We start from the raw sequence: 57671 nt of genomic DNA on the forward strand, positions 1-57671 counted from the left end.
TCCATAACCGCTGGAATCAATGACAAATTTTGCATGAATTTCTTTGGTTTCTCCATCTTTGTTTTTAACGGTTGTAATAGAATCTGTTCCGTTGAATTCAATGCCGATTACTTCCGTTTCAAATTCAAGGTCAATACCTTTATTAATGACTTCCTGAGCTAAAGTATTATCAAAATCAGCTCTAGGAACTTGCCAGGTCCAGTCCCATCCTTCTCCGAATTTGTTGCTGAAATCAAAAATGCAGACCTCATTTCCTCGCATAAAACGTGCTCCCAATTTCTTTTCAAAGCCCATTTTATCCAAAGCAGGAAACAGTCCGGCTTCATCAAAATGATCCATTACTCTCGGAATTAAGCTTTCACCAACCACAAGTCTTGGGAATTTTGTTTTTTCAACAACTTTCACGTTGATGTTGTTCTTCTTTAAGTATGAAGAAGATACGCATCCTGAAGGTCCGGCTCCGATTACGAGAACATCAACAAATTCTTTGCTCATCTTTGATTTTTTATTTTAATAATTACTTCTATCTTTGCCGCAAAATTAATGACAATTAATTATATCCTACAAAATTATATATTATTACTTTTAATTAATGAAAATAAATAACTTTTTAGAACTGAAAGATTTTCAGAGAATTATTATCGAAAACGAACGCATAGAATTAGATTCATCACTTCTCCAGAGAGTGAATGAGAGTTTTTCTTTTCTTAAAGAATTTTCAAAAAATAAAGTAATTTATGGAGTCAATACCGGTTTCGGACCGATGGCTCAATTTAAAATTTCTGATGAAGATACGCATCAGCTTCAATATAATCTGATCAGAAGTCACTCTTCAGGTATCGGAAATCCACTTCCTGCAGATGAAGTTAAAGCCTGTATGTTGGCAAGATTGAATACTTTATCATTGGGAAATTCGGGAGTTCATGAATCTGTCGTTGATTTACTTAAAGAATTAATTAACAGAGATATTACACCGTTGATTTTTGAACACGGTGGTGTTGGTGCAAGTGGCGATTTGGTTCAATTGGCCCATTTGGCGTTGGTATTAATCGGCGAAGGCGAAGTTTTTTATAAAGGCGAAAGAAAATCGACAAAAGAAGTTTTTGAAACGGAAGGATTAGAAACGATTCAGGTTGAGATTCGTGAAGGTTTAGCTTTAATGAACGGAACTTCGGTGATGTCTGGAATTGGGATTGTAAATGCATACAAAGCCAATCAGTTAACTGAAATATCCATTAAATTATCTTGTGCTATTAATGAAATCGTTCAGGCATATGACGACCATTTATCAAAAGCTTTAAACGGAACAAAACTTCACATGGGTCAGCAGAAAATTGCTGAAAAGATGAGAAATCATTTATCTGATAGTCAATTAATCAGAAAAAGAGCAGACCATTTATACACTCATTTTGAAGAGCAGGAAAAGGTTTTCAAAGAAAAAGTTCAGGAATACTATTCATTGAGATGTGTCCCTCAGATTTTGGGTCCGGTTTTAGATACTTTAGAATATACTGAAAAAGTGTTGGAGAACGAAATCAATTCAGCAAACGATAATCCTATTATCAATGTTGAAGATCAACACGTTTACCATGGAGGAAACTTCCATGGTGACTATATTTCTTTGGAAATGGATAAGCTGAAAATTGTTGTGACAAAGTTGACTATGCTAGCTGAAAGACAACTGAATTATCTTTTAAATTCAAAAATTAACGAAATTTTGCCTCCATTCGTAAATTTAGGTAAATTAGGGTTTAATTTCGGGATGCAGGGCGTTCAGTTCACGGCGACTTCTACAACGGCAGAAAGCCAAATGTTGTCAAATCCGATGTATGTGCACAGTATTCCTAATAATAATGACAATCAGGATATTGTAAGTATGGGGACGAATGCGGCAGTAATTTGCAGAAAAGTCATTGAAAATGCTTTTGAAGTTCTTTCTATTGAAGCGATTACGATTGTTCAGGCGATTGAATACCTTGGTTTTCAGGATAAAATTTCATCAAAAACAAAAGAGTTATATGATGAGATCAGAAGAATTATTCCTGCCTTTTCAAGTGATATGATAATGTATCCGTATTTGGAGGAAGTAAAAAAATATTTAAAGACAACGTAATTATTGGCTGCTTTAAGTTGTCAATAAAATATAAAACTAAGTACATATGAAATGTGCAATTATAACAGGTGGTTCACGAGGAATCGGAAGAGCAATCTGTATAAAACTGGCTGAAGAAAAAAATTATCATATTTTAATTAATTATACTTCAAACGAAGCTGCAGCAAAGGAAACTTTGGCTAAAGTTGAAGAGTTGGGCTCTACAGGAGAAATCCTCAAATTTGATGTAGGAAATGCAGAAGAAACCCAAAAGGTTTTAAATGAATGGCAGGAAAATAATCCAAAATCTGTTGTTGAGGTGATTGTAAACAATGCCGGGATCACAAGAGACGGTCTGTTTATGTGGATGCCGAGTGAAGACTGGAATTCTGTAATCAACACAAGTTTAAATGGTTTTTACAATGTTACAAACTTCTTCATCCAGAAGTTATTGAGAAATAAATACGGCAGAATTATCAATATGGTTTCTGTCTCAGGCGTTAAAGGAACGGCTGGGCAAACCAATTATTCTGCAGCGAAAGGTGCTTTGGTCGGAGTTACAAAAGCTTTGGCTCAGGAAGTTGCCAAAAGAAATATCACCGTGAATGCAGTGGCGCCGGGTTTTATCAAAACCGATATGACTCAGGAATTTAACGAAGATGAATTAAAAGCAATGATTCCTGCAAACCGGTTTGGTGAAGCGGAAGAAGTGGCAGATTTGGTCGTCTTTCTTGCATCAAAAAAATCATCTTACATTACAGGTGAAGTAATTAATATTAACGGAGGAATTTATTCTTAAAATTTAGAGTTATAGTTTTAAGCTTTGAATTTTAAATCTTGAATTTATAAAATGGAAAATAGGGTAGTCATTACCGGAATGGGAATTTATTCCTGCATCGGCACTTCTTTGGAAGAAGTGAAGGAATCCCTTTATCAAGGAAAATCAGGGATTGTTTTAGACGAAAACAGGAAAGAATTCGGTTTCAGATCCGGACTTACAGGCGTAGTTCCGAAACCCGATCTAAAAAATCTTCTCAGCAGAAGACAGCGTGTAAGCATGGGCGAAGAAAGCGAATATGCCTACATCGCAACACTTGATGCTTTAAGACAGGCAAATATCGACCAGGATTTTTTAGACCAAAATGAAGTCGGAATTTTATACGGAAATGACAGTGTTTCTCAGGCAGTTGTAGAATCTATCGACATTGCAAGAGAGAAAAAAGATACAACATTGATGGGTTCTGGTGCGATTTTCAAATCGATGAATTCTACGGTGACCATGAATCTTTCGACCATTTTTAAATTAAGAGGAATCAATTTAACCATCAGTGCAGCCTGTGCAAGCGGTTCGCATTCTTTGGGGCTGGCTTATATGATGATTAAAAACGGTTTTCAGGAGATGATTGTTTGTGGTGGAGCTCAGGAAACCAACAAATATTCAATGGCAAGTTTTGACGGATTGGGCGTTTTTTCGGTGAGAGAAAATGAGCCACAGAAAGCTTCTAGACCATTCGATTCTGAAAGAGACGGCTTAATTCCAAGTGGTGGAGCGGCTTCTTTGATTGTTGAAAGCTTAGAATCAGCCCAAAAAAGAGGTGCAAATATTATCGCAGAAATCGTTGGTTACGGATTTTCGTCAAACGGCGGGCATATTTCTACACCAAATGTTGACGGTCCGGCTTTGGCAATGAACAGAGCGCTGAAACAATCAGGTTTAAACGCGGCAGACATCGATTATATTAATGCTCACGCAACTTCTACACCGATTGGAGATGCCAATGAAGCGAGAGCTATTCATGAGATTTTTGGAAGTGATGTTCCTGTAAGTTCTACGAAATCGATGACCGGTCACGAATGCTGGATGGCGGGAGCAAGTGAAGTTATTTACTCGATTCTGATGATGCAGAATGATTTTGTCGCTCCTAATATCAATCTGGAAAGTCCTGATGATGAGGCTAAAAAGATAAATCTTATCGCAGAGACAAAAAATCAAAAAATTGACGTATTTTTGTCAAATTCTTTTGGATTTGGCGGTACCAATTCCGCACTAATAGTTAAAAAATTTGATTAAAAACATGGAAAGAGAGAAAATTATTACTATTGTTAATGATTTTTTGGTAAACGAATTTGAAGTTGATGGTGATGAAATCAGCAATGAAGCAAATTTTAAGACAACTCTTGGCTTAGACAGCTTAGATTATATTGATATGGTTGTAGTTATCGAATCAAATTTTGGTGTGAAATTAGGCGAAGCAGACTTCAAAAATATCATCACATTCGAAGATTTCTATTCAACAATCGAGAACAAAATCGCAGAAAAAAACGGTTAATTATTGATTTAAATTTATTTTCTATTTAAAATTGGATGTTTTTTCGCTGACTGAGTGAAATCAAAGATTCGAAGGAGTCAAACACCTTTGCAGTGAAAATATTTTCAATCATTTCAAAAAAATCTTTACGAACTTTGCATTAAAAATTAGTTTTTATGAACAAGTGGAAAGGTAAATCTAAAGGCTCCATTTTGGGCTATCAGATTTTCGTCTGGTGTATTAGAAATATCGGAATCCGAAGCTCATATTTCGTTCTGTATTTTGTTGCTTTTTACTACTTTTTATTCGAAAAAAAAAGCAATAAATACTACAGATATTACTTTCAGAAAAGACTCAATTACGGATTTTGGAAGACAAAAATTTCCCTGTTTAAAAGTTACTTCACTTTCGGAACAATTCTGATTGACAAAACTGCCATTTCTGCGGGTTTAAGAAATAAATACACCTACGAATTCGACGGAATAGAAAATTTAAGAAATCTTTTAGCCGAAAAAAAAGGCGGCGTTCTCATCAGTGCACATATCGGAAATTTCGAAATTGCCGAACATTTTTTTGCAGACATTGATTTCGATTGTCAGATCAATTTGGTTACAACCGATCAGGAAGTTACGGTTATTAAAGAATACCTGGAAAGTGTTTCGGTAAAAGCGACCAACATGAAATTCATTTATGTGAAAGAAGACATGTCGCATATTTTCGAGATTAATGAGGCTTTGTCGAAAAACGAACTCATTTGTTTTACAGGCGACCGTTATTTCGAAGGTTCGAAATTTCTTGAAGCAGATTTATTGGGCAAAAGCGCAAAATTTCCGGCCGGACCTTTCATGATTGCGTCAAGATTGGGCGTTCCGGTGGTTTATGTGTACGTGATGAAAGAAAAAAATCTTCATTATCATCTGTATGCAAGAGTTGCCCAAAACGTCAAAAAACGTGATTCACAAGGACTTTTAAACTCCTACACCCAGAATCTTGAATCAATGATTAAAAAATATCCGCTTCAGTGGTTCAATTATTTCGACTTTTGGGATGATGTAGATTGATTTTAAAGAGCCAAGTTAAAAGCAAAAAGAGCCAATAGAATTCATTGAGATACAGATGGAAATTTAAAATAGGTGCGCTTTTAAATCTGTGAAAATCTGTGGAATCTGTGGGAAATCTTTGACTTTTTGACGGACATAAACTTAACAGGCTTTTCCAGAAGCCACTTAGGTTTCCTTATAAGTAAGTAATTTTTCTTTTTGCTGAGTGAAACGCCTCTGAGAACGGAAAATATTTTCAATCATTTCAAAAAAACCTTTGCGAGCTTTGCGTTTTAAACAAGAATATTTATACTAAAAGTTTGATAAACTTTTGTACCTTTTGCCATTAAAACTATAATCAGAATTTGAAAAAAAACTACGACATATTGGTTATTGGAAGCGGATTGGGAGGTCTTGTTTCGGCACTTATTCTGGCGAAACAAGGCCTGAAAGTTTGTGTTTTAGAAAAAAACAATCAATATGGCGGAAATCTTCAGACATTTTCAAGAGATAAATTAATTTTTGATACCGGAGTCCATTACATTGGTGGACTTTCACAAGGACAAAACCTTTATCATTTTTTTTCTTACTTAGAAATTATGAATGACCTCGAACTTCAGAAAATGGATGTTGATGGTTATGATAAGATTACATTCGGGGATGATTCTACAGAATATCCTCATGCGCAAGGTTACACAAATTTTGTTGAACAACTAACACAATTTTTCCCTGATGAAAGACAGAATTTGGAAATCTATTGTCAGGAGATTCAGGAAATATGCAATTATTTTCCGAGATATAATGTTGTAGGCAAAGATAATTATAATGAAGAAATTCTGCATTTGAATACTAAACGTTTCATAGAATCGATTACTTCGAACGAAAAATTGCAGGCTGTTTTACTGGGCTCAAATTTTCTGTATGCAGGAGATTCTGAGAATACACCATTTTACGTTCATGCTTTGACGGTAAATTCTTATATTCAAAGTTCTTATAAATGCGTAAAGGGAGGAAGCCAGATTTCAAAATTACTGATTAGAAAACTGAGAGAATACGGAGCCGAGGTTTTTAAGCATTCTGAAGTTTCAGAAATGATTTTTGATGATAAAGATATTCTAAGGGGAGTAAAAACATCTTCCGGAAAAGAATTTCATGCAAATCTTTTCATTTCAAATATTGAAATTCGGTCAATGATCCAATTAATCGGAGAAAAAAGACTGAAGAAATCGTTCGTTAATAGGGTTTTAAGTTGGCAGCCGATTTCATCTTGTTTCAGTGTGTATTTGGTTTTAAAACCGAATGAGGTTCCGAATTTTAATTATAATATTTACCATTACTCTTCGGAAGATTTAGTCTGGAACGCTTTTAAATACAAAAAAGAAAACTGGCCTGAAACTTATATGCTTTCATCGACGCCTTCGAAAAAAAATGAAGAGTTTGCAGAAAGCTTAACGGCAATTTCCTATATGAGTTTTGAGGAAGTAAAAGAATGGGAAAATACATTCAATACGATCACAGATGAACATGAAAGAGGGCAATTATACGAAAAATTTAAGCTTAAAAAAGCAGAAAAAATGATTGATGCACTGGAAAAGAAATTTCCTGACCTTAGAGCTTCGATTAAAAATATTTATACATCTTCTCCACTTTCTTATCGCGACTATATCGGAAGTTTTGAAGGAAATATGTACGGATATTCCAAAACCTCCGAAAATCCTTTAAAAACAATGGTCTCGCCACGAACGAAGATTAATAATCTTTTTCTTACCGGTCAATCGGTCAATATGCATGGGATTCTGGGCTGTACCATTGGTGCTTTTAATACCTGCGCAGAAATTTTAGGAAAAGAATTGATGGATGAACGATTAAAACAAATGATTCATGAGAATAATGAATTCTAAAAATATTTTTATCATCCATAGCGAAGCGAAGCGCAATGAAGAATCTGACTTAAAAAAAATAGATTTCTCCTTTCGTCGAAAAGACAGAATGTTAATCTTTCTCAGTTTAAACCTTTGTCTCATCCTCACATCTTGTGGAATTCGAAAATCAATAGAACATCTTCCCGACGTACAAAAATATTCTTTAGAAATTCCGAAAGTTGAGAAGGTCAACGATTCTACATTTAGCTTTAACCAAAATTATTTAACGAAGAATAAACAACAGCTTTGGGAATTGTATATCAGAGGAAATCCTCTACAGTTAGGGTATAACAATGGTGCTTTGACGCAAAATTTAATGCAGAAACAGGAAGAAATTTTCTTTTCTAAGGTAGAAGGTTTTGTTCCTTCAAAATTCAAGCAAAACCTTTTGAGGGGATTTCTGAAATGGTACAACCGGAAAATGTATCTGAATGTAAGAAATGATTTTCAGGCTGAGTTGTATGGCTTATCTCATTATTCATCGGAAAAATATAATTTTATTGCTCCAAAATTTCAGAGGAGTATGTATTTGCATGGCGCTCATGATATTGGTCACGCCATGCAGGATCTGATGATGGTGGGTTGTACTTCTCTTGCTGTCTGGAATGAAAATACCGAAGATGGAGATCTATTGATTGGAAGAAATTTTGATTTTTATGTCGGTGATGATTTTGCTAAAAATAAATTGATAGAATTAGTTGAACCCGAAAATGGAATTCCTTATTTGTCGGTAAGCTGGCCCGGAATGGTTGGCGTAGTTTCTGGGATGAATAAAGAAGGAATTACGGTGACAATTAATGCTGGGAAATCGAAAATTCCCTTGACGGCGAAAACTCCGATTTCTTTGGTGACAAGAGAGATTTTACAATATGCAAAGAATATTGATGAAGCAATTGAGATCGCCAAAAAGCGAAAAGTTTTTGTTTCTGAATCGATTTTGGTAGGAAGTGCAAATGACAAAAAAGCGGTGATTATTGAAGTTTCGCCTAAGAATTTCGGTGTTTATGATGTTGCTAATTCGAGCAAGGTTTTTTGTACGAATCATTTTCAGTCGGATGCTTATAAAAATGATAAAAGAAATCAGAAGCATATTGTAGAAAGTCATTCTGAATACCGTTACGAAAAGCTTCAGGAGCTTTTACAGGAAGATAAAAAACTGAATCCTGAAAAAATGGCTGCGATTTTAAGAGATCAATCGGGTTTGAAAGGCGAAAAGATTGGTTACGGCAATGAAAAAGCAATTAATCAGCTTTTGGCACATCATGCAGTGATTTTTTCGCCTGAGAAGAAATTGGTATGGGTTTCGTCAAACCCATACCAATTGGGAGAATTTGTCTGTTATGATTTAAATGAAATTTTTTCAGATAAAAGATTAAAGAGTGGTGAATTCGCAAAATCAAATATGAATATTGCTAAAGATCCTTTTGTGGATTCCCAGGAGTTCGAAAATTATGAGATGTATAAATTAATGCAATCTGAAATAACAGATGCAATTGATAAAGATAATATTGTGTTGAGCGAAGATTTTACACTAGAATATCAATCTTTAAACCCAGATTATTGGTTGGGTTATTATTTAGCCGGAAAATATTATTACAAGCTTCATGATTATCAACGCGCTAAAACTGAATTTGAAAGAGCTTTGACTAAAGAAATTACAACTATTCCTGACAAAGAAAATGTTGGGAAGTATCTGAAAAAAACGTTGAAGAAGTTGAGATAATTTGTAATTATGAGAGAAGTTTAGCCCTGATTGAGCGGCCTGTTTGAGCTCTTTTCTGGTTTTAGTTGCGGCGGCGAAGCCGCCGCAACTAAAACCAGAAAAAGCGAGTAGCGAAAGCAGGAAAAAGCTTCAAATAAAAATTAAATATCAGCTTTTCGACGTAGTCAATAGGCTCCAAAAAAATTAATTATTCTCCGGATTCACTTTATTTAAAAACAAAAAAGTTACAATTCCCGTAATGACAGACATTGTACTTGCTAAAATCAAACTTCCGACAACGTATTGAAGAATGTTATTTTTTACGAGATCAAAATTCCATTCCTGATTGAGAAAATCACTGTTTCCAGATACAAAGGGCGAGCCGAGAAACAGAGAAGCCACGATAATAAAAGGAATGAATGGAGGCAGGCTCACATTGGAAGCGACAAAAGCAAGAACTTTATTTAGTTTGAATAAAACAGCCAGAGAAATCACCAAAAGGGTGTGGAATCCCCAAAAAGGAGAAAAACCAATAAACACACCGAGCGCAATTGAAAAAGCTTTGATGCGGTTTGTTCCTTCACTTTCTAAAACATCTTCTTTGATGAATCTTTTAAAGCTTTTTTTTTTGAAATTATTCACGAAGTTTCGCGGAATAATATAAAGCAAAGTAATGGTCACCAGAATCGTATTCAAAATGCTGATTCGAGTAAAATCTTTGAACGGTCTGAAGTGCGAAACCCTTTCTGCGGGGTCGTACAAGACTTTTATCGGAACATTTTTTACGGGAACGTGTCGCCAGGCTGTTCGTACAATAATTTCGATTTCAAACTCAAACTTTGGAGTAAAATATTTTATCGGAATTTTATGTAGGGGATATAAACGATAACCGGATTGGGTGTCTTCAAGCTTGATCCCGGTTTCAAACCAAAACCAGAAATTTGAAAAACGGTTTCCGAAGCTGCTTTTTTTAGGAATTCCGTCCTGAGACATGTTGCGGTTTCCAATGAGTAAAACATCTTCATTTTCATCAACCAAAGCTTCCACAAAGACAGGAATATCATCGGGATAATGCTGTCCATCAGAATCGATGGTTATCGCATAGTCAAAACCTAATTCTTTGGCTTTTCTAAAACCTGTTTTTAAACCATTGCCTTTTCCTTTGTTTTCCGGAAGATTTAAAACGGTTATTTGAGTATAGTTTTTGAGAATTTCTGAAGTAGAATCGGTAGAACCGTCATTTACAACAATAATATTTTCGGTATAATCTAAAACACCATCAATAACTCTTTTCAGGGTCTTTTCATTGTTGTAAGTTGGAATCAAAACACATATGTTCCTTTCGGAAATTGCGTCTTTAACTTCAGAAAGTATCATTCGTTTATTTTAATGAATTTTTTTCAGCTGCAGTCATTGTTTTAGACTGCATGGCAAATTTTCTGACATATGTTTTTAGTGCAGAATTTTGCTTAGAATAATTACTCAGGATGAAGGTTTTATCTTCTTTAAGATTTTTATTATACCCAACAATTTTCGGAATGTTTTCCTGAACACTCATTCTGATTAATCTCAACTCAACATTGTTTGGATTTGCTTTGATAACACTTTCCAAACTCGTTGCTCCCGATTTTACAAAAGATTTTCTTTTGTTTTTTTCAGTTGTTACTTTGGCTTCCAAAATATCTGCAGCAGCTTTATAGCCAGTGATTATAGGGTCTGAAGAACTTTTTTTATCAGCAATCTCAATAAAGTTTTTTGCACCTTCATTGGAAGAATTGGCTTTTGAATAAGCATTTCTCAAAGTTTCTAAATCCCCACCTTGGAAAAATAAAAATAACCCTGTCAAAAGAGATAATATCAGTTTCATACTATATTTTTGTATAATTAACCGACATTTTTAATGCAATAGTCTCGCCAAATGAGGTTGTGTTTTTTACTTTAACTTCTGTTTCACTTTCACTAATGTTAAGTGACATCGTCAATTCAGGCGTTTCAAATGGGTTGATAATGGCCATGAATTTTACGTTTGATGCCGTTCTTAAAAATAATTTCCTGCCGATAAATTCTTCAGTAAGTTCTTTCACAATCTGCATCATACAAACACCGGGTGTTACCGGATTTCCCGGAAAATGTCCCTTGAAAATATCATGGTCTTTGTGCAGCAGAATATGGGCCGTAAAACCTCCGTTTTCTGCTTTTTCATATGATTGTAAAGTATAAAAATCTGTAAGTATCGTTTGCATTGTTTATTCTGTTTCTGTTTCTGTTTCAGTGATTTGAAATAGTTTTATATTGATTTTGAAATCCTTGTGCTGAATTTCAATCATTTCTGCAAAAGTAGGTTTTTTAGCCTCAAATATAAAATAGATCTTTTCCTTATTACCCTTCGTGTAAACGATTTGTTTCAGTAAGCTGTTTTCCTTATTAAAACTTAGATAATATCCTTTTTTATCGGCTTTAGAATAAAATATATTGGATAAATCATTTTCAAAACTTTCATTCACAGCATATTTTTCCTTTAAAAGCTTCTGAAAGTCATTTTTCAAAAAGTTGATGACAATTTTTTTATCCAAATCAGGAAGAACATAATTGAGCTTAAAATCGTTTTCTGAAATCTCAAAATCAATTAATTTATTTCCAAAATCAGAGGTCATGACGACCCGATGAGTTGTTGCATTAATTTTTTTTAATATTAAAATTCCGCTTACGTGATTATTGTAAATATCCATCTGACATTTATAAACATAATCTTCATTGGAAGAAAAGTATAAATTTTCAACCGTTTTTTCGGAATTGGAAATAGGTTTTACGTCTGTTAATTGGTAGGTTTTACAAGAAACAAACAATAAGAAAATCAGACTATAAACTGAATTCAGAAGCAGCAATCGGCGCATTGATTTTAGTGTTTTTGAAAACAATATTGGTCGTATCACCTGAAGCTTCCATCATATTGACCTGTGAAACCGTCGATTGATTCTTAGGAAAATGAAGTTCAATTTGCTTAATATATTTCAGCAATTGTGCCGATTTCGGAGTAAATTTTGCAATATTGGAATTCGCGTTTTTAAAATAACTCACAGAAAATTCAGAATCATTGAACATTTGTCCGTTCGAACTTCCGACAATCAGTTTATTGATTTTTTCAAACGTTTTACTTTTGGCATCCACCGAAGATTTTTTCCCCTGATCGTTGATGAAAATTTTATTGTCTTTAAAAACAATGCTGTACTGATAAGGCTTTGTGTATTTCCAAGCCAGTATATTCGGTGTTTTTAAAGACATCTTTCCGTACGTTACGATATTTTTATCCAAAAAATCCATCTTTTTGGTTTGGATAAAATCTGCCTGTAAGGTTTTTATCTCTTTTGTTTCTGAAGAAATTTTAGTTACGAATGCTTTTGACTCCGCTGTTGACATCGGTGTGTTTTGTGCAAAAACAAAACTCGAAATTAATAAAAGAGTGCTTAAAGCTATATTTTTAATCATTGATGTACTTTTAAAAGTTGATTCTGATATTTTCATCACTAAGAACACAATAAAAGAAGACCTTACAGATTATCTTTAATGCAATTTACTTGTGTGCATTGTGCAAAAGCTTTGTTCTCTTTGTGGTAAAAATATTTTCAATGGTAAATGTAGAAAATTTTTCGTGCTCCAAAAATAACAATAATTCGACTAAAACATTGTAGGTTTTTTCTGAAGTGTCATGAAGAAGTATTATACTTCCTTTCTTTAATCCTTTTGTAACTTTTCGGTAAATTTTTTTCTCATCTTCTGTAATGGTGTCGAGTGAACGAACATTCCAGCCGATGCTTTTTTTGTGAGTTTTTTTGATGGCTTTTGCAATATTCGGATTGGTGACACCAAAAGGAGGACGGTATAAATCAGTTTTTAAATTTCCTACTTTCAACATCACTTCATCACATTTTTCGATTTCCTCAACCATTTTTGAGGCAGATAAAAATCCGGTTGTATTCGAATGAGAAAGCGTATGATTTCCAATCGTATGACCTTCTGCAATTATTCTTTGAAAAGTTTTGGGATATTTTTCGATCTGTTTTCCGATACAGAAAAAGGTAGCTTTTACATTATTTTCTTTTAGAATATCTAAAAATTTGGGAGTAAATTCGGTGGGACCGTCATCAAAAGTCAAAGCTACTTCTTTGATTTTTGTTCTTTTATGCGTAATGCTGTTGACAAAATATCCTAGTGTAATATCAAAAGAACCCCAAGCTAAAACTACAGTAAACCCAAGGAAACAGAAAAAATACACCCAAAATGTCCCTTGAAACGCGTAAATAAAAACGTTACAGAAAAGATAAAATAAGATAAATGGATAATGTTTCATCTTTTAATTGTTTTTGAGTTTTCTGTTGAAAATACTTATTTTTTTAGCGGTATCTTTGTCATTCAGAGCGAAACGAAGTGTAGCGTGGAATCTAAGCATCGTTAAAATCTATGTCGAGATTCCTACGGAATGACAAACATACTTTTAAATATATCAAGGATTGTTAAACCTTTTCCAACAAAACCAAACTATGATCACTTCCTCCCAAATGATTATACAAAAGAATCGTTTTAATTTCCTCTTTTTCCAAATCATTTATCCTCATCACGTCCGGAATTTCTTGGTTTTTAAGAATATGACAAGCCATAAACGTTGAAAAACCACTTGCTGTATTAAATTCTCCACTCAAATGTTTGTAATACAATAAAGCTGAGCTTTCAAATGAATCCATTGCTTTTGTATAATAAGCATCCGATTTTGCATCTCCGCTGAAACCTAAAATCACAGCATCAATATCATTTTTAGTTAAATTATTCTTAGTTAAAAAATCTTCAATAAATTGTTGAGTTTCGTCTAAATCTAATCTGCTACTGATTTGAATATCTTTTAATTGAGCATAAGAATTTTCTGTTTTGTCTTTTCCTAAAACGAAAAAACTCGCTCCTTCTCCCCAAATAACACCCTCTGTTGTAGAGTTTATATAATCAAGGGGAAGATTTTCTTCTTTTTTAATGGTTTTGTTTAATCTGTACAATTCCATTGTTCGGTTGGTTTGCTCGTCTGTTGAACCTACCAACACGTTTTCAGCTTCGCCATCATTGATTTGTAATTTAGCATCTAAAAATGAAAATTCCAGCGACGAAGAAGTATTCACATAAGTGAAATTGTACGCGTGACATTGCAAACCTAAAGCAATTTGCCCCGCAACGGTATTGTGTGTAGACTGAATAAAGAATGTCGGAGTTAAAAACTCTTCATTATTATCAATCACATTTTTTAAAAATTTTTCAGAATCCTGGGAACAGCCCATTCCTGTTCCAACAATGATGGCATCAGGATTTTCAATTCCGGCTTCTTTCAATGCATATTGAGATGCTACAGAACTCATCTTTACGGTTTTAGACATTCTCCTTATCATCGCAGGCGGAATGAATTCTTTATAAACAGGTTCAATCGCTTTTAAAACCTGAGTTGAATTTTCAGGCTTAAGATTTTGGAAAAAATTTTCATTTAAAGTGTCCTGAACCGATATACAGGCTGCACTGTTGATGTAAACTGGAATCATGATTTCGAGAAAATTAAAGTTGAACAGTTTCCCCCAAAACCAAATGAATTGGAAAGAACGTGGTTGATATTTTTCTCTTTGAGTTCGGTCACAGGTGCCAAATCAAATTCTTCCATCTTTGTTTTAAAATTAAGATTCGGGAAAATGACATTATTTTGAATGGCCAAAAGCGAATAAACGGCTTCAATTCCCGCCGCAGCAGCCAAAGTGTGACCTGTAAAAGCTTTCGTAGAACTGAATTCCGGAACATTATTTTCGCCAAAAATTCTAATCATAGCAATTCCTTCTGAAAGATCATTATTAGGAGTTGCCGTTCCGTGAACGTTGATATAATCGATATTTTCTTTATCTAAACCTGAAACTTTCAATGCTTTTTCCATCGCCAAATAAGCGCCTTGTCCGTTTTCTGAGGAAGCGGTTTGGTGATGCGCATCATTCGCATTTCCGTATCCTGAAAGATAACCAATTACTTTTTTATTTTCTTTTTTCACAATTTCGTCGGATTCCAAAACGATAAAAGCAGCAGCCTCGCCCAAATTCAGACCTTTTCTGTTATTGTCAAAAGGCGTGTTGTAAGAATCAGTCAAAATCATCAGTGTATTAAATCCGTTCAACGTAAACTTTGAAAGTGAATCTGTTCCGCCAACAATTACACGATCTAAAACACCATTTTTAATCAGTTTTGAACCCATCATAATGGCATTGGCTGCAGATGAACAAGCCGTACTGATGGTTGAGACCATACCTTTTAGACCCAAATAATCTGCAATTAGCAAGGATGAATTTCCTGCATCGTGTGCGTCAATATATTTTTGCTTTTCAGGAAAGTCTTCGTAGGTGTAGAAATATTTTTCGGTTACATCCATTCCACCAACGCTGGTTGAGGAAATGAGTCCGGTTTTATATTCATTAATGTCTGAAATTCCGGCACTTTCTACGGCTTCTTTTGCGGCAACCATTCCTAATAAAGAGGTTCTGGTGGCATTATTATCTTCACTTAACTGAAGTTTTTCAACAAGTTCTTCATTAGACAATTTGATTTCGCCAGTTTTGATATTTCCGGCATGACGGGTCTCAAACAAACTAATGTCTGAAATTCCGTGTTTTCCGGATTTTAACGAACTCAAATTTTCCTCAACATTGTTTCCAATGGCGGAAATGATTCCCATTCCTGTTATGGCAATTTTTTGACCCATTTCTACAAAATGTAACAATGTATCAATATAAAAGTTTACTCATTGCTAAACTGGTACATTCATACATTGGTATATTAATTTTATTTTGTTCTGTTTTCTTCAATGAATTTCGCCATGGTGTCGATAGAAGAGAAAATCTCTTTTCCTTTTTTCGGATCGGCTAATTTTATTCCGTATTCTTTATCCAAAAGTACGATCAATTCCAAAGCATCGATAGAATCCAAACCAAGACCACCACCAAATAATGGATCTGTATCTTTGATTTCTTCTACTGCAACATCTTCTAAATTAAGAACTTCGATGATTTTGTGCTTTAATTCTTCTCTTAAGTTTTCCATAAATTTAATTTGAAAATATGTTAACGAGATAATTTGAAAATGTATTATATCAGATATTGATTTGAATTAATATTCTGCTGAATAATTGCTGTATCTTGATTGTAAAATTACATTGTCAAATCAGCACATTTTCAAATTATCAAATTTATAATGTCAGCAAATATACGAAAGCATTATAACTTTCCTGATATAGCTCTACCCAGCCACACAAGACTTTTTCAGCTTTTCCTGATTGCAGAATCTGTGCCGAGTAGTTATTTAAAAATTCTTCATCAAATTCGTCTAAAACAAAAAACGCATTCTCTGTCTGCATTTTATGTTTGATGCTGATTTCACCCACGCAAATATTAGGTAAGGTATAAACAAAAACGGCAGGACTTGGAAAATAATTTTCCTGAGAATTGATGCTTTCCTGATATTTAAAATCGGTGTCTAAACTTGATGATTTATTAGCAAAAACTAAAGCTGTTCTGCTGTGATTTTCATCTTTTAAGATCATTTCAGAGGCGAGAAAAGCCAATTTACTCAAGTTATCCATTTTATGAAATTTAGGATAATTTAATGCTAAACTTTTATAAGCTTCCTTTGAAAATTCTGAAAAATTTTTGGTTTGAGATTCAAAAATAATTTCATTATTGAGAATTATTTTTGACTGTTCTATGGTGCAAATGTCTGTCTTCTTCATCGTTTTCATTTTAACATTTTTCTAAAACAATTGCAGCATTACAACCACCAAAACCTGACGCCGTTTTCAAGATATATTTGATTTCAGCAGGCTGATTTTCTTTTATGATATTTAAAGGTTGGGAAGTTCCCGTTTCTTTAAAGTTTTTAGATGGAATTAAGATATTATTCAAAGCACTTTCCATGGAAATAATGCTTTCTAATAAACCTGATGCGCCTAAACAATGTCCGTAGTAACCTTTCATACTGTTTAAAGGGACATTCTGTAGTTCCATTCTGTTGAAAGCGATGGCTTCCATTTCGTCATTATATATTGTCGCCGTTCCGTGTGCAGAAATAAAATCAATCTGTTCTGTGGAAACTTCGGCTTCTGTCATTGCATTTTTAATGCTCGCAAACAACCCGTCACCCGTTCTTGATGGTCCGGAAATATGGTTTGCATCATTGATGGCTGAATCTCCTAAAACTTTAAAACTAAATTTTCCGTTTTGATTTGGTTTCGAAGTGATATAAACTGCTGCGGTTGCTTCACCAATATTGATTCCGTCACGATTTTTATCATAAGGTTTACAGACTTCTGTTCCGATTGCCTGAAAAGAATTGAAGCCTGAAATTACAAATTCAGAAATTTCATCTCCGGCAACAACAAATGCATCTTTGTGTTTTCCGGCCTGAATCATATTTTTGGCAACGGCAATCGCCATTACTCCAGAAACACAGGCATTTGAAACAACAATGGGTTTTGTTTTAAATCCAAAAAAATCAGCAATTTTCTGAGCTAAATGGGAAAGAAAAACGCCTTCCGGTAAAATAGTTTGATTTTTTAGTAGGCTGATATTTCCTTTTGTTGTCGATAAAATAAAAGCTGTTTCGCCTGAAATTGGATGTCTTTCTATTAAAGGCTTTAAACTTAGCAAAAACATTTTTTCCAATCTCGTGAAATCCTGATAGTCGAAGTTTTTATTAAATTCTTCATTCAGTTTTTCAGTATCAATCACCGAAGCATAAAAAGGGGCTTGATTTTCGATAATTTTATATAAAGCGACGCCTGATTTTCCTTCCAAAAGGGAATTCCAATTGGATGAAACATCAAAACCTAAAGGAGTGACACAATTGTAATTGGTTATGTAAACTTCCTTCCTCATTATAATCCCATTTTGTCTTTCCAAGCCTGAAAAAAATCAGGATTGTATAAACATAAATTATTATCAGAATCTAAGAAAACCTGAATGGTTTCTCCTGAACAAACTAATTTATTTTCTTGGTTAAAAAGCTCGTATCGGTAAATTAATTTCGCTGACGTTGAATTCACAAAAGTTGTCACGATTTTGAAAGTTTCTCCATACTTTAATGGTAGAAAATGTTCACAGGTACTTTTTACGATAGGTGTTACAAATCCTGCTTTCTGAATGTCAAGATAGGTCAAACCGTGCTGCCTTCCGAAAGCTTCTCTTCCGTCTTCAAAATACACGATGTAATGACCGTGCCAAACAATTCCTAAAGGATCTGTTTCATTGAATCTTACACGTACTTCTTCGGTACAAGTTAAATCTTTAGACTGCATTTTGTTTCGTTTTACCACAAGGTTCACAAAGTTATGCACAATGTTCACAATGATTATTTTAAATTTATATCGTTCCGTTAATTAATCTTTTAACACCATTTTTAAATAAAACTGAATTAAAATTAATCAATAAGCCCAATTTGCAATTGCTTAGTTTTAAATACGTTAAAACTTGAGCAACATGAATTTCATTTAATGATTCTACGGATTTTATTTCAACAACAACTTTTCTTTCAACCAATAAGTCAATCCTATAGCCAATGTCAAGTTTTATCTCATCATAAATTAATGGCATTGGTTTCTGTTTTTCTATTAGTAATCCGGATTTCTGTAATTCATAATACAGACATTCTTCGTATGCGCTTTCCAATAGTCCCGCTCCAAGTTGCCGATGAACTTTTAATCCGGAATCAAATATAACTTTTGAAATCTCATTTTCATTCATATTATTTGTGTTTTTAAAGTTTAAATTTATTATGTTTAAACAGTTCATTTTTACAACAAAGTTCACAAAGGATTTCACAATGGACACAAAAATTATGTAATTTTTTTAGATTTATTTATTTGTGCTCTTTGTGAAAAATCTTCGTGTTCCTTGTGGTTAAACAGCATTTTGTTTTCTTTCGTAAAATAATGCGATAGCAACCATCGCTACATAAAATAAAAATAAGAAAATCAATTCCGTTGAAATTTCGCCGATTCCGCTGTTTCTTAAAATAATATCGTAATAAGCATTTAATCCCCAATTCATCGGAGAAAATGCAGCAATTTTCTGCATAAATTCCGGCATTAAAAATACCGGAACCCAGATTCCTCCGACTGCTGCCAAAACAACAACCGAAGTCGCGCCAAACGGAGCAGACTGTTCCTGAGTATCGGCAATTGTTCCCAACAGAACTCCGAATCCTATTGCGGCTAATCCTGCAAATAAAGTGACAATGATGAGATTAAACATTTTTCCGGTCACATCAAATTGAGGCAAATCCATATACGGGAAAAGATAAACTCCAACGGCAACCATCAGTAAAAACTGGATGACGCAAATAATCAGATACGTAAATGTTTTTCCTAAAATATGAATGTAATAGGGAGTAGGACTCACACGAACTCTCACGCTCGTTCCCTGACTTTTTTCTTTAACTAAATTAATCGACAAAGGCACAACAATGAAGAAAATAGCAAACAACGCCCAAGCCGGAACATTATGCTGAACGGAATTTGGTTTTGCTTCCAAAGCTGATTTTGGAACGATTTCTTTAAAAGTAATCAAACTCTTATTATCCAGATCTTCCGTTGTTCCCAACTGGTCTTGGAATGCTTTGTAGATTTTTTTATTTTCAATCTCAAAAACCATTTTATTAATGGCATTCATCACAGAATTTTTGAATCCGGCATTGGTCGCGGGGTCAAAATACAGATGGATATCTTTAGCTTTTGAGGCTGTAACTTTTGTTGCTGTTGAATCGGCTTCCAGACCAAAAGAACTGACAATCGTCTGAACTTTCGAGTCGATATTTGAATTGATATCTTTCGTCAGATTCTGTGGAATCACAATTGCCATTTGATATTCTCCGGAAAACACAGCTTCTTTAGCCGAGTTTTCATCGTATTCCGTTAAAAGCTGAAAACTTTTGCTGGCTTTCAGTTCAGATTCTATCCTTTTTGAAATTTCAGAATGGTCGTTGTCGATGAAAATTATCGGAATTTTTGAACCTTCCAGATTCTTAAACGTCGAATCCTGAATCAGTGTAATGGTAATTATCAGCAGCAAAGGCATTAAAAATATAATGACAATTCCTCCGATATCGCGCTTCAGTAAAAGGATTTCCTTAAAAAAACTTCTCCACAATTTATACAACATCTCTCAGTTCTTTTCCGGTTAATGATATGAAAACGTCTTCCAGGTTTTCTGCATTGGCTACTCTTTGCACCAGTTCTTCAGGCGTTCCGGTTGCATGGATTTTTCCGTGGTCAATAATCGCAATTTGTGTACAAAACTCTTCCGCTTCCGATAAATGGTGCGAAGTATAAATGATGCACGTCCCTTTTTTATTTAAATCTAAAAGATAATCGATAATTGCTTTTTTAGACTGCACATCAACACCAACAGTCGGTTCATCCAGAAACAAAACCTTCGGATTGTGAAGCGTTCCTGCAATCAGATTACAACGGCGTTTCATTCCTCCCGAAAACTGGTCGACTTTTTTATCTGCAAATTTCGATAAACCCATTAATTCTAAAGATTCATCAATCGTGTTTCTTAAATTTTTGTGACTTAAACCATACAAGCTTCCAAAAAACATTAGGTTTTCTCTGGCTGTTAAAGTAGGATATAATGCATATTCCTGCGGAACAACACCGATAATTTGTTTCAGTTTTGTGCTGTTTTTCTGAGGTGAAAATCCGTTGATGGTAAAACTTCCCGAGGTTGGTTTAATTAAACCAGAAAGCATAGAAATCAAAGTGGTTTTTCCTGCTCCATTTGGACCGAGAATACCGTAAATTTCGTTTTTGTTGATGTTCAAAGAAATATCATTTACAGAAAATTCTTCTGCATTTTTATATTTCTTGTAAAGATTTTTTATTTCTATAATATTCTCCAAACTAGATTGCTTTTCTCAGTTTTTTGTAAAAAGATTCTTCCAGATCGGCAATATGCAACATCGATTTTGAAAGCTGATTGTAAATATCACTTTTTGAGTTTCTGTTTTTATAAACTCTTGCAATATCTACAGCAAAATCTCTCCAAAGATCACCAATTGCGGTGATTTCTTTGGATAATTCTTTCAATTCATCATTTTTAAGAATGACAGCAGCTTCCTGTAAAAAAGCTCCGTAAATAAACCTGAATCCACCGCCGCCAGTTCCGATTTCTTCCTGCATTCTGATGAGCTGTCCAAGATAATGATTGGTCACTTTTGTCCCTTTTTTATCTGCCCATTTCGGGATGCTTTTTGCCACCCAACGCATGGCTTTGACACCAATAATCGGAACGGGAGCAAGCATATTTTTGCATGTATCTTTAATTCCTTTTTTTATAGCTTCTTCGAGATTTATGGTTTCCGGAATGTACGTCGGGAAATACATATGACCTTTTGGTGGAAGTGCACCTTTGGCGTACCTTACTTTTTCAAGTTCAGCTTCCGTAAGTGACGTTGCAAAATCCATTACTGGGTCACTAATCAGGAATCTTCCGTTTTCTTTGCCATAAACAACAAGATTGTGCGCATTGAAATGGAATTTATATTCTTCGGGAAAATAAGTCAGGTTGAAAACACCAACCTGTAAACCTGTCGGGATATTTTGTTCTAAATTTTTCTCTAAAGCGGTTTGTGCATCTTTCGGATTGGAGAATTTTTGTCTTTTAATTTTAATTCCCAGTCTTTTTGCTGCTTTGCTGAAAATCGCTCCTGGCATTGGTCGGTAGCTGAATCCTGGTGCAAAATTCACTTTTAAGAAAGGTAAATACACAAAAAACAATCCGGAACCGATTCCGAAAATCATGGGCTCGCTGAGTTTTAAACCTCTGTTGAGTAAAAGATTGGAGGCAACACCGTTTTCGCAATGTGCGGTCTGATGGTGTTCGAAATTGATTTGCATAATTATTTACCGTCGAAGTTTTTTAATTCGTCTACCGAAATTCCGAATGCATCTGCATATTTTTTTAGGGTAGAATCGCTGAGTTTTTTAAAAATATTGGGTTTTGCGTGTCTTTTTACAGTCCATTGCCATTTGTCAACATAGGCTGCAAGAACCTGTAAATCCATTTTATTTAATTCCATAAAATAGATAATCGGACTTACGATATTGTTGGCAACATTTTGTCTGGCTTCTTCAATACGCTCATTAATGAGCTCCATCGATTCTTCGAGCGCTGCTTTTTTGGCGTCCCAACCAATGCTGTTTGCTGTGGTGTAATTATCATTTTCATCGGTCACATACAACACTTCGGTCATATTGGCTGACTGTAAATTACTTTCGTCCTGAGGAAGATCTTGCTTTTTCACCCGAAAAAAATTCTGTTAATTATAGTCTTAATAATTGGCTAAAATAGTAAAAATGCAGGACATAGTATTAAGTGGGTTTTTGAGTTATTTTAAATTAAATACAGAGATTATTGTTAAAATAAAAGCGCAAAAGAAACTTTTGCGCTTGGTCTTAATATTTTTTTAAAATTAATTACGTATTTTCTGAAGCTTTTTGGCTAAAGAATTTGTTGTGAAATAGAATGTTGTTATTAGTAAAAATAAAATGCTCAGCATTGCAAAATATTCTGTAAATCTCATAGTCATACTTGGTTCTTTTGGATCGCCATCCATTAAAAAGCCGACAGTAGTAAGCATTGAGGATATAATAAAGATGGTTGAAATTTTCTTTTTCATGGTGATTTTTTAAAGTTATGTTAAAACAACGCAAACTTTTATATTTTATTACATAAGTTTGATTTACATCATAAAAATGTTAAACTTATGTCCGTCCGGATCAGCGAAAATAAAGCCATAATAGTTGTCACCAAATTCCTCAGGATTTGAGATTAATTTACCTTCGGAATTTTTAATTTTTTCTGACCATTGATCAACTTCTTCTTTAGTTTCTGCAGAAATGGTAAAGATAATTTCATTAGATGTTTCGGAATCTGATATTTCTAAACCCAAATTTTTACTTAAAACTTCTTTTTTGAAAAAGTGAATGATGAAATTGTTTTCTCCAAAGAAAAAGCTTGTAAGGTCGTCCGATCTTCCATTAGATTTAAAACCTAAAGCAGTGTAAAATTGTGTAGTACGTTCCAAATCTTCTACACCAAAATTTGCCCAGATGATATTTGATTTCATGTTTAAATTAATTAGGATTAATATTCAATTATCTGCAATTTTTGTTCCTTGAGAAAACAATTGTAATAGGTCATGAATTTATTGCTGTAATTTGTAACAATGTATATATATCAACCTACTAATATTACTACAACAATCAATTCATATGAAGAAATTTTTTATTTCGGTTTCGCTTTTTTGCACAATCATTGCAATGGCGCAGAAATTTGAGACACAAAAACAGACTGATGCGCAAGGATACAGCTTCGAGACTGTAAAAAATGATCAAGCGGGTGTAAGAGTTTACACCCTGAAAAACGGTTTGAAGGTATATCTTGCCAAAAACGATGATGCACCAAGAATTCAAACGTATATTCCGGTAAGAACAGGTTCTAATAACGATCCGAGTGATAATACAGGTCTTGCTCATTATTTGGAACACATGGTTTTCAAAGGAACTTCACATTTGGGAACTCAGGATTGGGCAAAAGAAAAAGCTTTATTGACTCAGATTTCAGATCTTTACGAGCAGCACAAAGCTGAAAAAGATCCAGAGAAGAAAAGAGCACTTTATAAAAAAATTGACGAGGTCTCTCAGGAAGCTTCAAAATATGCGATTGCCAACGAATATGACAAGGCAATTTCTTCTCTGGGAGCAACAGGAACTAATGCTCACACGTGGTTAGACGAAACAGTTTACAAAAACAATATTCCTTCAAACGAGCTTGAAAAATGGCTTAAAGTTGAAAAAGAGCGTTTTTCTGAATTGGTTTTAAGACTTTTCCATACAGAATTGGAAGCGGTTTATGAAGAATTCAACAGAGCTCAGGATAACGACGGACGTTTGGTAAACTATGCATTAATGGATGCGCTTTTCCCAAAACATCCGAATGGTCAGCAAACGACAATCGGAACTTCAGAGCATTTGAAGAGCCCTTCAATGCAGGCTATACACAAATATTTCGATACATACTATGTTCCTAATAACATGGCAGTAGTTTTGGTTGGAGATTTAGATTTCGACAAAACGATTAAAATGGTTGATCAGTATTTCGGTTCATTCAAATACAAAGAATTGCCGATGAAGAAAATGGTTTCAGAAGAGCCGATGACTTCTATTGTAACAAGAACAGTAAAAAGTCCGTCAACACCGAGAATGACCATGGCCTGGAGAACAGATTCAGACGGAACTCAGGAAGCAAGGCTTGCAAACGTAGTGGCTGAAATTTTAAGCAACAATGGGGATGCAGGTTTAATTGACCTTAATATCAATCAAAGACAATCGACTTTGGGAGCAGGAGCTTATGCTTCGGCTTTGAAAACCTACGGTTCATTCAACATGTATGTTACTCCGAAAGAAGGGCAGAGCTTTGATTCAGCTAAAAAATTACTTTTAGACCAGATCGATTTGGTTAAAAAAGGTCAGTTCCCGGATTGGATGCTAAAGGCAATCGTGAACGATATGAAAGTTCAGCGTATGAAAATGTGGGAAACAGCAGATGGTTTGGCAACTACGCTTTATGGTAATTATATCAGTGGAAGAACTTGGGAAGATGAGCTTGATGACATCAACAAATATGAGAAAATTACAAAAGCGGATGTTGTAAAATTTGCGAATGATTTCTTTAAAAATAATTATGCTGTTGTTTACAAAGAAAAAGGCGTAAATGATAAGCTCGTTCGTGTAGAAAACCCGGGGATTACACCAATTAAACTAAACAGAGAGGTGCAGTCTCCTTTCCTTAAAGATATTTTAGGGACAAAAGTTGCGGATATTAAGCCTCAGTTCATAGATTACAAGACGGCGATTGCAACGACTCAGATTAAAGATAAAAAAGTAAGCTTCGTTGCCAATAAATACAACAAAGTAGCTCAGGTAGCTTATATTTTCCCTTTCGGAACAGATAATGACAAAGAGCTTTCTTTAGGAGTAAGTGTTTTACAGTATTTAGGAACTGATAAATACACTCCGGAGCAATTGAAAGAAGAATTCTACAAATTAGGAATTTCAAATAGTTTCAGAACGACAAATGATCAGACTTTCATTACTTTAACCGGTCTTGAAGGAAACATGAAGAAAGGTATTGAGCTGTTGAACCACTGGCTGAAAAATGTAAAAGCAGATCAGGAAATCTACAACCAGACCGTAAAAACAATTCTTGAATCGAGAGATGTTGCCAAAAAGGATAAGAACAGAATTATGGCAGCGCTTTCCAACTATGCTAAATATGGAAAAGATTCTAGAATGACGGATATTATTTCTAAAGACAGGCTTCAGAATATCAACGTTACTGAGTTGATGTCGAAGATCAAAACATTAAATAATTATCCTTACGAAGTTTTCCTTTACGGAGAAAACCAAAGCGATCTTGAAAAAGCGGTAAAACCATTTATTGCCAACGCAACTCTACAGCCTGCGAAAGCTAAAGAATATGCTGAGCCAACAACAGGCGGAACGGTTTACTTTGCAAACTACGACATGGTGCAAATGGAAATGGCCAAAGTAGCAAAAGGAAGCAATGTAAATCTTGCCAACTTCGGTAAAGCAAATGTTTTCAACGAATATTTCGGAAGAGGATTGTCTTCTATCGTATTCCAGGAGATCAGAGAAAGTAAGTCTTTAGCGTATTCTGCGTATGTTTCTTACGCTAATGCTTCAGAGAAGGGCCATGCAAACTACATCACGAATTATATCGGAACGCAATCTAACAAATTGCCTTTAGCAGTGAATGCAATGAATGAATTGATGGCGCAGCTTCCGCAAATTCCGGCTCAGTTTGAAAACTCTAAAGGCTCGGCTTTAAAGCAAATTGCATCCAACAGAATCAACAGAACCAACATTTTCTACAACCAAATGGCATTGAAGAAATTGGGAGTTGACTATGACATCAGAAAAGATATTTATGCTGAAATTCAGAATTTAACTTTGCCTCAGCTGACTAATTTCTACAATACCGATATTAAGCCTGTACAATACAATACGGCAATCATCGGGAAAAGAGAAAACCTGAATATGGAATCTATCAACAAGATGGGAACATTTAAAGAAGTGACTTTAGAAGAAATCTTCGGATATTAATTTTCATTAATATAAATTGTTTGAAGTGAGGCAGAAATGTCTCACTTTTTTGTTCAAGATCAAAAATTGATTTTTTTTGATGTCATAGCCGTGTCAAGGTTTTAAACCTTAACACGGCTATTTAATTCCTTTTTAAAATAGGAACTTTTAATTAAAATAATTTCTCCCAGGCTTTCTGAAACTTTTCAGTATAAATATAATGTTCCTTTATGAGTTCTTTCAAAAGGTTTTTTGAAGGTTTGTAATCGGTATTTTCTGTTATTTTAGAAAGTATTTTTGTTTTTTGAGCTTTATTTTTTTCTTCATTATAGATGACAGCAAGCCCAATAAGAATATCGATTTCTTTTGGATCTATTGCCAATGCTTTTTCAAAATAAGCTTTCGCTTTGACAGTATTTCCAAGGTCAAAATATCCATAAGCTGCATTAGTGATTACAGATGTGTTTTTGGGGTCTTTGATTAATGCAATTTCATAATTTTCAACGGCTTCTTTAGATTTTCCCTGCATTTGATAAGTGTTGCCGAGATTGGCATAAATGTATGGATCGTTGTTTCCTAAAGCGAGTATCTTCAGGAGGTCTTTTCTTGCATTTTCATAATCTTTAGCTTGGAAATAAATACTGAAACGGTTTTCATAATAGGAAGGCTCATCAGACTTAATTTCAATAGCCTTATTAAGATCCTGTAATGCTAGTTTTAGGTCTCCGGTTTCCTGATAAATAAGACCTCTGTTATTGTAATACATAGAACCAGAATCTTTTTGATTAATGGCTTCGGTAAGCAATGCTTTTGCCTTTTCGTGGTTTTTTGCTCTTTCGAAAGGTAATGAAAAGTAAAAGTAAACATCATGAAGAAATTGATTGTCCGAATTTTCCTTAATTCCTGGTAAAGCTTTTTCAAAAACAGGATAAAGATTGATCATCTCCTGATCAAGTCGCTTTTCATTCAGCAATTTCAGGTAATTATTATAGTACCGGTCATTGGTTTGGTCTAAAGCTATCATCTTGCGGTAATCCTGAAGTGCTTTTTCAGGTTCAAAATCAAAATAATAAGTGTTGCCTCTTATTTCATAAAATTTAGCATCTTTAGGATTAAGAGAAATAGCATAAGTAGCAGTTTCTATAATTTCTTTATTCCTTTTAAGTTTAATAAGAATATAACATTTCAGATCATAAAAATCGATCTTTCGCTTATCAAGCTTAATGGCGGCATTAATTTTTTCCAACGCAAGATCATATTCTTCAGACTGATAAAGTTCGTAAGCCTCTTCATAAAGCTGAGAGCCGTCGTTGATAACTGCTGCCTTCATATTTGACTGCAAAGCAACTGGCGCAGCTTTCTCCTGAGCAAAAGAAAATAACGCAGTAAAGGGTAAAATAAAGAAAAATATTTTTTTCATATTTAAATTGTGTTTGGTTAATGAATAGAAGGATGTTGCTTATTGTCTCTTGAATTTCAATTGTATCAGGACATATATTTCATTTTTTTGCAGATCGTTGCACCATGTTTTATCGCCTACGATTGCGTTGTTGTATAAATTCAGTTGTTCCATATTTTCTACATATTCTATTCTCTCAGAAGTCTGATATTTGAAAAAAGACAACAAATTTACCTCGTCACCTATTTGAGGAACTACAGGAAACTCGACAGAATTTTCAAATTCAAATTCAACATCGTATGAATAGAATCTTACTTTTACGCTCATAATATTATTTTCACCAAATATAGAATTTATTCCATAAAAAAAGCCAACTTCAAAGCTGGCTTCTATATTTTATATTAAAATTTTTAAGACTCAATTTCCTGAATGAATAAACTGATTTCTGTTCGGATTAATAATTCGTTATCCAAAAAAGTTTCGCAGAAAATCTGGCAGATATTTTCGTATTTCGAGATCAGAGAAGCTTTAGATATAATTTTATCGCCGACTTTTGGAGAACCAAAGACTTCAATTTTTTTGATGTTGGTGATAAAACCTATTACTTTCGTATTCGATTCAGGATTTTCGAAAAAACTCTGTCCGAGAATTGAAGATGAGGTTTGTGCGGAATGCTCAATCAATCCTGCTTCTACAAAATGATCGTTATAAACAAAAATATTATCTGAAGTAATCTCAAAAGAAGTAATCACTTTCTCGGGCGTAAGCTCAAGAATATAATCTACCATCAGCATCGGTTCGCGATGAGGTAAAAAATTGTGGATATTGATGAGATTTTCTTCTTTTAACTCCATTTAATTATATTTAAATCAAACGTGTTTTTTAAAATAAACTTGGCTTGATTTTGATTTTTTCTGCTTATAAATATTCAGCATAGGTTCAAGTTGGCTCTTTTTACTTTTGCCTTTTTTCTTAAAAACCTATTTCACTACCGTTTTCATTTCGGACTTGGCAATGATTTTATCATTAATTTTTGTAATGATTTCAACCAAAGTTACTCCCATCATTTCGTTAATAATGTTCACTTCAGAAATCAGCTGATCTCCCGTTTTCGGTAAAATTTCAGCTTCAAAAGTTTTAATGGCTCCAATGTATCCTGTCGGAGCTTTTTTTCCTAAAAGATAAAATTTATATCCGGTGTGAAGTGCCACACTCTGCGCCTGATGTTCAATTAAACCCGAAGCCTGAAAAACTCCTTCATGTACAAAAATATTGTCTTCTTCTATTTCAAATCCTGAAACAAGGCGCTCTTCAGAATATTCTGAAATTCCGCTCACCATTACGAATGGAAATTTTTGCGGAATAAGACTTTTAACAAAATTCTGGTCAGAAGTTGGAAGTGTATTTTCCATTATACAACGGTTAATAAAGAGCAAGAATAAGCAAATCTTCCGCTTTCAGGGACGCAAAGCATAATTCGCTCTCCTTTTTTAAGCTTTCCGGAATTCATCAATTGTTCTACAGCGATAAAGATCGATCCTGCTCCGATGTTTCCGACTTCCGAAAGGTTGTAGAACCATTTTTCCCAAGGGAAATCGAGACCTACTTTAGCAAACTCATCTTTTAGACCTTCTTTAAAATAACCAGAAGAAATATGTGCCAAAACATGGTCGATAGAATCCGGATCAAGGTCATGCTTGGTAAATGAAGCTCTTAAACTTTGTGCACCTTTCACCAAAATATACTGATCTAAAAGTTTGGTATCCTGTTTTAAAGCAAAAATAGACTGGTTCAGCCATTCTTCAGCAGGATATTCTGCCCATGATTTCAAGCTTCCATCCTCCTGCTTTTCACAGCCTGAATACATGCAAGCTTCAATTTCGTGTGCGTAAGAATAAAAATCAATCCATTCGATTTTCAGAGACGTCTCGTTTTCTCTTGGTTTATTTTCCAATAAGAAAGCTCCGGCTCCGTCAGAAAGCATCCATCTCAAAAATTCTCTTTTGAAAGCTACAATCGGTCTTTCTTCCAGAAGTTTTAAGTTTTCTGCTTCGTGGTTAAACTTATCGGCAGTCATCCAAGCAGACATTCTTTCAGAACCTACACAGACTGCATTATCTTTAATACCAGCTTTTACATTAAGGAATCCATAATTCAAAGCATTCATTCCTGAATTACAAAGTCCGGTTGATGTATTAATTTCAACAGATTTTCCGATGTTCAGTTCACCATGTACCATTGATGCATGAGAAGGCTGGATCTGGTCTGCAGAAGTTGTTCCACAAGAAAGCAATTCCATATCTTCTTTTTTGAAATTTTCATCGAAAAGCCCTTCAATTGCTTTTGCTGTAATCTGCGCATTGGTATGTGTAGATTTTCCGTTTTTATCTAAAGCGTAATATCTGGTTTTAATTTTATTATTTCTTAGAATCAGTGCTTTTGCTTTTGACGGTTTGTCATTTATATAGCCAAGATACGTTTCCATTTCGTCATTAGAAACCGGTTCATTCGGCAAGTATGTTGAAGCTTTTGTTATAAATACGTCGTACATTTCTATTTTAAATTAATTCCTTGTAAATATTCTTTCTGTTTTTGTCTTTTTTTCCATAAAATCGGAGCAAGCAGGATATGGAAAACCAAAACGATCGGTGAGATGATCCAAATTGCTGCCATCAAATATACCTTAAAGAATTTTATCAGCAATGGTCGTTTTTCTTTTTTGTTGATAATCAGGTTAGACCAAATGGTGAAAATTTTATTCCCTACTTTTTCAACTCGTACCAGAAAAGCTCTGATTTCTACAGCTCCGTTTTTTACCAGTTCCGGTTGAAGATTGGCTAAGTTATTATTTTCAAAATGATTTTCAATAATTTTACCATATTTTCCGGCTCCGTTGATCTCTTCGTCTGAAACTCCGGCTGCAGGAAGAATTCCTGATTTTTCTTTTTGCCCGGTGGTCATCCATCTTAGAATTGTCAAAACACTTGTATAATTGTCTCTTCGGTCTACCAATGCAATGTTTCCGACTAATTTGGCGTCGAAATTCTTTAAATAAACTTTCAGTTTTTCCTGCGAAAGCATCCACATATTTCTCGTTGCAGAAATGGTAACAACCGGATTGTTTTTTAAAATATTCGCTGCAAAACCACTTTTCAGAAAAGAAATAATAGGAATAGACGGCGTTAAATACCAAACCTGATAACCGAAAAGAATAAGATCAAATTTTGTATTTAAAACTTCTTCAGGCGGTGGTAGAATTTCGCTTGGGATCTGAAGGTAAGATTCCGGAAATGTGTTGAAAAAAACATCACTCGGCCACGGAAAAGGAAAATCTTTTTTAAGCTGAATGTTGTAGTAAGTAACCTTGTATTCGTCTTTTTTATCTTCAAACGGCTGTGCAATATTTCTTACAATATCTTCCAATTGCCCGGTTTGAGTATAATAAATAACAAGTATATTTTTTTGCATTAATATTTTTTATGGATTACAAAAATAAGATTTTCAATTTTATTATTCATGCCTAAATATTTTTATTGATTCGGAATCAAACATTTGTTGATAATTTGTATTTTCAAAAGTCTGATTCCTGATATTCAGCAGGATAATTGTTTCAGGAAAACCGGTAATATCTTTGAGATTAAAATTTTCGTCAGAAATTAAAAGAACATCTGTCTTTTTATTGATTTGAGACTGATTTTCAATGTAAAACAATTTTCTTCTTTTAACCAGATAATTATTTTCCGCAACCATTCTTTTTTCTTCATCATGAATTAAACTGAAAATTCTTCTTCCGGCTTGCTGAAGCGTAAGTAAAATATCTTTCTGACCAAAATCATCCGCAATATGAAATATGGTTGCGTCTTTCGGAATGTGTTTGTTCAGTTCAAAATAAACCGATTTGTTTTTGTTAAAGTCTTCTTTTACAGGTTTTACAACTTTGTTTTCTTTATATAAAAAGCTTAAGAACAGTTTCTTTTTAAAATAATTTTCGTCTTCAATTTCATTTCTAAGCTTAGCAAATTCATCCCTAAAATAAGCATTGATCTTCTTTGTTCTTTCAGAATAGTTTTTACCAAAACTCATATCATCTTTATGAATTCTGTCGCCAACTTTCAGCGTGATGCTTCCGTCAAAAATAATAAAGTCTCCTTTGGGCTGTACTTCAGAATTCCCATGAATATAAATCGGGACAATATCTAAACTAAATTCTTCGGCAATATAAAATGCGCCTTTGTGAAAACGTTTTACATCATTGGTATAAGAACGCTCAGATTCCGGAAATACAACCAAAGAGTATCCCTGTTCGATTTTTTCTTTCAACTGTTCCATCCCGTTTTCGATGCCCTGAGAAACAGGATAAAAACCTAAAGCTCTTACCAGCTTTCCGAAAACCGGAGAATTGTAAACCCAGTCATTCACGAGATAAATAATTTTATGATTCACCATTCCTAAAGCCAAAGTGTCGAGAAAAGAAGTGTGATTTGCAATGATTACCGCTGGTTTGCTAAAATCTTCATTCGGATTTTGAATAACTTTTTTCTTCACAAACGGATTTGAATATAAAACCGAAGTCAGAAATTTAGCTAAAATGAGTTTGATGAAATCTAACGTTTTTCCTTTCGAACGCTTCACAAAAATACTTCCGATGGCTGAGAAAATCAATCCGCCTAAACCGTAATATAAAAATGAGAGAACGGAGTTTAAAAATAATCGTAAAGTAATCGGCGACAAACCTTTTTTCTGTCGGTTGATAATTAAAAATCTAAACCAGAACGGATATAAAGTCGACGTAATGACAATCACGGAAAACATTCCGATCAAAGCAACCAGAGCTAAAGAATGTAAAGCCGGATGCTTAGCAAAAATCAAAGAGCCAATCGATAAAATGGTTGTGAAAACTGCTAAAATAATGGAGATTCTATACGTTGGAAGTTCATTTTTCCCAGTTGTATGTTCTTTCTGCATTGCTTTCGTCAGAAAAATACTGAAATCGTCTCCGACACCGAAAACCAGAGTACAGACCACGGTGCTGAAAATATTTAATTCCAACCCAAGGAAATAGAGAATTCCTGCAGTTACAACTCCCGTCAAAACAATCGGGAACATTGTAAGAAGAGATAATTCGAAATTTCTGAAAAAAACAATAATCGTCAGAATAATTGCTAAAAGAGAGTAATTAATTAAAGTATTAAAATCATTTTTCAGCAAGCCTAAAAAGTTCTCATTCATCTGTTGACGATCGATTGCCAATGCTTCGTGACTTTTTTCGACATCTTTAATGAAAGCATCTCTTTTCTTTTCATCCACTTTTACAACATTCGAAACGGTGTAAAAACCATTTTCGTTGCTCAGGAATTCTGAAATTTGCAGGGCTTTTATTTTTTCATAATCTTTTAAGCTTAAAGTTGCATACGATTTATTTAAATTTTCCTTAAACTGACCAAAAGCAGAAGCATTGAATCCGAATTTATTTCCATTCTGAACCAGTTCAGAAATCGTCTGGTTTTTTTTCTTCTGATTCCAGAAGTTATTCCAGATTTCAACTTTTTTTTGTTGATCTTCTTTCGATAAAACAACATTGCCAAGCGAATTATAGCTCAAAACTTTACCTTCCTGCTTTTCTTTTTCTAAAAATTGACTCAGTTGAGAATTTCTTGTTAATGCTTCACTTTCAGAATTTCCGTAAGAAATGGTGTAAATCGATTTTGAAGTAATGTCTGATAATTTTTCAAGCTTGGCTTCACTGATTTTCAAATCTTTCGGTATGTAATTCAAATCGCCAATATCTTCATTAAAACCAACATGACGGAAACCGAAAAGGCATGCTATAATCATGACCGAGCAGCCAATAATCAGAGGTTTGTTCTTTTCGTAAGGATAATTTCCTATTTTATCAATAAAATTCGTGCTTACTTTATGTGACTTTTCTTTCGGATGATACAGTTGCGGAACAATAATCAAAGCCGTAAAAGAAGACAGGAAAACTGTAATCGCAGCAAAAAGTCCGAGATCTTTCAACGCTTCTGAACGGACGAAAACCAAGCACAAAAATGAAACCGCCGTTGTTGCGCTGCTCAGAATAATCGGTTGTGTAATTTCTTTGTAAAGCTCTTCAATATTATTGTTGTGCTTGTAGTGCGTTAAAATATGAAGTGCGTAATCGATTGTGATTCCGATAAGAATAGCTCCGACACTGAGTGAAATTGCCGAGATTTTATCTTTAATAAAGTATAAAATCATCAATGAAATAAAAACGGCAAAAACGGTCGGTAAAAAAACAATGAGCGGAGTAAAGAAATTTCTGAAATAATACATCAGCAAAATCAACAAAACCGTCATCGAAATAATAACCGTATTCTGAATGTCTTTCTTGATTTGTTGTGCATTAGCGACTGCAATCACAGGTGAACCAAAATAGCTGATTTCAGTTTTTCCTTTGAATTCTTTGTTGAGGTTGTCTTTTATTTCATTAAGCTGATTAACGAAAATTTCATTGTTTTTGGTGTCGTTGCTTTTATTTTTCGGATCGATAAAAAGCAGGAGATTTTTGCCGTCTTTGGTAACGATGTAATTATCTTCCAGCTTGAAATCTTTGCTGATATTTAAAGCATTCAGTTTTTTGAGGCCAAGGAAAGTGATTCCGAGCGGATCTTTTTTAATAAATTCCTTTGTAACCAAACTTGTCGGCGAAACCAGCGAAACATAATTGTTCTCTACCTGTTTTGCGATGCTGTCTTTATTGAGTTTTCTCTCAATTTCTTTGTAATCATTTTCATCCAGAAACAAAGGCAAATTTTGATTCACGAAATCAAAAGTTTCGGAAATCTCATTATCATTTACTTTCCCCTGAACCGAACCGATGTATTTCTGCAAAGGTTCAATCTTGTTTAAAAAAGTATCGGCAGTTTCCGAAAGCAGAAAATTGTCGTCTTTAGATTTGTTTTCGATAATGACGATGATTTTATCTGAAAAATTCAGTTGCTTCAGAACTTTTGCCGTCAAATCAGACTTATCGTTTTTCGGAATAATCTGATTAATGTCTTCTTCAAAATTAATTTTAGAAGCAAAAAAGCCACAAATAATCAAAATTCCCAAAGCTGTTGCAACGGAAATCAGTCTGTTTTTAGAAATAAAATAATATAAATGAATGAAAATGCGATGCATTGCCTTTATAAATCAAGTTGCAAATTTAAATTTTTAAGTATTAGTTCAAAATAAATAAGCAATAAGTTTTGTCTGAAAATCAATAAAATATTCGGTGTAGAATAAAAAAAACTTTTACTTTTGCAAAGTTCCCTTTAGCGTACTCTATATAATAGAGATAAATTGATTAACAGATTATATGTATGATCAAAACATTTGATGAAAAATTATCCGGATTTCTGTTTGTAGTAATTTTACCGTTTCTACTGCTGTTTATGTCCTATTACGGATTTGAATCTTCGTACACAAGACTTAAAAGTTCGGCAGAGCCACCAGAATTCTTATTTTCTTCTGTTTATTCTTATCGGGTTATTCCTAATTATCTTAGTATTTACATGACAGATTTTATGAAGGTCTGCATTGATAATTGTTCTTCTTCTATTAAAAGTTTTCTTGATAAAAACGGAACTCCATTTTATCATGGTCTTTTTCTCATGAATAGTTTTTTCTTTATTCTGAGTTCGCTGCTTATTAATGTTATTTTGAAATTTAAAGCAACTGTTTCATTTAATATTAATTTCAGACGAATTATTCATTTACTTTCTATATTTTTTATCGTTATTACGCAATATGCACCTTCAAATTGTGATACTATTGCTCTGTTTTGTTACTTGTCTGGCATCTGGTTTACGGTAAAATATTATCATAGTAGAAGAAATTTATATTTCTATTATCTGATTGTTTTAATTGCAGTATCTACTTTAGTAAGAGAAACGGCATGTCTGAATATTGCTTTTTTCGCGTCAGTTTTCTTCAATTTTGATGATTTGAAGAAAAAGGATTATACATTTATCTGGAAAGTAATTCCTTTGCTGTTGTCATTCATGATCCCATATTTTGGATTAAGAATCTTTTTAAACAGGGAAGAGACTTCTTTTATGGAAGGAGTATATATTGTAAGCAATTTTACCAGTCCTTTTAATCTTGCCGGATTATTGTTTTCCGTCATTGTGCTTTATTTTATATATAAACTGTGCGCAATTTCTGAAAGCAGATTGGTGATAAAAAAATATTTATTCTTTTCTTTGCCCTATATTGGAATGATAACTTTGGTTGGGCTTTTCTGGGAAGTAAGATTGTTTCTTCCGCTCATACTTACAGCTATTATTGTGGCGTTTCATGATTTTAAAAATCTTTATAATTAACCGATGAGTTTACTACATCCCTATTTTCTGATTGCAATTATTTATATGCTTTTTTTTAGCGTACAGGAAGTTTTTGGAAATAAGGTTGAGAAAAAATGGTTTTGGTTTTTAGGGGTTTATCTTATGATTCTTGCGGGACTTCGTGATAATGTTGGGCCCGATTATGGAAGCTACGTAATGATTTACTTGTACTCTGATACGAAAGAATATATAAACATTTTTTTAAAGGCACTGCATATTGAAGGTTCTGAAAATGTAGATATAGAGTGGCTTTTTGCTTTGATCAATAAGGTGTTGCTTAATGTGTTCAATGCTCCATTTTATTTCCTAACGTTAGTTATAGCTATTTGTGCAATATTTTTTAAAGTAGAGTATACAGATGATAATACTTTTTATCCGTTTACATTCACTTTGTTTATGTTTATTCCGAACTTTTTTATTGGAGAGAGCGGGCAGATCAGACAAAATCTGGGAACTTTCATTGTTTATTTTGCTTTACGGTACATCAAAGAAAGAAAATTGTGGCTTTACTTATTCTGGATGTTTATAGCCTCGGGAATACACAATGTTTGTTATATTTTTATTCCCATGTACTGGCTTGTAAAAATTCCTCTAAACAAGTATATCATGCTTATTCTGATTATTGGTTCAATATTCGCATCCCCTTTTGAAGTGTATAGGATTTTCGGTAGTTTTCTCGATAACCTTGCTACCGATAGTATGCTTGTAGATGGTTTTAACGGCTATATGAATGAGAGTACGGAGAGATTAAACGGAGGATTTGGGATACCGGAAGTTATGATGGCTATTCTTACGTTCTTCTTGTTTACTTTCGATGATAAGATGATGGAGAAGTTTCCTTACTATGAATATCATAAAGTATATGCAGTAATAGGAGTCTGCTTATATTTTATTTTTAGAAATAACAGTATATTTTCTTCCAGAATGGCGGGTGCATTTATCGGCTTTGGTTATATCATTATTCCTAATGCGATGTATGTGGTTTCTGCCGGTACGAAAAAAATAATATACGCATTTATCATATCCCTTTTCTTGTTCAATTTTGTTGTATTTTCTGTTTTTAAGAACATTGTCGCAGGAAGATATACTATCGAACTTTATAAAAATCACTTATTGCCTTAAGAATTCTTTTTCTTTTTCATTGATAAAAAATTCATCTGTGAGGATGTATTTTATAGGTCTAATATTGTACTTTTGTTCGCAAATTATTTGGAACAAAATTTTCATTCATACTTGAATATTATTATTTTTTATTTAAAATAACGTGTTTATACTTCGTTATTTTATATTTTGTGATGGTATTTTGAGTAAATGAAATAAGTTCAACTCACAAAATTTATTGTTATGAAAAAGAAATGCCTTTACAGTATTGTGGCAGCATTTTGTTTGCTGTCTGTGGATGGTTATGCTAAAAGTTTTTTACCATTAAAGAATGAATTATCTGAATTTAATATAAGAAAAGATACTTTAGATGATATTGCAGGCCGTGTAGCTGCAAAAGATTGGATGAAAGCTCCCAATAGCTATTTTTTTGATCCTTCTCTGAATAATGAAGGGCTTTATATTCCTGTCAGAAAAGCGTTTGCGATGTGGGAAGGCTATAAATTTCTTGGCTATTCCAATATTCCGAATGGCCAGGTTACAGCAGACGTCTTGTGGGAAGACCATCACGGACTGATAAAATCAGGTGCAGATTATAGTTTGGAAATCGTTGGTACAGGTCAAAATGCTAAGATAAAAGTTCCTGTTAATAAAAGTCAGGAAGGCAATGCTGTAATTGCTTTCAGAGTAAATGGTGAAATTTACTGGTCATGGCATATATGGGTGACCGATGATCCCACAAACGGTTCTTCATACAAGAGCTTTCCGGCCGTTAAAAGAGAAAAAATAGACGGAACTATTGAGGTTATTCCTGATGCAGAATGGCAGTGGATGGATAGAAACTTGGGTGCATTAAGTAATTCTATTACCGCTGATGACTGGAATAATAATGGCGGGTTGTTGTATCAATGGGGCAGAAAAGATCCTATTCCCACCTTGGCTCTTAGAGGAAACGATTTTTATGAAGTTTCCGGCTCGATTGGAAGAGTGCGTCACAGAGGGGCGAAAAACTTTACAAATGCCATTAATTTTGATAATCTCAGAAAATTTGTTTTGTTCTCTACTGCTACTGTGGATAACAATATTAAACTTTCCGTCAAAAATCCGCTAAGTCTTATTTATGTAAACAAGGATGATAATTCCGGACCTGCATATTACTTTAACAATCCTAACCTTATGGTTAATTGGTTTGGATCTACTCTTGCTCTCCCTAATAACAGACTGACTGAGCTTAATTTATGGTCAGACAATGCAAAAGGTAGGCTGAACTCCGATTATACCAGCGATGCAAGCAGCGCTCCCTACAGAAATAAATCATCATTTGATCCTTGCCCAAACGGATGGAGACTGCCTTCAATGTTGGTTGCCAATCAGGCTTCGGGGAATTATGTAGATAATATCAGAGTAGATTTTTCTCCTTTTGGAGTGAGGACAAATTTAGGTAAAAACACATTCGAATCTAATGGCTACTATATTTTAAAGCCAAATGATAACAATGTGCCCTCTTTTATGACGGGTATTAAGTTATTTCCGAATGTAGGTTTTGACCTGTCTAATGTCGGTGGAAATAATATGGGAATATTTCCCGGAACAGGCCAGATTGCAATTAATGCACACGACGGTCAATATACAGATCAGCATCATGTAGGTTTGTGGACTTCTACTATGACACGTTTTTACGATACAACGCCGGCTGTAGAAGCACGTATGTTGTTTATGGTTCCCGATAAAGATCAGCCAGATATTCCTGATCCTTCATATCCTTCGATTAAAGGTAGAAATTGGTATCGACCGTTGGGTACTGCAAAAACTTCAGATGCAAATGCCTGCAGATGCATAAAAGACCCGTTGTATACATTCAATAATTATGATTTTCCGACAGAATATTTTACTCCGGTTTCTGAATATACAGCAGGTCTGAGTGATCCGAATACTTATCAGGTCGTGAAAAGTACGGCAGTTTCAACAATTGAGATCCCGGTCACTAAAGCATTTTCTGTACAAAGCCAGCTATTAAATAATTCTTCTATTTTAAATCCTTCAAGTTTTAATAATCTGAAGGCAAATGTTTTATGGACAACAAATACAAATCTGATAAATACTGTAAATGTATTAAATCCTTCTCCTGCTTCTTTAGCGGCACTGTCAGACACTAAAATCGTTATTAATTTAGCTGCTAATCAAAGCGGAAATGCAGTCGTAACTCTTCATAACGGAAGCATAGCAAACCCTGTTTACTGGTCGTGGCATATTTGGGTTACAGATACAAGTATTGGCTCCAAAATTTATGCTACGGAAACACCAAATACTGCTGCAACCAATTATATAAACTATGTTCCAAAAGGTCATATTCTGAAAACCGAATTTATGGATAGAAACCTTGGGGCAACTGATGCTTTCCCGTTAGTTGCTAACCCGGTTTCTCCTACAGTCGATGAATATTCAAAAATCAGAGCATCTACAGGTTTGCAGTATCAATGGGGAAGAAAAGATCCTATTCCTTCTTTTCAGTATGCCGACAGGTCTTCTTACAACATATTTTTAGGAAATGTTAATCAAAATGGAGCTGTAGCATATACGACTTTACCTTCTGCAACTTATAATGATATGTCTGGAAATTATATAATTCCATATGATACCTATACAAATTCTACAAATGCAAATGTTTTAGTAAGTGATAAGATTAACGAAAAAATAGCAAAAGTTCTTTCTTATTCAGTGAAAAACCCTTTAGTTTATATGATTCCGAGCAGCTTTGCACCCTATAACAATGTTGTTTCAAATTACACGAATGGTACAGACTGGGTATCGAATGAACCTAATGTGGCAATAGACAGATGGGGAAGAGGAGGAGAAAAATCACCTTTTGATCCTTGTCCGGAAGGGTGGAGAATTCCTGACCTGACAGATGTAGCGATTGCCAGCAATAAAGATTTCGGCTTGTCACCATGGTATAAAAAAGATAAAAATGTGGCAACAAGCTATAACTTGGTTACAGATTATCTTGGGTTACCGGTGAAAAATTCAGGGAATGCAAGTTTGGGCTATTTGTTTACTAATCCGGCTTACAATGTAGGCAATTACCCAAATTCAGGATCTCGTGGTTTCCGAAGTGTTGTAGCAAATCAAACGCCTGTTGGCACATATAATGTAAACAATTTTCAATATTCAGGAGTGTGGACTGCAGCTTTGAATTCCAACTATATAGGAAGAGCAATTAATATCTTATTTGATGCTGCTTCTAATCCCAATCGTTTCATTGCATTTCATGATAATAATGATCCGTACTTCGGAATGGGGTGTCGTTGTGTCAAAGTGAAATATAACCAGAATGGAATTGAAGAAGGGCCGATTCCTGCAATTCCTGTCACACAAGGTTCTGTAATTAAAGCCTCAAATGTTTTTACGGAAAATGAGCTAACACTTAAAGCAATAGAAAACAAAATTGTTCTTTTCCCCAATCCCGTAAAAGATTTACTGTATATCAAGGCAACTGAAAAAAGAGATTATTTTTTTCAGATTTATAATACAGCCGGGCAGTTGGTGAAATCGGGTAAATTTGAGAATAACGTAACTGATGTTTCAAGTTTAGTTGGTGGAGTTTATTTGGTAAGAATAAATAATTCTGAAACAGTGGTAAAAATCATCAAAAAGTAAATTTTTTAACTCATTATATTTTTAAAGAACAGATATTCGTAGCTGTTCTTTTTTGTTTTTATAAACTCAAAATATCAAATTTAATGAGAGACAGTATCTATTTTATTAAAATCAAATCCTTTAATGACTTACGTAGGGCATACTTTCAGTGTTGCAGAAATTATTAAATATCTCTGAAAACTTAGTCAGAATTGCTAATTAAAATGATTTGGCAAGCCCATCTAATAAAAAAGCTTTACTTTTGCAAAAATTTTCAGTATGTCGAAAAATTTAGTAATCGTTGAGTCCCCGGCAAAAGCAAAAACTATTCAGAAATATTTAGGAAAGGATTTCGAAGTGAAATCCAGTTTCGGTCACATTCGTGATTTGCCTAAAAAAGGAATGGGAATTGACTTGGAGACGTTCAGTCCTGATTACGAAGTTTCAGCCGACAAGAAAAAACTGGTAACAGAACTTAAAGCTTCTGTGAAAAAAGCCGAAATGGTTTGGCTTGCTTCCGATGAAGACCGCGAAGGAGAAGCTATTGCATGGCATTTGGCGGAAGAATTAAAACTGAAACCAGAAAACAGAAAAAGAATTGTTTTCCACGAGATTACCAAAAATGCGATCCTGAAAGCAATCGACAATCCTAGAGATATTGATCAGAACTTAGTAAACGCTCAACAGGCGAGAAGAGTTTTAGACAGAATCGTAGGTTTCGAAATGTCTCCTGTACTTTGGAAAAAAGTAAAACCGGGACTTTCTGCAGGTAGAGTACAATCGGTTGCGGTAAGACTGGTTGTAGAAAGAGAAAAAGAAATTCGTGAATTTACTCCGAAAGCAAGTTTCAAACTTGACGGAATTTTCCTTAACAGCAGTTCTCAGGAAATTGCTGCTAAGCTTAAAAAAGATTTCGATAAAGAAAAAGATGCAGAAAATTTCTTAGAATTAGCAAAAACTGCAGAATTTAAAGTTTTAAATGTAGAAACAAAACCGGGAAGCCGTTCAGCGTCTGCACCATTTACCACTTCTACACTTCAGCAGGAAGCTTCTTCAAGATTGGGTTATAATGTGACCAATACCATGCGTCTTGCTCAGAGATTATATGAAGAAGGGTACATTACTTATATGAGAACAGACTCTGTGAATCTTTCTCAGGAAGCTATTGAAGGTGCAAAAAATCAGATTGTGTCAGAATACGGAGCAGAATATTCATCTCCGAGAAATTATACTACAAAATCTTCTTCGGCACAGGAAGCTCACGAAGCCATCCGTCCGACAGATTTTTCTGTAAAAGCGATTGGTGATGCACAGTTGAGTAAATTGTATCAGTTAATTTACAGAAGAACACTGGCTTCACAGATGACAAATGCTAAAATCGAGAAAACAGTCATTGAAATTGGTAATGCGAAACTTCCGCAGCATTTTGAAGCGCAGGGTGAGGTGATCATTTTTGATGGTTTTCTTAAAGCTTACGGAATCGTAAAAACGGAAGACGAAGACGAGGATAACAATGAAAAACTATTACCAAAAGTAAAAGTTGGTGAAGTTTTAGACTATAAAAAAATCACAGCAACAGAAAAATTCACAAGACCGAGTGCGAGATACACCGAAGCAGGTTTGGTAAGAAAGCTTGAAGAATTGGGAATTGGTCGTCCATCGACTTATGCACCAACCATTCAGACGATTCAGAACCGTGAATATGTTGATAAAAGAGAGATCGAGCCACAAACGAGAGAAGTGGTAAAGATGTCTTTGGTAAAAGATAAAATTAAAAAAGAAGTTCTCGACGAAAAATTCGGGGGCGACAAAAATAAATTTGTTCCGACGGATATTGGTGAAGTTGTAAATGACTTCTTGACAGATAACTTCAGTGAAGTTCTTGACTTCGGATTTACGGCAAGAGTAGAAGAAGGTTTTGACGAAATTGCAAATGGCGGCCAGAAATGGAAAGAAATGATGACTGATTTCTACTCGAAATTCCATCCTAGAATTGAAGATGTAGAAGAAAATGCAGATCGTGCAACCGGCGAAAGACTTTTGGGTGTTGATCCGAAAACCGGTAAAAATGTTCATGCAAGAATCGGAAGATTTGGTGCGATGATTCAGATTGGCGAAACGGATGATGAAGAAAAACCAACTTTCGCATCTTTATTGGCAGGTCAAAATATTGCAACGATTACTCTGGAAGAGGCTTTGGAATTGTTTAAACTTCCTTTCGATCTAAACGAAGTTGACGGACAACCGGTTTCTGTAGGTGTCGGAAGATTTGGTCCTTATGTGAAATGGGGTGAAACTTACGTGAGTATTCCAAAAGGTGAAGATCCGCTTTCTGTTGACCAAAAACGTGCAGAAGAAATCATTGGTGAAAAGAAACTGGCAGATGCGCCAATTGCTTCTTATAAAGGTGAGCCGATTACAAAAGGAACCGGAAGATTCGGTCCTTTCATCAAGTACAAAAGTGTTTTCATCAATGTTCCCAAAAGATATAATTTTGAAAATCTTTCCCAAAACGACATCAATGAATTGGTTGAGGCCAAACTGGAAAAAGAAGCCAACCGTTACATTCAACATTGGGAAGCTGAAAAAATTTCCATTGAAAATGCAAGATGGGGTCCTATTGTAAAACATGGAAAAAATATCTATAAAATTCCAAAGAAAAAAGACGACACCAAATACGAAAGCGACGAGCTGAAAGACGTTTCTCTTGATGAGGTTAAAAAATGGATTACGGCACAAGATCCGAAAGCTTTCGCAGAAAAGAAAAAAGCTGCAGCTAAGAAACCGGCTGCAAAAAAAGCAACAACAGCTAAGAAAACGGTTGCTAAAAAACCGGCGGCTAAGAAGTAAATACTAACCCCTTTTGAAATTTTCAAAAGGGGTTAGTATTTACTGGTACTCGATTTTAACTTGTTATAATTTTTTTACTAAATCTTCCAATGCTGTTTTTACTGTAGGAAAACTTGTGCCAATTCGTGGATCCATAATATTTCCACCAAATCCATTCTTTTCAGTTGATGCATTTTTAATTAATTTTTCTAAATCTTTTTTCATCAATTTTGCTTTGAAGTCTTTCAAACTCCAGATGCAAATTACAGTTGTAAAATCATCATCTTTATTCGTGGCAATTTTATTCAATAAGACGTTTGCAACTTCTGGGTTACCACATGCAATTAATGCTCTTGAAGCAGAGACTCTATGATGAAAATTTGATTTATCATTAAAAAAAGGTAGAAGTAAGTTATAATAGCCATCTAATCTTAGGTGGAATATGGTTTCCATTGCAGCATGTTGAAGAAAAAATGTTTTAATCTCATCATCACTAAAACCTGCTGGTTTTTTTGATAGAGTTTGATTAATAAACTCAGTGATTTGTACTTTGTTATAATCTAAATGATGATAATTATTAAAAATTGCCGTCATTGTGATTTCGTAAATTTCAACAGGAACCGATGCTTGATGATATGAATGTCTATACGTAGCATGAACATTGCCCTCGAGAATATAATCAAACCCAGATGTTGGGGTTGAAATACAAAATTTACCTTTTGAATTTTTTTTGATAAAGAAATAACTTTGTTTAATATCTTCAAAATTTGGAAATTCTGCTCCATGGCCGCCTGAACTACTCATTACTTCTAATAGATAGAAGCCTGCTATTTCAATTTCTGTAGGAAGTGTATCGCCACCCAGCTGCTTTACAATTTTAAGCTTAATTCCTTTTTCTTCATCGTAAGAAATTATATCAGCTAAAACAAAATAATCTGCTTCTTTTATGACTTTATCTGCCCAAGGTTCATCCCAAGTTGTTGCAAATGTCTGAATTGTTCCTATTAGAATGAAAACTATAAAAATAAATAGTTTATTGATTTTTCTCATAGAAGTTTTATTTCATGTTATTAACGAATCAAATATAATAATTATGAGCATAGTTAAATAGATTTATACAAACCGAATCGAGGGTAGTTGAATCCGTTTCATTTAAATCAACTTCAAGTAAAAGCGATGGAAAATCAAAATCTGAATGCTGTTGCTAAAAATCTGAAGCTAAGAAATAGAAAACTTTGTCAAAGATTTAAACTTTGACAAAGTGGGGAATACAAAAGCACATATTCTGTTTTTGTGCTTTTTGGGTTAGTAAAATTAGGTGTTCACATTATTTATGCAAATTTCTTTTTGGCTTCATCACTTACAGGCGTGAAAAAATTAATAAGATTTCCATCCGGATCACGAAACAATAAAGAACGATTTCCCCAAGGCATTGTTGTGGGTTCCTGAACAATTTCATGGGTTAACTCTTTAATTCTTCTGTAATCATCATCTACATTCTCAACAAAAAATTCAATGATGATACTTTTATTGGTTGAAGGTTCAGCAATTCCTTCCCCGAAAAAAGCAAGTGTTTTTGTACTTCCGATAGCCAATGTGAAAGATTTTGATTGAAGTTCTGCAAAATCTTCGGTAAACCATTTGGCTGTAATCTGCGTTGCGGCTTCAAAGAACTGAACCAATCGCTTAATATCTGCAGTAATAATTCTTATGGATACTAAATTTGTACTACTCATTTTTATTATTTTTAAATTAATACAGCTCAAATTTAAGATGAAGTTGTGACAACAGTCTGTCAGTGCGAATTTTAAAATAATTAATTATTAAAAAATATCATCTTGAAGTTTTATTAAATTACTTGAGTTCGGGATAAGGCTACAAAATACAAAGCTAAACATAAAGTTAAAATAGAACCCGAAACCGCAGGATACTCAACATGAAGATTACCATTAATTTAGCTTCAAATCAATATTATGAGCACGCCTAAAAACTTTACCCGAAAAGAATTTCTTCAAACTTCAGCTTTGGGAATGATGGCGGTGGTTTTGGGTTCGTCGTTTACAACATCACTTGATTTTGCAGAGAAACCCTACTTTAAACTAAAACCAATCGGACGTTCTTTAGAGCTCGAAGGTTATTACATTTGGTGCTCTTCTCCGATTTGGGGTGAAGACGGGAAAGTCCATCTTTTTTATTCCCGCTGGAAAAAAGAAAAAGGAATGGGAGGCTGGCTCAATGGTTCTGAAATCTGTCGTGCCGAAGCCAATTCACCATTTGATAAATTTGAACATAGGGAAATTATTCTTGCTCCGAGAGGTGAAGGTTTCTGGGATGCAACAACCTGTCATAATCCGTTGATTAAAAAAGTAGATGATCAGTATTTTCTTTTTTTTATGGGAAATTCCAACGGAAAAACAAATACAAAAAGAATAGGGCTGGCTGTTTCAAAAAGTCTTGAAGGACCATGGGAAAGACCCGATGAACCATTGCTTCTTCCCGGAAAAGAAGGTTCGTGGGATGATCATTGCACCACAAATCCGGCTTTTGTAAAAGGAAATGACGGAAAATACTGGCTGTTTTACAAATCGTGGAATACTAAAGAATATGAAACGCAGAAAGGTGCAGTCCGTGGAAACCGCAAATATGGTTTAGCAAAAGCTTTGAAACCCGAAGGTCCTTATCTAAAAGTTTCTGAAAATCCCGTGATCGATTTTTCAAGCATGCCGAATAATGCACAACTGGAAGACGCTTTTATCTGGAAACAAAATGGTAAATTCCACATGATCGCACGGGATATGGGATTTTTCAACCATGAATATGGTTTGCATTTAACGACGAAAGATGGTATAAAATGGACTAAGCCTGAAGTTGCTTATTTAGATTTAAAACAATATGTCACCGAACCGGAACCGCCAAAACATCTGAAACGTTTCGGAAGACTAGAACGACCGATGATTTTGTTTGATAAAGATGGTAAAACGCCAAAATTTTTATTCGGAGCAACCCAAGGCGGAACTTTTGAAACTTCTACGACTTTTGTGTTTGAGATATTAAAACGCTAGTTTTTATATTCATATAGATTATTGTTAGACCATCATCAAATTTTTGTTGATGGTTTTTATTTAAAATACATTTTAACGCTATGTTCGCAAGCTTTAATAAACAACAATTCTGATTTTTTCGTTCGCCAAGGCGCTCTGCTCAGCATAGACATATGAAAACGTGAAAGGCAATTGCGCACGGATTTGCTTAATCATAATAAACTTACTTTGCACACATCGCGTTTAAATAATATTTAAATATTTCATACAGCAAACTTAGATTTATTTTGATATTTTTGAGTTTTAATAAGTATTTGAAGCATGAATTTTGAAGATTTTATTATTTCGCCGAGAAATTTCAAAACCGAAAACTGGCAGATTGGAAGTAAAATTACCAAGGAGATAAAAGAAGACAGCATTGTTTTACTGTTTGTTTCCGATTATAGAGGAGCTAATGGTGATGCAGAAGTTCAGGACTTTACGGCTGTAAGAAAAGAGTTTTATAGATTGTCACAGTTAGATTTTGAAATTCCAATTGTTGATCTGGGAGATTTGGTTTCCGGAAAATCGGTTCAGGATTCGCACTATATTTTGCAGGAAGTTTTATCGGCTTGTCACTATAAACGAGCAATTCCTGTCATTATCGGTGGTTCTAATGATTTTGCATTTTCTCTTTTTTCTGCTCTGAATTTTCATCAGAAAAACATCAATTATACACAGATCAGCAATATCATTTCGCTGAAACAGGGTGAAGAAATCAATGAGCATACTTTTTTAAGCAAAATATTCGGCTCAAAAACGTTTTCTATTAAAAATTACCATCATTTAGGATACCAGAAGCATCTTAACGAAAATGATTCTGTAAAGCTTATTAAAGAAGTTGAGTTTGATATTGTGCGTCTTGCAGAAATGATGAATTCTACAGAGAAAACTGAGCCATTCTTCAGAAAAGCCGATTTGGTAACGGTAAATTGTGATGCGATTGAAAGTTTTAGTGACGCATTTTCAATGAATCCGCAGGTGAATGGTCTGAACAGAAGAGAGATTTGTGCTTATATGAAAGAAATCGGTTTAAGTGAAAACTTAAAATCGGTAGGAATTTTTAATTATAATATTTATACCGAAAATCAGCTTAATCATCAGCTTCTGGCACAAATGATCTGGTATCTGATTGAAGGGATCAACATTCAGCAGTCTCATCCGAAAGAAAGAAAATACGAGATGTTCTATGTTTTGATTGAAGACCGGCAATATGCTTTTAAACGCGATACTTTCAGCAATCTTTGGTATTTCGGGGATGATGATAATATAGAAAACTGCATTCCGTGTTCAAGAAAAGATTTTGATGAAGCCAAAAAAGGCTGGCTGAGTCCGAGATTTACAAAAAGCTAACCAATGAAGAACGTTCCCTCAAAAGTTTCTGTCATTGTTCCGGTTTACAATGTTGAAAATTATTTATCGAAATGTCTCGATTCTTTGCTGGCGCAAACTTGGCAGAATATAGAAATTGTAGTCGTTGATGACGGAAGTACAGATCATTCGACAAAAATCATTCAGAAATATTCTGAGAACTATCCTGACAAAATTAAAGCTTTTACGAAAGAAAATGGTGGTTTAAGCGATGCCCGGAATTACGGAATAGACAGGGCAACAGGTGATTTTCTGGGTTTTGTAGACAGTGACGACTATGTTTCGGAGACCATGTTTGAAGAAATGCTTGATCTTGCCGGGAAGCATCATGCTGAAATGGTGATCTGCAACATTCAGAAAGTTGATGAACATGGAAGTGTAACGCAGAAACTTACGCAAATTCCCAATATGCCTGAAAAAATTGAGTTAAATAATAATTTTTCTGTTTTTTCAGATTTAAGTTATTTTGCCTGTAATAAATTATTCAGAAAAGAACTTTTTGCCCATAAAAGATTCAAAAAAGGAGTTCATTTTGAAGATATTCAGCTTATTCCGCAGCTTTTACTGGAGTGTAAAACTTTAGCACACACCCAGAATTTTCATTATCAATATCTCGAAAGGACAGATTCTATTACAAAAACCCACAATGAAAGAGGTTTAGATATTTTAAAGGCAGTAGAGGATGTAGAAGAAGTTTTTCAGTCTTCTCTTTATTCTTCGGAGAAAAAAGAGCTTTTGGGTTTTCAGATTTTACAGGGAGTATACAGTTATCTTGCTTATCTTGCTTTCGTTAAAAATGAAAATCTGTTTTACAGAATGTCTGATGAACTCGACGAATTTATGAGAAAAAGAGGTGTTAAAATTAAAGATATATTGACTTACAATCGTTTTGGTAAGAATTATATTCTATCTTTGCCACTGAAAAAAATGATATTTTATCTGCTTTTCTTTGCCGGACAAAAAAAGCTGATAAGAAAATTGATGTAAAAACACATAAAATTTCGGTATTTTAAAATAAAACTTTTGAAGTGTCGATCTTTTTTAGCTTTGCTTCTCACCTCATAGAATGCAAAGGACGATAAAAGAAAAGGATGAAAAATTTTGAATTGTTCTTAAATGAAACAGGGATTTCTATTTTTTACATAAAAGTGGGCTTGGGTTTCCTGTCCTCTTTTCTGATAACTTTTTTCTCTATTCCCACAATCATTAAAATCTCGAAACGTAAAAACCTGATGGATGAACCGGGTGTGCGAAGTTCACATCTCAGGAAAATCCCTAATCTTGGTGGTATTGCCATATTTTATTCTATAGGAATTTGTACTTCTATATTTGCGTATGAGATTTTTGATCTTTATAAATTCTTATTTGCCTCTCTCATTATTCTTCTGTATATAGGCATTATGGATGATATTGTGGTCATGAGAGCTTACAAGAAACTTGTTGCACAGGTGGTTGTTTCTATATTGATCGTTATTGGTTCTGATGTAAGAATAAGAAACTTGTTTGGCATTTTCGGTGTTTATGAAATTCATTATTGGATAAGTGTCGTCGTTACTGTTATTACTTTCATTATTCTTATCAATGCCTTTAATCTTATTGATGGTATTGATGGTCTTGCAGGCGGTTATTCTTTAATCTGCAGTGCTCTTTTCGGGATCAGCTATTATCGTTTAGGTGAATATAATTATCCTTTAGTAATCTTATCTGTGGTACTGATAGGTTCTGTACTTGCATTTTTGTATTACAATATGTCGCATTATCGGGCCACAAAAATTTTTATGGGAGATACAGGTTCTATGTTGTTGGGATTCTTGCTGGCATTTACATGCATTTGCTTTATTGATATTTTTATCGATAAAAAGTTGTTTTCCGTACCTAGGTATCATCTGGAATCTGCACCGGTAATTGCTGTTGCGATTCTTATACTTCCGATTGTAGATACTCTAAATGTTATCATTGTAAGGCTTTGGAATAAAAAGTCACCATTCGAAGCCGACAAAAACCATATCCATCATAAACTTTTGAAACTCGATCTTACTCATAGAAGATCAAGCTTTTATATCATAAGCTATTATCTCGCTATTGTGGCAGTTACTTATTGTTTAAGACATACTAATGTTAATCTGCTTCTTTTTATAGTATTATTCTTAGGTTTTTTAGGAGCATATATTCCGGATTTTATTTTTATGCTGAAGAATAATAAACTTAAAACTAATAATTAAATTTCTATTTTTGCAAACTACAATTATCACGATGAAAATATTTAAGTACCTGTTTTTTTTACTAGTTCCTTTTTTGCTTACATCTTGTATTACTACAAAAGATGTAAAATACATGCAGCCGAGCGAGAGCTTGGTCATCAATGAAGAAGGATTAATCCCTTATAATGTACCGGTTTACAGAATTACAAAAAATGATATGTTAAACCTTAATATCGTCACAACTCCAAAAGGTGATGCAGCACAATTTTATTCGGCACTCAATACTTCTGGTGGTATGAATGCCAGTGGAGCGCTAAATCCGATGACAAGTAGTGGTACTGTAGGTAATGGTGCTACCGGAGGAAACAGACTTTTTTACTTTAACGGATTAAGAGTGGATGCTAAAGGCGATATTCATGTACTGGGAATTGGCTACATTAAGGCCGAAGGGAGAACAATTGAAGAAGTAAGCACCGAGATACAGAACAAAGTAAACGAAAACTTTCAGGAAGGAAAAGCTGAAGTAAGACTAAATACAGACGGAATCACTTATTATATTCTGGGAGATATTGAAAGTACTGGTCTTACCGGTGAAAAAGTAGCTCACAAAAATATTTTGACGCTTACAGAAGCAATCTCCATAAATGGAGGTTTAAACAGAACTATAGATCGAAAGAACATTGTAGTATACAGAAAGCTTCCCGAGGGTATCAAAAAAGCTCAGATCGATCTTACCAGAGAAGATGTGATGAATTCACCTTATTTTTATGTACAAAATGGTGACGAAATCTTCCTTACTACACAGAGAAGAGCACTCAACGGATTCGGAAAAGATCCTGTGCAGACGCTTATCAGTGGAGTTTCTGTAATTACAACGGCATTATCAATTTATCTACTTATTAAAAATCTTTAATTATGATTCCAGGAAAAGAGACTTTAGTAGGTAAAAGTGAGCCACAGAAAGAAAAATATGGGTCGTTTGCTTTGTTTGATATTGAACATTTTCTACGAAAACTTTTAAAATATTGGTATTGGTTCGTATTGATGCTATCTATTGGCTATGTGACTTCATGGTTTTATGGCAAATATTATGCGCAAAATATTTATTCTTCTAATCTTTCATTAAGTATTTCATCAGGTACTTCAAGTTATTTTACACCCAATCAGTCGATTAACTTCATTTGGGGGCAAAGTGGTAATCAGGATGGAATTTACCTTAAAAAAATGCTCTTATCAAGATCACATAATGAATTTTTGGTAAATGAACTTAATCTCTTTGTTGATTATAAGACAAAAGGTGCCATTAAATCTACTTATTTAGATAAAGATGATTCACCTGTATTTTTCGAAATTGATAAGAAACATTTACAGCAGGTAAATTATCCTATCACTCTTACGCCAAAAGGAGATAATTCATACGAAGTCAGCTTTCCTGATGAGGGACATTCGACAAATCTTTATTCTTATGATTTTGAAGGCTTTCAGAATGTGGAAGCATATAAAAAACCTGCTAATAAAGTTATTAAAATTAATGAGTGGTACACCTCTCCCAACCTAAGATTTAGATTGGTTCCCAATCCTGTATCACCTTCAATAAAACTGGAAAATATTGTTATCAACCTTTCTACGATAAACAATGCCGTTAATGGGATAGTGTCTACCATTGGAGTTGATTTTGATAAAGAAATCAATACCATAATGATTATTTCAAAATCAGGGTACAGTTTGAACGGTACAGTAAGTTTCCTTAATAAATCTGTTGATGAACTAAAGAAAAAAAGATTTGCGGATAAAAATACGATTGATAAAAATACACAAGATTACTTAAAAAGAAATTTAGCTGATATCAGAAAAAAATTAGATTCAAGTGCTGCTTATCTAAATTATCTTAAAGTCTCAGAAAAACTGTATGATATAACAAACAGAGACGAAAAATCTTTACAAAAAATAAAAGATTTAGAGACCAAAAAAGCTGATATTCTCAGTAAAATGAACTCTCTAAGCACAATCAAAACTACTGTAGAATCACAGAATTTCGACAAAATGATCAGCCCTTCTGCGGCAGGATTCGATGATGGGCTTTTTACCGCTTCAGTTTCAGAGTTAAAGGCTCTTTATCTTAAGAAAAGAGAGTTGTCATCTATTTATACTCCTAATTCAGAACCAATAAAAGAGATCAATAGATTAATTAACGAAGCCAAAACAAACTCATCCGGTTCTTTAAGAAATGTTTACACAGTTTACACAACAGAATTAAACAAAATAGATCAACAGATTGCCGAAGCAAGTTCAGATCTGACTTCTTTCCCTGATAAACAGAGAAAATACCTTGATGCAGAAAGAGGATACAATATTATTGAGGCGACTTACAATAGTTTACTTGGCAGACAAAATGAAAGTCAGATGAGATTGGCTACTAACCAGTCAGATATCAGTGTTATCGACCCTGCAAAAAATCTCGGACAAGGTCCGATAGGACCCAATGTTAAAGGTACTAAAATGGCAATTATCGGAGGTTTTCTAGCCATACCATTTATCTTAATTCTTTTGAGTAGTTTATTTGATAGTAAAATACGAAATATCAAAGAATTGATAAGCGCTACAAGAATACCATTATTGGGAGTTATCGGAAATAATAATGCCGAAAACATGCTTACTGTTTTAGACTCTCCAAAATCGTCTGTGTCAGAGGCCTTTAGAGGTATTAGGGCTAATATCAGATTCTTGTCTGGTGAAGATGAGAAAAGTAAGGTAATCTTAATTACATCGTCTGTTGGAGGTGAAGGGAAGACCTATATATCAATAAATCTGGCATCGGTTTTAGGTTTAAGTGACAAAAAAACGATATTACTGGGAATGGATTTGAGGAAGCCAAAAATTTTCGGCGACTTCAATATTGATAATAAGCTTGGGATTTCAAACCACCTTACCGGGGAAGCAACTATTGACCAAATTATCAATAAAACAAAAATTCCGAATCTTGATGTAGCGACCTCAGGACCAATACCTCCAAACCCATCAGAGCTTTTAATGAGTGATAGAAACATTAAGTTTATAGAAGAACTGAAAAAAATGTACGATTTCATCATCATCGACTCTCCACCGGTAGGTTTGGTTGCAGATTCTTATGAGCTGATGAAACATTCTGACGCTAATCTCTATGTAGTGCGACATGAATATACAGAAAAGTATATGCTGAAGATGATCACAGAGAAATATCATAATGATGAAATCAAGCACTTGGGACTGGTGTATAATGATTATGTATCAAAACAGGGTTATGGCTATGGTTACGGCTATGGCTACGGTTATGGCTATGGTTACGGCTACTTTGATGAGGATAAAAACTACAAAGAACCTCTGTTGATTAAAATAAGGAATAAAGTAAGAGCAATTTTTAACAGATAGATACAAAACATGCCCTCAGTAATTGGGGGTTTGTTATTTATAAAATCCGCTTCAAACTATTAAAAAAAGAATAAATTTGTTACTTTGCCGTTTACTTTATAACAAATTATATTTTTTTGTTTATTTTTAACTAAACATTAAGATTATCATTAATATAAAAATGTTTTATATTTGCAAAAATTAATTTTTAAAATAACCATAAATCCATATTCTTTTATGAATAAAAAATTATTGTTTAGCTTCCTTACCCTCTTAGGAACTGTGGTAAGTATAAAAGCGCAAAGAAATGAGGTGGGAATTCGCTTGGGAATGAGTAATCTTGTTGGTGATATAGGAAAAACCAATTACATTCTACAGCAGCCTTTGGATTTGGACAGAGCTTCAGAATGGGGCTTTCCTTTTTATGGTGGAATTTTATATAGATTTAATTTTAACCCGCACCAGACAATCCGATTAGATTTAGGGTACAATCAGGTGCAGTTTAGCGATAAAGCAGCGAAAGAAGAATACAGAAGAAACAGAAATTCGTTTGGTAAAAATAATATTTATGAAGCAAGTTTGGTTTTTGAATATAATTTCTTCCCGGTAAACAATGAACAACTAAGTATGGTAAGCCCGTATATCTTTGGGGGTATCGGAGGAATAATGTTTGATGCTCCAAAAGCTACTCTTACTCATGACTTCAGAAGAAATGCTGATGGTGTGGCGCAGGCTCCGATCAGTGAAACGGATTTTGTTACCACTACTCAATATACAATGGGTACCAAAACAGTTGCACAAATACCTTTTGGTGTTGGTTTGAAATATAAATTCAATCATGGGTGGGCAATCTTTGCTGAAGCAACATTCAGATATACACTGACGGATCAATTAGATCACAGCAAGGTTCTTGCAAAAGATTTGGTGTCTAATTATAATGCAGACATATTGAGCCCTGCAACAGGAGGTTCTCTCCTGCAGTCAGGAAATTATTATATAGAGTCTAAAGAAAGGGAGGCCGAATATATTAGGAATAGAACGGTCGGAGACAGCGATTCCAGAGACTGGATGAATACTTTCAGTTTAGGATTAACCTACTCTTTCGGAAGACCTCCTTGTTATTGTGATTAAGAAAATATGTCGTTGATAAAAGAACAAATAAATTCTGAGAATTTACCGCAGCATGTCGCTATCATTATGGATGGCAATGGGAGATGGGCAAAATCAAGAGGTGAGAAAAGAACCTTTGGTCATAAAAATGCTATTAATGCCGTGAGAAACGCTATTAATGCCTGTAATGAGATCAATATACCTTATCTTACACTATATACATTTTCCTCAGAAAACTGGAAACGACCTACTGATGAAGTAAATACCCTGATGACTTTGCTTAGTGAAACCCTTTTGCTGGAAGCCAATGAGATTTTCAGTAAAGGTTTAAGAATGCATGTGATCGGGAACTTAGATAAATTACCATCTTTGGTAAAAGATCAGCTCCTGAGAGTAGTTGATCTCACAAAAGAAAACACAAAAGGAAATTTGGTTCTGGCCATTAGCTATGGTTCCCAGAATGAGATACTGAATGCTGTAAAGAACATCAGCAATGATGTGAAAGAAGGCAAAGTAGATGTAGAGAATATTGATGAAAAATTATTTGAAAACTATCTTTATACTAAAGATTTTCCGCCTGTTGATCTTCTGATCAGAACGAGCGGCGAAATAAGAATCAGCAATTTTTTACTCTGGCAGATTGCTTACGCAGAGCTTCAGTTTTTAGATATTCTGTGGCCAGACTTTACAAAAGATACTTTTTTCCAGTGTATTGTAGATTATCAAAACAAGGAAAGAAGATACGGTCTTACAGGTGACCAAATTCAAATCCAGTAAATTTTAAGAAAAGAAAGATTACGATAAAATGAAGTTTAGATTATTACCCATCATTATGTTTGCGGCTTCTGCACATTTTTATGGACAGGTAACTCCTCAGGACAGCACAAAGGTTGATACCTCTGTTCTTGCAGAAAATCAAACAGGATCTTACACATTGAAAGATATTGTTGTAGATGGGGTAAAAAAATACACACCGGCTCAGATCTTCAGGTTTACAGGCTTGTCGAAAGGTGAAATTGTAGATATTCCCGGGCAAAAGGTTAGTAATGCAATCAAGAAGCTTTGGGATTCACAGTCTTTCTCTGAAGTTGAAGTTTATGTAGAAAGTGTTGAAGGGCAAACCGTTGTTCTTAGATTTTATCTTCAGGATCTTAAAGATCTAGGTGAGGTAAAATTTACAGGTAAAGGTATTGGTAAGTCTAAAAACGAAAAACTAGCAAAGGACAATAATTTAAAGCCTGGAACGAAGATCACTCAGAATCTTGTTTCAAGTCTTAAAACAAATATTCCTAAAGATTACATTAAAAAAGGTTTTGCTGATGCAAAAATTACCATCCAGGATAAAGTGAACGCAAGTGATCCTAATCTTGTAGACTGGACGATTAATGTTGATAAAGGAAAAAGAGTGAAAATCAGCCACATCGAGTTCGAAGGAAATGATAGTGTAACTGATAGCAAACTTAGAAAAAAAGCCTTCAAAGAAACCAAACAAAAAAGATTTGGTATCGGAGGTATCCTAAAATCTTCAAAATTTGTTGAAGAAAAATATCAGGAAGATAAAAGAAATCTTGTAAGCTATTACAACTCTTTAGGATACAGGGATGCAACGATTGTGTCTGATTCTGTATGGAGAAATAATAAAAACAACTACGAAATCAACGTTAAGCTTAAAGAAGGTAAAAAATATTACATCGGTGATATTTCATTTACCGGAAATACAGTTTATCCTACAGAATATCTTCAGAGACTTTTAGGGTATAAGAAAGGAGATATTTACGATGCAGTTGGTTTCAACAAAAAAGTAGGTGAAGACGGAGGAAAAGAAGATGATTCCGATATCAAATCGTTGTATATGAACAATGGTTACCTTTTCTCAAATGTTACTCCTGTAGAGAAATCTGTGAATGGTGATGCCATCAATCTTGAAATCAGAATCAACGAAGGTGAACAGGCTACATGGAACAAAGTAACCTGGAAAGGAAATACAACGACTCATGACCACGTAATCCTGAGAGCATTGAGAACCAAACCGGGAGAATTATTTAAGAAAACTGAAATTAAAAGAACATATTTCGATTTAGCTTCAATGTCTTTCTTCGATCCTCAACAGATCGGCCAAGATATTCAGCCTAATCAGCAGGATAATACCGTAGATATTGGCTGGACATTGGTAGAAAAAGGTTCTTCACAGGTTCAGTTACAGGCAGGTTACGGTGGTAACAGCTTTATCGGAACTTTAGGGCTTACTTTCAACAACTTCTCTTTGAAAAACTTCCTGAAGTTTAAAGACTTCAGACCTGTACCTCAAGGAGATGGGCAGACATTGTCTATTCAGGCACAAGCCGGACAATACTTCCAGAATTATGGAGTTTCGTTTACAGAACCTTGGTTGTTCGGAACCAAACCAACGGCACTTTCTGTAAGTTTAAATAACTCAAGAGTAAATTATAGCCAGGTTTCAGGTCCGGATCAGCGACTGAATATTTTCTCGGCAACAGCTGGTTTAAACAGATTGCTAAAATGGCCGGATGATTATTTCTCGTTATACACAGGAATTCAGTATCAGAAATATAACTTCAGCAACTATCCGTTTGAATTCGGAAATACAACCGAATATTATGGTAATGCAAACAACTTAAGTTTAAATATAGGATTAAGCAGAAACTCTGCGGGTATCGATCCGATTTTCCCTACAGTGGGGTCAAACATCGAGCTTTCGGGTAAATTTACTCCGCCATATTCATTGTTCAGCAACAAAGATTACTCGACGATGAGTCCTACTGATAAGTATAGATGGATGGAGTTCTATAAAATTAAGTTTAAAGCAGATGTTTATAACGAAGTTATCGGAAAACTTGTTTTAAGATCTTCTGCCGAAATGGGCTTCATGGATGGGTAT

At 34.3% G+C, this 57671-nt stretch carries 50 protein-coding genes (2 of these 50 cut by a window edge); 21 read left to right on the forward strand and 29 right to left on the reverse strand.

Translation table 11 applies throughout. The features are described from left to right. Positions 1-495, reverse strand: partial view of an NAD(P)/FAD-dependent oxidoreductase gene (locus BM371_RS19255; RefSeq protein WP_034672619.1) — the beginning only. The gene continues 750 nt to the left of window position 1, outside the view; the window shows 495 of its 1245 coding nt (coding positions 1-495); its start codon is at positions 493-495; its stop codon lies off the left edge, out of view. A 97-nt stretch (positions 496-592) separates the two neighbouring features. Between BM371_RS19255 and BM371_RS19260 the strand changes: the two genes are divergently transcribed. The 7 genes from BM371_RS19260 (at position 593) to BM371_RS19290 (ending at position 9086) form a co-directional block, all read left to right on the forward strand. Then, complete coding sequence (locus tag BM371_RS19260) at positions 593-2113, forward strand: flexirubin biosynthesis tyrosine ammonia-lyase FlxA (RefSeq protein WP_034672616.1); 1521 nt, start codon at positions 593-595, stop codon at positions 2111-2113. A gap of 46 nt (positions 2114-2159) precedes the next feature. Continuing rightward, on the forward strand, positions 2160-2891 hold the full coding sequence (gene fabG, locus BM371_RS19265) for a flexirubin biosynthesis SDR family reductase FlxB (RefSeq protein ID WP_034672614.1): 732 nt from the start codon (positions 2160-2162) through the stop codon (positions 2889-2891). Between the two features lie 51 nt (positions 2892-2942). Further along, positions 2943-4163: a beta-ketoacyl-[acyl-carrier-protein] synthase family protein gene (locus BM371_RS19270; RefSeq protein WP_034672611.1), complete on the forward strand. Its 1221-nt coding sequence runs from the start codon at positions 2943-2945 to the stop codon at positions 4161-4163. A 4-nt stretch (positions 4164-4167) separates the two neighbouring features. After that, positions 4168-4422 (forward strand): acyl carrier protein, encoded by a 255-nt coding sequence (locus tag BM371_RS19275; RefSeq protein WP_034676871.1) that lies wholly within the window; start codon positions 4168-4170, stop codon positions 4420-4422. A 155-nt stretch (positions 4423-4577) separates the two neighbouring features. Next, on the forward strand, positions 4578-5462 hold the full coding sequence (locus tag BM371_RS19280) for an LpxL/LpxP family acyltransferase (RefSeq protein WP_034672608.1): 885 nt from the start codon (positions 4578-4580) through the stop codon (positions 5460-5462). A 344-nt stretch (positions 5463-5806) separates the two neighbouring features. Further along, positions 5807-7342 carry a phytoene desaturase family protein gene (locus BM371_RS19285; protein WP_034672607.1) on the forward strand — a complete coding sequence of 512 codons (1536 nt, stop codon included), beginning with the start codon at positions 5807-5809 and terminating at the stop codon, positions 7340-7342. Between the two features lie 88 nt (positions 7343-7430). Beyond that, positions 7431-9086 (forward strand): acyl-CoA--6-aminopenicillanic acid acyl-transferase, encoded by a 1656-nt coding sequence (locus tag BM371_RS19290; RefSeq protein ID WP_034676869.1) that lies wholly within the window; start codon positions 7431-7433, stop codon positions 9084-9086. Positions 9087-9269: 183 nt separating this feature from the next. Here the strand turns inward: BM371_RS19290 and BM371_RS19295 are convergent, their stop codons facing one another. The 19 genes from BM371_RS19295 to BM371_RS19385 form a co-directional block, all read right to left on the reverse strand. Next, positions 9270-10442 carry a DUF2062 domain-containing protein gene (locus BM371_RS19295; protein WP_034672605.1) on the reverse strand — a complete coding sequence of 391 codons (1173 nt, stop codon included), beginning with the start codon at positions 10440-10442 and terminating at the stop codon, positions 9270-9272. A 4-nt stretch (positions 10443-10446) separates the two neighbouring features. After that, complete coding sequence (locus BM371_RS19300) at positions 10447-10932, reverse strand: hypothetical protein (RefSeq protein ID WP_034672604.1); 486 nt, start codon at positions 10930-10932, stop codon at positions 10447-10449. 1 nt (position 10933) lies between these two features. After that, entirely contained in the window at positions 10934-11308 is a 375-nt protein-coding gene (locus tag BM371_RS19305) for a hotdog family protein (RefSeq protein WP_081874513.1), read from the reverse strand. A gap of 3 nt (positions 11309-11311) precedes the next feature. After that, positions 11312-11959, reverse strand: coding sequence for a flexirubin biosynthesis protein LolB2 (locus BM371_RS19310; protein WP_034672602.1), 648 nt, complete (start codon positions 11957-11959; stop codon positions 11312-11314). Continuing rightward, the gene (locus BM371_RS19315) at positions 11925-12551 is read right to left on the reverse strand and encodes a flexirubin biosynthesis/transport protein LolA2 (RefSeq protein ID WP_034676865.1); all 627 of its coding nucleotides are present in this window, start codon (positions 12549-12551) and stop codon (positions 11925-11927) included. The genes BM371_RS19310 and BM371_RS19315 overlap by 35 nt, the downstream gene beginning before the upstream one ends. 85 nt (positions 12552-12636) lie before the next feature. Further along, entirely contained in the window at positions 12637-13413 is a 777-nt protein-coding gene (locus tag BM371_RS19320; RefSeq protein ID WP_034672599.1) for a polysaccharide deacetylase family protein, read from the reverse strand. 163 nt (positions 13414-13576) lie between these two features. After that, on the reverse strand, positions 13577-14638 hold the full coding sequence (locus BM371_RS19325; protein ID WP_034672596.1) for a beta-ketoacyl synthase N-terminal-like domain-containing protein: 1062 nt from the start codon (positions 14636-14638) through the stop codon (positions 13577-13579). Beyond that, on the reverse strand, positions 14635-15834 hold the full coding sequence (locus tag BM371_RS19330; protein WP_034672595.1) for a beta-ketoacyl-[acyl-carrier-protein] synthase family protein: 1200 nt from the start codon (positions 15832-15834) through the stop codon (positions 14635-14637). The genes BM371_RS19325 and BM371_RS19330 overlap by 4 nt, the downstream gene beginning before the upstream one ends. An 80-nt stretch (positions 15835-15914) precedes the next feature. Next, a complete protein-coding gene (locus BM371_RS19335) occupies positions 15915-16172 on the reverse strand; it encodes a phosphopantetheine-binding protein (RefSeq protein WP_034672593.1) in 258 nt (85 codons plus the stop codon). Positions 16173-16317: 145 nt separating this feature from the next. Then, positions 16318-16857 (reverse strand): 3-oxoacyl-ACP synthase, encoded by a 540-nt coding sequence (locus tag BM371_RS19340; RefSeq protein ID WP_081874554.1) that lies wholly within the window; start codon positions 16855-16857, stop codon positions 16318-16320. Positions 16858-16867: 10 nt separating this feature from the next. Then, positions 16868-18001: a beta-ketoacyl synthase N-terminal-like domain-containing protein gene (locus BM371_RS19345; RefSeq protein ID WP_034672589.1), complete on the reverse strand. Its 1134-nt coding sequence runs from the start codon at positions 17999-18001 to the stop codon at positions 16868-16870. Next, a complete protein-coding gene (locus tag BM371_RS19350; RefSeq protein WP_083206597.1) occupies positions 18001-18420 on the reverse strand; it encodes an acyl-CoA thioesterase in 420 nt (139 codons plus the stop codon). The genes BM371_RS19345 and BM371_RS19350 overlap by 1 nt, the downstream gene beginning before the upstream one ends. A 64-nt stretch (positions 18421-18484) precedes the next feature. Then, positions 18485-18865, reverse strand: a complete 381-nt coding sequence (locus tag BM371_RS19355) for a GxxExxY protein (protein WP_034676860.1) — start codon at positions 18863-18865, stop codon at positions 18485-18487. A gap of 156 nt (positions 18866-19021) precedes the next feature. Continuing rightward, positions 19022-20281, reverse strand: coding sequence for an ABC transporter permease (locus BM371_RS19360; protein ID WP_034672587.1), 1260 nt, complete (start codon positions 20279-20281; stop codon positions 19022-19024). Further along, positions 20271-21023, reverse strand: coding sequence for an ABC transporter ATP-binding protein (locus tag BM371_RS19365; protein ID WP_034672586.1), 753 nt, complete (start codon positions 21021-21023; stop codon positions 20271-20273). The genes BM371_RS19360 and BM371_RS19365 overlap by 11 nt, the downstream gene beginning before the upstream one ends. A gap of 1 nt (position 21024) precedes the next feature. Continuing rightward, a complete protein-coding gene (locus tag BM371_RS19370) occupies positions 21025-22020 on the reverse strand; it encodes a BtrH-related acyltransferase DarH (protein ID WP_034672585.1) in 996 nt (331 codons plus the stop codon). A 2-nt stretch (positions 22021-22022) separates the two neighbouring features. Beyond that, complete coding sequence (locus tag BM371_RS19375; protein ID WP_034672584.1) at positions 22023-22427, reverse strand: flexirubin biosynthesis protein DarG; 405 nt, start codon at positions 22425-22427, stop codon at positions 22023-22025. Positions 22428-22595: 168 nt separating this feature from the next. Continuing rightward, entirely contained in the window at positions 22596-22802 is a 207-nt protein-coding gene (locus tag BM371_RS19380; RefSeq protein WP_034672582.1) for a hypothetical protein, read from the reverse strand. Between the two features lie 63 nt (positions 22803-22865). Then, on the reverse strand, positions 22866-23252 hold the full coding sequence (locus tag BM371_RS19385) for a VOC family protein (protein WP_034672579.1): 387 nt from the start codon (positions 23250-23252) through the stop codon (positions 22866-22868). 145 nt (positions 23253-23397) lie between these two features. Here BM371_RS19385 and BM371_RS19390 point away from each other — a divergent pair, with 145 nt between their 5' ends. Continuing rightward, positions 23398-26310, forward strand: a complete 2913-nt coding sequence (locus BM371_RS19390) for a M16 family metallopeptidase (RefSeq protein WP_051882506.1) — start codon at positions 23398-23400, stop codon at positions 26308-26310. A 151-nt stretch (positions 26311-26461) separates the two neighbouring features. Here BM371_RS19390 and BM371_RS19395 read toward each other — a convergent pair whose 3' ends face one another. The 7 genes from BM371_RS19395 to BM371_RS19425 form a co-directional block, all read right to left on the reverse strand. After that, positions 26462-27709, reverse strand: coding sequence for a tetratricopeptide repeat protein (locus BM371_RS19395; RefSeq protein ID WP_034672573.1), 1248 nt, complete (start codon positions 27707-27709; stop codon positions 26462-26464). A 39-nt stretch (positions 27710-27748) separates the two neighbouring features. Beyond that, entirely contained in the window at positions 27749-28015 is a 267-nt protein-coding gene (locus tag BM371_RS19400; protein WP_034672569.1) for a hypothetical protein, read from the reverse strand. Positions 28016-28098: 83 nt separating this feature from the next. After that, positions 28099-28542 carry a hotdog family protein gene (locus tag BM371_RS19405; RefSeq protein WP_034672567.1) on the reverse strand — a complete coding sequence of 148 codons (444 nt, stop codon included), beginning with the start codon at positions 28540-28542 and terminating at the stop codon, positions 28099-28101. Positions 28543-28668: 126 nt separating this feature from the next. Then, on the reverse strand, positions 28669-29100 hold the full coding sequence (locus BM371_RS19410; RefSeq protein WP_034672565.1) for a hotdog family protein: 432 nt from the start codon (positions 29098-29100) through the stop codon (positions 28669-28671). Next, positions 29100-30239 (reverse strand): dialkylresorcinol biosynthesis protein DarB, encoded by a 1140-nt coding sequence (locus BM371_RS19415; protein WP_034672563.1) that lies wholly within the window; start codon positions 30237-30239, stop codon positions 29100-29102. Before BM371_RS19415 ends, BM371_RS19410 begins: the two co-directional genes overlap by 1 nt. 2 nt (positions 30240-30241) lie before the next feature. Then, complete coding sequence (locus BM371_RS19420) at positions 30242-31156, reverse strand: hypothetical protein (RefSeq protein WP_034672561.1); 915 nt, start codon at positions 31154-31156, stop codon at positions 30242-30244. 42 nt (positions 31157-31198) lie between these two features. Next, positions 31199-34852 carry an MMPL family transporter gene (locus tag BM371_RS19425; RefSeq protein ID WP_034672557.1) on the reverse strand — a complete coding sequence of 1218 codons (3654 nt, stop codon included), beginning with the start codon at positions 34850-34852 and terminating at the stop codon, positions 31199-31201. A 182-nt stretch (positions 34853-35034) separates the two neighbouring features. Here BM371_RS19425 and BM371_RS19430 point away from each other — a divergent pair, with 182 nt between their 5' ends. From BM371_RS19430 to topA, 4 genes are all read left to right on the forward strand, one after another. Continuing rightward, positions 35035-36036, forward strand: a complete 1002-nt coding sequence (locus BM371_RS19430) for a hypothetical protein (RefSeq protein ID WP_034672554.1) — start codon at positions 35035-35037, stop codon at positions 36034-36036. A gap of 3 nt (positions 36037-36039) precedes the next feature. Next, entirely contained in the window at positions 36040-37179 is a 1140-nt protein-coding gene (locus tag BM371_RS19435) for an EpsG family protein (protein ID WP_051882503.1), read from the forward strand. A 222-nt stretch (positions 37180-37401) separates the two neighbouring features. Continuing rightward, positions 37402-40815 (forward strand): T9SS type A sorting domain-containing protein, encoded by a 3414-nt coding sequence (locus tag BM371_RS19440; RefSeq protein ID WP_051882502.1) that lies wholly within the window; start codon positions 37402-37404, stop codon positions 40813-40815. 258 nt (positions 40816-41073) lie between these two features. Beyond that, positions 41074-43644 carry a type I DNA topoisomerase gene (topA, locus tag BM371_RS19445; RefSeq protein ID WP_034672551.1) on the forward strand — a complete coding sequence of 857 codons (2571 nt, stop codon included), beginning with the start codon at positions 41074-41076 and terminating at the stop codon, positions 43642-43644. Positions 43645-43707: 63 nt separating this feature from the next. On the opposite strand, the gene BM371_RS19450 is transcribed toward topA, so the two are convergent. After that, a complete protein-coding gene (locus BM371_RS19450) occupies positions 43708-44673 on the reverse strand; it encodes a hypothetical protein (protein WP_034672548.1) in 966 nt (321 codons plus the stop codon). A 281-nt stretch (positions 44674-44954) separates the two neighbouring features. Then, the gene (locus tag BM371_RS19455; protein ID WP_034672546.1) at positions 44955-45359 is read right to left on the reverse strand and encodes a VOC family protein; all 405 of its coding nucleotides are present in this window, start codon (positions 45357-45359) and stop codon (positions 44955-44957) included. Between the two features lie 237 nt (positions 45360-45596). Between BM371_RS19455 and BM371_RS19460 the strand changes: the two genes are divergently transcribed. The 9 genes from BM371_RS19460 to bamA all read left to right on the forward strand — a co-directional run. Further along, positions 45597-46685: a glycoside hydrolase family protein gene (locus tag BM371_RS19460; RefSeq protein ID WP_034672544.1), complete on the forward strand. Its 1089-nt coding sequence runs from the start codon at positions 45597-45599 to the stop codon at positions 46683-46685. 300 nt (positions 46686-46985) lie between these two features. Then, on the forward strand, positions 46986-48056 hold the full coding sequence (locus BM371_RS19465; protein ID WP_034672542.1) for a formimidoylglutamase: 1071 nt from the start codon (positions 46986-46988) through the stop codon (positions 48054-48056). Positions 48057-48059: 3 nt separating this feature from the next. Further along, positions 48060-49061 (forward strand): glycosyltransferase, encoded by a 1002-nt coding sequence (locus BM371_RS19470; RefSeq protein ID WP_034672540.1) that lies wholly within the window; start codon positions 48060-48062, stop codon positions 49059-49061. A 104-nt stretch (positions 49062-49165) separates the two neighbouring features. Further along, positions 49166-50296, forward strand: a complete 1131-nt coding sequence (locus BM371_RS19475) for a glycosyltransferase family 4 protein (RefSeq protein ID WP_034672538.1) — start codon at positions 49166-49168, stop codon at positions 50294-50296. A 31-nt stretch (positions 50297-50327) separates the two neighbouring features. After that, positions 50328-51188, forward strand: coding sequence for a polysaccharide biosynthesis/export family protein (locus tag BM371_RS19480; RefSeq protein WP_034672536.1), 861 nt, complete (start codon positions 50328-50330; stop codon positions 51186-51188). A gap of 2 nt (positions 51189-51190) precedes the next feature. Further along, positions 51191-53683: an exopolysaccharide transport family protein gene (locus BM371_RS19485; protein ID WP_034672532.1), complete on the forward strand. Its 2493-nt coding sequence runs from the start codon at positions 51191-51193 to the stop codon at positions 53681-53683. Positions 53684-53899: 216 nt separating this feature from the next. Continuing rightward, complete coding sequence (locus BM371_RS19490; RefSeq protein WP_034672530.1) at positions 53900-54793, forward strand: DUF6089 family protein; 894 nt, start codon at positions 53900-53902, stop codon at positions 54791-54793. A gap of 6 nt (positions 54794-54799) precedes the next feature. Continuing rightward, on the forward strand, positions 54800-55549 hold the full coding sequence (locus tag BM371_RS19495) for an isoprenyl transferase (RefSeq protein ID WP_034672527.1): 750 nt from the start codon (positions 54800-54802) through the stop codon (positions 55547-55549). 28 nt (positions 55550-55577) lie between these two features. After that, positions 55578-57671: the 5' portion of an outer membrane protein assembly factor BamA gene (gene bamA, locus BM371_RS19500; protein ID WP_034672524.1), read on the forward strand. 441 nt of this gene lie beyond the right edge of the window; 2094 of the gene's 2535 nt are visible here — the first part of the coding sequence; the start codon lies at positions 55578-55580; its stop codon lies beyond the right edge, outside the window.

It is taken from the genome of Chryseobacterium formosense (assembly GCF_900116415.1).
Taxonomy (GTDB): Bacteria; Bacteroidota; Bacteroidia; order Flavobacteriales; family Weeksellaceae; genus Chryseobacterium; species Chryseobacterium formosense.

Bases quoted from the DNA above. Each gene is read 5' to 3' on its own strand.
- BM371_RS19260 (WP_034672616.1), top strand. From the start codon at position 593: ATGAAAATAAATAACTTTTTAGAACTGAAAGATTTTCAGAGAATTATT.
- fabG (WP_034672614.1), top strand. From the start codon at position 2,160: ATGAAATGTGCAATTATAACAGGTGGTTCACGAGGAATCGGAAGAGCA.
- BM371_RS19270 (WP_034672611.1), top strand. From the start codon at position 2,943: ATGGAAAATAGGGTAGTCATTACCGGAATGGGAATTTATTCCTGCATC.
- BM371_RS19275 (WP_034676871.1), top strand. From the start codon at position 4,168: ATGGAAAGAGAGAAAATTATTACTATTGTTAATGATTTTTTGGTAAAC.
- BM371_RS19280 (WP_034672608.1), top strand. From the start codon at position 4,578: ATGAACAAGTGGAAAGGTAAATCTAAAGGCTCCATTTTGGGCTATCAG.
- BM371_RS19290 (WP_034676869.1), top strand. From the start codon at position 7,431: ATGTTAATCTTTCTCAGTTTAAACCTTTGTCTCATCCTCACATCTTGT.
- BM371_RS19295 (WP_034672605.1), bottom strand. From the start codon at position 10,442: ATGATACTTTCTGAAGTTAAAGACGCAATTTCCGAAAGGAACATATGT.
- BM371_RS19300 (WP_034672604.1), bottom strand. From the start codon at position 10,932: ATGAAACTGATATTATCTCTTTTGACAGGGTTATTTTTATTTTTCCAA.
- BM371_RS19305 (WP_081874513.1), bottom strand. From the start codon at position 11,308: ATGCAAACGATACTTACAGATTTTTATACTTTACAATCATATGAAAAA.
- BM371_RS19310 (WP_034672602.1), bottom strand. From the start codon at position 11,959: ATGCGCCGATTGCTGCTTCTGAATTCAGTTTATAGTCTGATTTTCTTA.
- BM371_RS19315 (WP_034676865.1), bottom strand. From the start codon at position 12,551: ATGATTAAAAATATAGCTTTAAGCACTCTTTTATTAATTTCGAGTTTT.
- BM371_RS19320 (WP_034672599.1), bottom strand. From the start codon at position 13,413: ATGAAACATTATCCATTTATCTTATTTTATCTTTTCTGTAACGTTTTT.
- BM371_RS19325 (WP_034672596.1), bottom strand. From the start codon at position 14,638: ATGATTCCAGTTTACATCAACAGTGCAGCCTGTATATCGGTTCAGGAC.
- BM371_RS19330 (WP_034672595.1), bottom strand. From the start codon at position 15,834: ATGGGTCAAAAAATTGCCATAACAGGAATGGGAATCATTTCCGCCATT.
- BM371_RS19335 (WP_034672593.1), bottom strand. From the start codon at position 16,172: ATGGAAAACTTAAGAGAAGAATTAAAGCACAAAATCATCGAAGTTCTT.
- BM371_RS19340 (WP_081874554.1), bottom strand. From the start codon at position 16,857: ATGAAGAAGACAGACATTTGCACCATAGAACAGTCAAAAATAATTCTC.
- BM371_RS19345 (WP_034672589.1), bottom strand. From the start codon at position 18,001: ATGAGGAAGGAAGTTTACATAACCAATTACAATTGTGTCACTCCTTTA.
- BM371_RS19350 (WP_083206597.1), bottom strand. From the start codon at position 18,420: ATGCAGTCTAAAGATTTAACTTGTACCGAAGAAGTACGTGTAAGATTC.
- BM371_RS19355 (WP_034676860.1), bottom strand. From the start codon at position 18,865: ATGAATGAAAATGAGATTTCAAAAGTTATATTTGATTCCGGATTAAAA.
- BM371_RS19360 (WP_034672587.1), bottom strand. From the start codon at position 20,281: ATGTTGTATAAATTGTGGAGAAGTTTTTTTAAGGAAATCCTTTTACTG.
- BM371_RS19370 (WP_034672585.1), bottom strand. From the start codon at position 22,020: ATGCAAATCAATTTCGAACACCATCAGACCGCACATTGCGAAAACGGT.
- BM371_RS19380 (WP_034672582.1), bottom strand. From the start codon at position 22,802: ATGAAAAAGAAAATTTCAACCATCTTTATTATATCCTCAATGCTTACT.
- BM371_RS19385 (WP_034672579.1), bottom strand. From the start codon at position 23,252: ATGAAATCAAATATCATCTGGGCAAATTTTGGTGTAGAAGATTTGGAA.
- BM371_RS19390 (WP_051882506.1), top strand. From the start codon at position 23,398: ATGAAGAAATTTTTTATTTCGGTTTCGCTTTTTTGCACAATCATTGCA.
- BM371_RS19395 (WP_034672573.1), bottom strand. From the start codon at position 27,709: ATGAAAAAAATATTTTTCTTTATTTTACCCTTTACTGCGTTATTTTCT.
- BM371_RS19400 (WP_034672569.1), bottom strand. From the start codon at position 28,015: ATGAGCGTAAAAGTAAGATTCTATTCATACGATGTTGAATTTGAATTT.
- BM371_RS19405 (WP_034672567.1), bottom strand. From the start codon at position 28,542: ATGGAGTTAAAAGAAGAAAATCTCATCAATATCCACAATTTTTTACCT.
- BM371_RS19410 (WP_034672565.1), bottom strand. From the start codon at position 29,100: ATGGAAAATACACTTCCAACTTCTGACCAGAATTTTGTTAAAAGTCTT.
- BM371_RS19415 (WP_034672563.1), bottom strand. From the start codon at position 30,239: ATGTACGACGTATTTATAACAAAAGCTTCAACATACTTGCCGAATGAA.
- BM371_RS19420 (WP_034672561.1), bottom strand. From the start codon at position 31,156: ATGCAAAAAAATATACTTGTTATTTATTATACTCAAACCGGGCAATTG.
- BM371_RS19425 (WP_034672557.1), bottom strand. From the start codon at position 34,852: ATGCATCGCATTTTCATTCATTTATATTATTTTATTTCTAAAAACAGA.
- BM371_RS19430 (WP_034672554.1), top strand. From the start codon at position 35,035: ATGATCAAAACATTTGATGAAAAATTATCCGGATTTCTGTTTGTAGTA.
- BM371_RS19435 (WP_051882503.1), top strand. From the start codon at position 36,040: ATGAGTTTACTACATCCCTATTTTCTGATTGCAATTATTTATATGCTT.
- BM371_RS19440 (WP_051882502.1), top strand. From the start codon at position 37,402: ATGAAAAAGAAATGCCTTTACAGTATTGTGGCAGCATTTTGTTTGCTG.
- topA (WP_034672551.1), top strand. From the start codon at position 41,074: ATGTCGAAAAATTTAGTAATCGTTGAGTCCCCGGCAAAAGCAAAAACT.
- BM371_RS19450 (WP_034672548.1), bottom strand. From the start codon at position 44,673: ATGAGAAAAATCAATAAACTATTTATTTTTATAGTTTTCATTCTAATA.
- BM371_RS19455 (WP_034672546.1), bottom strand. From the start codon at position 45,359: ATGAGTAGTACAAATTTAGTATCCATAAGAATTATTACTGCAGATATT.
- BM371_RS19460 (WP_034672544.1), top strand. From the start codon at position 45,597: ATGAGCACGCCTAAAAACTTTACCCGAAAAGAATTTCTTCAAACTTCA.
- BM371_RS19465 (WP_034672542.1), top strand. From the start codon at position 46,986: ATGAATTTTGAAGATTTTATTATTTCGCCGAGAAATTTCAAAACCGAA.
- BM371_RS19470 (WP_034672540.1), top strand. From the start codon at position 48,060: ATGAAGAACGTTCCCTCAAAAGTTTCTGTCATTGTTCCGGTTTACAAT.
- BM371_RS19475 (WP_034672538.1), top strand. From the start codon at position 49,166: ATGAAAAATTTTGAATTGTTCTTAAATGAAACAGGGATTTCTATTTTT.
- BM371_RS19480 (WP_034672536.1), top strand. From the start codon at position 50,328: ATGAAAATATTTAAGTACCTGTTTTTTTTACTAGTTCCTTTTTTGCTT.
- BM371_RS19485 (WP_034672532.1), top strand. From the start codon at position 51,191: ATGATTCCAGGAAAAGAGACTTTAGTAGGTAAAAGTGAGCCACAGAAA.
- BM371_RS19490 (WP_034672530.1), top strand. From the start codon at position 53,900: ATGAATAAAAAATTATTGTTTAGCTTCCTTACCCTCTTAGGAACTGTG.
- BM371_RS19495 (WP_034672527.1), top strand. From the start codon at position 54,800: ATGTCGTTGATAAAAGAACAAATAAATTCTGAGAATTTACCGCAGCAT.